This window comes from Bradyrhizobium sp. Ken64 (assembly GCF_055807555.1).
Genome location: NZ_JBVVPA010000034.1, coordinates 1 through 43,946, shown reverse-complemented (window position 1 = coordinate 43,946; position 43,946 = coordinate 1). Strand labels below are relative to the sequence as shown.

General features: G+C 64.2%; 46 protein-coding genes, 1 tRNA gene, 1 other RNA gene and 1 pseudogene. 22 read left to right on the top strand and 27 right to left on the bottom strand.

Annotated elements, in window-relative coordinates; all coding sequences use genetic code 11:
* Positions 1-300 precede the first annotated feature (300 nt).
* The 5 genes from AC0L2F_RS32915 (at position 301) to AC0L2F_RS32895 (ending at position 3,160) form a co-directional block, all read left to right on the top strand.
* The gene (locus AC0L2F_RS32915) at positions 301-810 is read left to right on the top strand and encodes a TIGR02281 family clan AA aspartic protease (protein WP_007604668.1); all 510 of its coding nucleotides are present in this window, start codon (positions 301-303) and stop codon (positions 808-810) included.
* 62 nt (positions 811-872) lie between these two features.
* Complete coding sequence (locus AC0L2F_RS32910) at positions 873-1,169, top strand: nucleotidyltransferase family protein (protein ID WP_050992535.1); 297 nt, start codon at positions 873-875, stop codon at positions 1,167-1,169.
* Positions 1,159-1,329, top strand: coding sequence for a HepT-like ribonuclease domain-containing protein (locus tag AC0L2F_RS32905; protein WP_473251214.1), 171 nt, complete (start codon positions 1,159-1,161; stop codon positions 1,327-1,329). Before AC0L2F_RS32910 ends, AC0L2F_RS32905 begins: the two co-directional genes overlap by 11 nt.
* Before the next feature lie 40 nt (positions 1,330-1,369).
* Positions 1,370-1,504 (top strand): ribonuclease HepT family protein, encoded by a 135-nt coding sequence (locus AC0L2F_RS32900; protein WP_473251213.1) that lies wholly within the window; start codon positions 1,370-1,372, stop codon positions 1,502-1,504.
* 156 nt (positions 1,505-1,660) lie between these two features.
* Positions 1,661-3,160, top strand: a complete 1,500-nt coding sequence (locus AC0L2F_RS32895) for a phosphomannomutase/phosphoglucomutase (protein WP_063994228.1) — start codon at positions 1,661-1,663, stop codon at positions 3,158-3,160.
* Positions 3,161-3,310: 150 nt separating this feature from the next.
* On the opposite strand, the gene AC0L2F_RS32890 is transcribed toward AC0L2F_RS32895, so the two are convergent.
* The 6 genes and pseudogenes from AC0L2F_RS32890 to AC0L2F_RS32865 form a co-directional block, all read right to left on the bottom strand.
* Positions 3,311-3,820, bottom strand: coding sequence for an Lrp/AsnC family transcriptional regulator (locus tag AC0L2F_RS32890; RefSeq protein ID WP_007604670.1), 510 nt, complete (start codon positions 3,818-3,820; stop codon positions 3,311-3,313).
* Positions 3,821-3,887: 67 nt separating this feature from the next.
* Positions 3,888-4,841, bottom strand: a complete 954-nt coding sequence (locus AC0L2F_RS32885; RefSeq protein WP_473251212.1) for a sugar kinase — start codon at positions 4,839-4,841, stop codon at positions 3,888-3,890.
* A gap of 8 nt (positions 4,842-4,849) precedes the next feature.
* Positions 4,850-5,788: an NAD(+) diphosphatase gene (gene nudC, locus AC0L2F_RS32880; protein ID WP_473251211.1), complete on the bottom strand. Its 939-nt coding sequence runs from the start codon at positions 5,786-5,788 to the stop codon at positions 4,850-4,852.
* A gap of 11 nt (positions 5,789-5,799) precedes the next feature.
* Positions 5,800-6,219, bottom strand: a complete 420-nt coding sequence (locus AC0L2F_RS32875; RefSeq protein ID WP_007604673.1) for an HIT domain-containing protein — start codon at positions 6,217-6,219, stop codon at positions 5,800-5,802.
* A gap of 164 nt (positions 6,220-6,383) precedes the next feature.
* Positions 6,384-6,563: pseudogene (locus AC0L2F_RS32870) on the bottom strand (enolase C-terminal domain-like protein); the annotation flags it as partial.
* Positions 6,564-6,661: 98 nt separating this feature from the next.
* Positions 6,662-7,417, bottom strand: a complete 756-nt coding sequence (locus AC0L2F_RS32865; RefSeq protein ID WP_473251215.1) for an SDR family NAD(P)-dependent oxidoreductase — start codon at positions 7,415-7,417, stop codon at positions 6,662-6,664.
* Positions 7,418-7,643: 226 nt separating this feature from the next.
* On the opposite strand from AC0L2F_RS32865, the gene ffs reads away from it, so the two are divergent.
* From ffs to AC0L2F_RS32840, 5 genes are all read left to right on the top strand, one after another.
* An RNA gene (ffs, locus tag AC0L2F_RS32860) (signal recognition particle sRNA small type) lies at positions 7,644-7,740 on the top strand.
* Positions 7,741-7,834: 94 nt separating this feature from the next.
* The gene (locus AC0L2F_RS32855) at positions 7,835-9,652 is read left to right on the top strand and encodes a DNA polymerase III subunit gamma/tau (RefSeq protein ID WP_473251210.1); all 1,818 of its coding nucleotides are present in this window, start codon (positions 7,835-7,837) and stop codon (positions 9,650-9,652) included.
* 25 nt (positions 9,653-9,677) lie between these two features.
* Positions 9,678-10,007, top strand: coding sequence for a YbaB/EbfC family nucleoid-associated protein (locus AC0L2F_RS32850; protein WP_007597704.1), 330 nt, complete (start codon positions 9,678-9,680; stop codon positions 10,005-10,007).
* A gap of 1 nt (position 10,008) precedes the next feature.
* Positions 10,009-10,611: a recombination mediator RecR gene (recR, locus tag AC0L2F_RS32845; protein ID WP_007604678.1), complete on the top strand. Its 603-nt coding sequence runs from the start codon at positions 10,009-10,011 to the stop codon at positions 10,609-10,611.
* A 26-nt stretch (positions 10,612-10,637) separates the two neighbouring features.
* Entirely contained in the window at positions 10,638-11,075 is a 438-nt protein-coding gene (locus AC0L2F_RS32840) for a hypothetical protein (protein ID WP_473251209.1), read from the top strand.
* A 127-nt stretch (positions 11,076-11,202) separates the two neighbouring features.
* Here AC0L2F_RS32840 and AC0L2F_RS32835 read toward each other — a convergent pair whose 3' ends face one another.
* The 3 genes from AC0L2F_RS32835 to AC0L2F_RS32825 form a co-directional block, all read right to left on the bottom strand.
* Positions 11,203-12,567 carry an AmpG family muropeptide MFS transporter gene (locus tag AC0L2F_RS32835; RefSeq protein WP_473251208.1) on the bottom strand — a complete coding sequence of 455 codons (1,365 nt, stop codon included), beginning with the start codon at positions 12,565-12,567 and terminating at the stop codon, positions 11,203-11,205.
* Between the two features lie 86 nt (positions 12,568-12,653).
* Entirely contained in the window at positions 12,654-12,956 is a 303-nt protein-coding gene (locus AC0L2F_RS32830; RefSeq protein WP_007604681.1) for a GIY-YIG nuclease family protein, read from the bottom strand.
* A 134-nt stretch (positions 12,957-13,090) separates the two neighbouring features.
* Positions 13,091-14,290, bottom strand: coding sequence for a DNA recombination protein RmuC (locus AC0L2F_RS32825; protein WP_473251207.1), 1,200 nt, complete (start codon positions 14,288-14,290; stop codon positions 13,091-13,093).
* Positions 14,291-14,461: 171 nt separating this feature from the next.
* On the opposite strand from AC0L2F_RS32825, the gene def reads away from it, so the two are divergent.
* The 3 genes from def to truA all read left to right on the top strand — a co-directional run bounded on the left by def (position 14,462) and on the right by truA (position 16,977).
* The gene (gene def / locus AC0L2F_RS32820; protein ID WP_007604684.1) at positions 14,462-14,986 is read left to right on the top strand and encodes a peptide deformylase; all 525 of its coding nucleotides are present in this window, start codon (positions 14,462-14,464) and stop codon (positions 14,984-14,986) included.
* A 209-nt stretch (positions 14,987-15,195) separates the two neighbouring features.
* A complete protein-coding gene (gene fmt / locus AC0L2F_RS32815; RefSeq protein WP_473251206.1) occupies positions 15,196-16,119 on the top strand; it encodes a methionyl-tRNA formyltransferase in 924 nt (307 codons plus the stop codon).
* A gap of 120 nt (positions 16,120-16,239) precedes the next feature.
* Positions 16,240-16,977, top strand: a complete 738-nt coding sequence (gene truA, locus AC0L2F_RS32810; RefSeq protein WP_063996733.1) for a tRNA pseudouridine(38-40) synthase TruA — start codon at positions 16,240-16,242, stop codon at positions 16,975-16,977.
* A gap of 154 nt (positions 16,978-17,131) precedes the next feature.
* Here the strand turns inward: truA and dapE are convergent, their stop codons facing one another.
* From dapE to rpmH, 11 genes are all read right to left on the bottom strand, one after another.
* The gene (dapE, locus tag AC0L2F_RS32805) at positions 17,132-18,310 is read right to left on the bottom strand and encodes a succinyl-diaminopimelate desuccinylase (protein WP_473251205.1); all 1,179 of its coding nucleotides are present in this window, start codon (positions 18,308-18,310) and stop codon (positions 17,132-17,134) included.
* Positions 18,307-18,960: a DUF805 domain-containing protein gene (locus AC0L2F_RS32800; RefSeq protein ID WP_063994221.1), complete on the bottom strand. Its 654-nt coding sequence runs from the start codon at positions 18,958-18,960 to the stop codon at positions 18,307-18,309. Before AC0L2F_RS32800 ends, dapE begins: the two co-directional genes overlap by 4 nt.
* Positions 18,961-19,191: 231 nt before the next feature.
* Positions 19,192-20,037, bottom strand: coding sequence for a 2,3,4,5-tetrahydropyridine-2,6-dicarboxylate N-succinyltransferase (gene dapD / locus AC0L2F_RS32795; protein WP_007604689.1), 846 nt, complete (start codon positions 20,035-20,037; stop codon positions 19,192-19,194).
* A gap of 194 nt (positions 20,038-20,231) precedes the next feature.
* Positions 20,232-20,921 carry a pyrimidine 5'-nucleotidase gene (locus AC0L2F_RS32790; protein ID WP_473251204.1) on the bottom strand — a complete coding sequence of 230 codons (690 nt, stop codon included), beginning with the start codon at positions 20,919-20,921 and terminating at the stop codon, positions 20,232-20,234.
* A 196-nt stretch (positions 20,922-21,117) separates the two neighbouring features.
* Positions 21,118-22,104 carry a DUF1036 domain-containing protein gene (locus tag AC0L2F_RS32785; RefSeq protein ID WP_063996732.1) on the bottom strand — a complete coding sequence of 329 codons (987 nt, stop codon included), beginning with the start codon at positions 22,102-22,104 and terminating at the stop codon, positions 21,118-21,120.
* A gap of 155 nt (positions 22,105-22,259) precedes the next feature.
* Entirely contained in the window at positions 22,260-23,147 is an 888-nt protein-coding gene (gene argB, locus AC0L2F_RS32780; RefSeq protein WP_007597683.1) for an acetylglutamate kinase, read from the bottom strand.
* Between the two features lie 178 nt (positions 23,148-23,325).
* A complete protein-coding gene (locus AC0L2F_RS32775; RefSeq protein ID WP_007604692.1) occupies positions 23,326-23,691 on the bottom strand; it encodes a DUF423 domain-containing protein in 366 nt (121 codons plus the stop codon).
* Positions 23,691-24,344 (bottom strand): ribosome biogenesis GTP-binding protein YihA/YsxC, encoded by a 654-nt coding sequence (gene yihA, locus AC0L2F_RS32770; protein WP_035974615.1) that lies wholly within the window; start codon positions 24,342-24,344, stop codon positions 23,691-23,693. The genes AC0L2F_RS32775 and yihA overlap by 1 nt, the downstream gene beginning before the upstream one ends.
* Before the next feature lie 109 nt (positions 24,345-24,453).
* Positions 24,454-26,301, bottom strand: a complete 1,848-nt coding sequence (gene yidC, locus AC0L2F_RS32765; protein ID WP_007604694.1) for a membrane protein insertase YidC — start codon at positions 26,299-26,301, stop codon at positions 24,454-24,456.
* Positions 26,302-26,314: 13 nt separating this feature from the next.
* Positions 26,315-26,755: a ribonuclease P protein component gene (rnpA, locus tag AC0L2F_RS32760; protein WP_007604695.1), complete on the bottom strand. Its 441-nt coding sequence runs from the start codon at positions 26,753-26,755 to the stop codon at positions 26,315-26,317.
* Positions 26,756-26,782: 27 nt separating this feature from the next.
* Positions 26,783-26,917: a 50S ribosomal protein L34 gene (gene rpmH, locus AC0L2F_RS32755; RefSeq protein ID WP_008542748.1), complete on the bottom strand. Its 135-nt coding sequence runs from the start codon at positions 26,915-26,917 to the stop codon at positions 26,783-26,785.
* Positions 26,918-27,300: 383 nt separating this feature from the next.
* On the opposite strand from rpmH, the gene AC0L2F_RS32750 reads away from it, so the two are divergent.
* Both AC0L2F_RS32750 and AC0L2F_RS32745 read left to right on the top strand, forming a co-directional pair.
* The gene (locus AC0L2F_RS32750) at positions 27,301-28,800 is read left to right on the top strand and encodes an ATP-binding protein (RefSeq protein WP_007604696.1); all 1,500 of its coding nucleotides are present in this window, start codon (positions 27,301-27,303) and stop codon (positions 28,798-28,800) included.
* A gap of 163 nt (positions 28,801-28,963) precedes the next feature.
* A tRNA-Arg gene (locus AC0L2F_RS32745) sits at positions 28,964-29,040 on the top strand.
* A gap of 192 nt (positions 29,041-29,232) precedes the next feature.
* Here the strand turns inward: AC0L2F_RS32745 and AC0L2F_RS32740 are convergent.
* Positions 29,233-29,757, bottom strand: coding sequence for a PaaI family thioesterase (locus AC0L2F_RS32740; RefSeq protein ID WP_473251203.1), 525 nt, complete (start codon positions 29,755-29,757; stop codon positions 29,233-29,235).
* Positions 29,758-29,762: 5 nt separating this feature from the next.
* Positions 29,763-30,734 (bottom strand): quinone oxidoreductase family protein, encoded by a 972-nt coding sequence (locus tag AC0L2F_RS32735; RefSeq protein ID WP_063994219.1) that lies wholly within the window; start codon positions 30,732-30,734, stop codon positions 29,763-29,765.
* A 152-nt stretch (positions 30,735-30,886) separates the two neighbouring features.
* Here AC0L2F_RS32735 and AC0L2F_RS32730 point away from each other — a divergent pair, with 152 nt between their 5' ends.
* The gene (locus AC0L2F_RS32730) at positions 30,887-31,435 is read left to right on the top strand and encodes a TetR/AcrR family transcriptional regulator (protein WP_371449392.1); all 549 of its coding nucleotides are present in this window, start codon (positions 30,887-30,889) and stop codon (positions 31,433-31,435) included.
* A gap of 260 nt (positions 31,436-31,695) precedes the next feature.
* Here AC0L2F_RS32730 and AC0L2F_RS32725 read toward each other — a convergent pair whose 3' ends face one another.
* Complete coding sequence (locus AC0L2F_RS32725; protein ID WP_245313502.1) at positions 31,696-31,920, bottom strand: hypothetical protein; 225 nt, start codon at positions 31,918-31,920, stop codon at positions 31,696-31,698.
* 234 nt (positions 31,921-32,154) lie between these two features.
* Here AC0L2F_RS32725 and AC0L2F_RS32720 point away from each other — a divergent pair, with 234 nt between their 5' ends.
* From AC0L2F_RS32720 to AC0L2F_RS32705, 4 genes are all read left to right on the top strand, one after another.
* Positions 32,155-32,640: a hypothetical protein gene (locus tag AC0L2F_RS32720; RefSeq protein WP_473251202.1), complete on the top strand. Its 486-nt coding sequence runs from the start codon at positions 32,155-32,157 to the stop codon at positions 32,638-32,640.
* A 280-nt stretch (positions 32,641-32,920) separates the two neighbouring features.
* Positions 32,921-35,074 (top strand): GumC family protein, encoded by a 2,154-nt coding sequence (locus tag AC0L2F_RS32715; RefSeq protein ID WP_473251201.1) that lies wholly within the window; start codon positions 32,921-32,923, stop codon positions 35,072-35,074.
* 2 nt (positions 35,075-35,076) lie between these two features.
* Positions 35,077-36,240, top strand: a complete 1,164-nt coding sequence (locus AC0L2F_RS32710) for a glycoside hydrolase family 5 protein (RefSeq protein WP_473251200.1) — start codon at positions 35,077-35,079, stop codon at positions 36,238-36,240.
* A gap of 78 nt (positions 36,241-36,318) precedes the next feature.
* The gene (locus AC0L2F_RS32705; RefSeq protein ID WP_007615611.1) at positions 36,319-37,887 is read left to right on the top strand and encodes a hypothetical protein; all 1,569 of its coding nucleotides are present in this window, start codon (positions 36,319-36,321) and stop codon (positions 37,885-37,887) included.
* Positions 37,888-37,895: 8 nt separating this feature from the next.
* On the opposite strand, the gene AC0L2F_RS32700 is transcribed toward AC0L2F_RS32705, so the two are convergent.
* The 4 genes from AC0L2F_RS32700 to AC0L2F_RS32685 all read right to left on the bottom strand — a co-directional run bounded on the left by AC0L2F_RS32700 (position 37,896) and on the right by AC0L2F_RS32685 (position 41,578).
* Positions 37,896-38,972, bottom strand: a complete 1,077-nt coding sequence (locus tag AC0L2F_RS32700; RefSeq protein WP_473251199.1) for a M48 family metallopeptidase — start codon at positions 38,970-38,972, stop codon at positions 37,896-37,898.
* A gap of 28 nt (positions 38,973-39,000) precedes the next feature.
* Positions 39,001-39,465, bottom strand: coding sequence for a DUF2846 domain-containing protein (locus AC0L2F_RS32695; RefSeq protein WP_063994212.1), 465 nt, complete (start codon positions 39,463-39,465; stop codon positions 39,001-39,003).
* Positions 39,466-39,595: 130 nt separating this feature from the next.
* Positions 39,596-40,618 carry an LLM class flavin-dependent oxidoreductase gene (locus tag AC0L2F_RS32690; protein WP_473251198.1) on the bottom strand — a complete coding sequence of 341 codons (1,023 nt, stop codon included), beginning with the start codon at positions 40,616-40,618 and terminating at the stop codon, positions 39,596-39,598.
* Between the two features lie 30 nt (positions 40,619-40,648).
* Entirely contained in the window at positions 40,649-41,578 is a 930-nt protein-coding gene (locus AC0L2F_RS32685; protein ID WP_007615607.1) for a LysR family transcriptional regulator, read from the bottom strand.
* Between the two features lie 107 nt (positions 41,579-41,685).
* Between AC0L2F_RS32685 and styA the strand changes: the two genes are divergently transcribed.
* Both styA and styB read left to right on the top strand, forming a co-directional pair.
* Positions 41,686-42,936 carry a styrene monooxygenase subunit StyA gene (gene styA, locus AC0L2F_RS32680; protein WP_473251197.1) on the top strand — a complete coding sequence of 417 codons (1,251 nt, stop codon included), beginning with the start codon at positions 41,686-41,688 and terminating at the stop codon, positions 42,934-42,936.
* Between the two features lie 60 nt (positions 42,937-42,996).
* Positions 42,997-43,482 carry a styrene monooxygenase NADH-dependent flavin reductase subunit StyB gene (gene styB / locus AC0L2F_RS32675; RefSeq protein WP_473251196.1) on the top strand — a complete coding sequence of 162 codons (486 nt, stop codon included), beginning with the start codon at positions 42,997-42,999 and terminating at the stop codon, positions 43,480-43,482.
* Positions 43,483-43,946 lie beyond the last annotated feature (464 nt).

Below are 43,946 nucleotides of genomic sequence, written 5' to 3'. Positions count from 1 at the left end.
AAACCTTGGGGTCACCGCTCTCCAGGCAATGCAAAACTCTCCCGGCGGGAGCAAAACATTCTCAAGCTCTGAGGAGCTTGCGTAGCAAGCGTCTCGAAGGATGACGGCCCCGCTGGTGGCCTCGCCCTTCGAGACGCGCGCTACGCGGGCACCTCGGATGAGGATATGTCGTATCTGCGACGACCGGCGCATTAACCGTCCACTCATCCTTTTCGTCAAAATAGCACCGCTCTGGCCGCAGCGTCGCTCGCGGAGCGGCCTCCCGCGTGGTGAAATCGAGCTTCGGCTTCGAGTGGTGCGATGCGTAACATAATGATCTTCGCGGCGATCATGATCGGCCTCGGCACCTTCATGGCGCAGATGGCGGACAGGATGAGCTCCGCTTCGGCGACGTCGGTGCAGCGTACGGTAGCAGTCGCGTCCACCGCGCCGGCCGGCGGCCGTAGCCTCAACATTCCCCGCGACGGCCGTGGCCACTTCCAGACCGAGGGCCGGATCGAAGGCCAGCGCATCGGCTTCATGGTCGACACCGGCGCCTCGGTGGTTGCGTTGAACGAGACCTCGGCCGCCCGCTTCGGCCTGCGTCCCTCGCGCAGCGATTACAGCGCCACGGTCTCCACCGCCAACGGCACCATCAAGGCCGCGCGCACCCGCATCGCCATGCTCGATATCGGCGGCCTCGTCGTGCGCGATGTCGATGCCATGGTGCTGCCCGACGAAGCACTGTCCGAGAACCTGCTTGGCCTCTCCTTCCTCTCTCGCCTCAAGCGCTTCGAATACGCCAACGGTCAGATGGTGCTGGAGCAGTAAGTTCGCCCCGGCGGCCTCGCTAGGCCCTCCCACTGAGGCGGGCGGCATGCTATATTCTGCCGATGAACAGTCCCGACGCGATTGCCATCCTGCGACAGTCTGAACCGGCCCTGCGCAAGCGGGGCGTTTTGCATGCAGCGTTGTTTGGCTCGGTGGCGAGGGGCGAAAGTCATTCCGGCAGTGATGTCGATATCATGGTCGAGATCGATCCCGATGCGCGGATCACGGTCTTCGATTACGTGGAGCTCAAAGAATATATTGCCAATCTTTTTGACGAGCCCGTTGACGTCGTCAACCGGGACGGCCTGAAATCATACGTCGCTCCCGCAGCGACGGCTGACACTGTCTATGCCTTCTGATCGCATCGAGGGGACTCTCCGCGACGTCTTGCATCACATCGATTTGGCGATCGAGTTCGCCGGAGGCCGTGATCGCGATGGGTTCGCGGCAGATCTACGGACCGTCTACGCGGTAACGCGGTGCCTGGAGATCATTTCAGAAGCATCTCGCCGCGCCTGATGACTTGAAAACGAGGCACCCAGCGATCGCGTGGAAGCAGATGGCGGCTGCGGGCAATGTCTATCGCCACAACCATGAGGACGTTGCAGCCCGCTTTGTGTGGGAGACGGTTCAACAGGCTCTTCCGCCTCTAAGGGCGGTCGTTGAAGAGGGGGTTGCGCGCCTGCAGAGTTAGCCCATTCTGGTCAGAGATGCATATCTCGTTCGGGTACAAACCCCGTTACCAAACTGCCGCAATTATCATCCATAAGCTGCCATTCCCGCCTTCCGCTGCAGCCCGGCATTCGCTAAGGCTGCATCAAATCTGGCTCTTTTTCACGAGACCGTCTCAATGTTCCCCAAGCCGAAATCCGTGTTGCTGCCCAACACCTATGCCTTCGAATCCGAACCGATGGTGAAGGCCACGGGCTTTCGCGAATACGACGCGCGCTGGCTGTTTCAGAAGGAAATCAACCTGATGGGAATCCAGGCGCTCGGCATGGGGCTGGGCGCGCTGATTGCGGAGCTCGGCGTCAGCCAAGAGATCGTCACCGGTCACGATTTCCGCGGCTATTCGGCCTCGATCAAATATGCGCTGATCTCCGGCCTGATGGCGGCAGGCTGCAAGGTGCACGACATCGGGCTCGCGGTGACGCCGATGGCCTATTTCGCCCAGTTCGACCTCGACGTGCCCTGCTGCGCCATGGTCACGGCCTCGCACAACGACAATGGCTGGACCGGCGTGAAGATGGGCGCCAACCGCCCGCTGACCTTCGGCCCCGACGAGATGACGCGGCTGAAGGAGATCGTGCTGGGCGCCGAGTTCAAGAACAAGGCCGGCGGCTCCTATCAATTCCACGAGAATTATCCGGCGCGCTACATCGCCGATCTCACCAGCCGTCCGAAGCTCAAGCGCAAGCTCAAGGTCGTCGCGGCCTGCGGCAACGGCACTGCCGGCGCGTTCGCGCCGCAGGTGCTGGAGGCGATCGGCTGCGAGGTGATCCCGCTCGACACCGAGCTCGACCACACCTTCCCGAAATACAATCCGAACCCCGAAGACATGGAGATGCTGCACGCGATCCGCGACGCGGTGCTGCAGCACAAGGCCGATGTGGGTCTCGGCTTCGACGGTGACGGCGATCGCTGCGGCGTCGTCGACAACACCGGCGAGGAGATCTTTGCCGACAAGGTCGGCGTGATGCTGGCGCGCGACATGTCCGCGATCCACAAGGACGCACAGTTCATCGTCGACGTGAAATCGACCGGCCTCTTCATCACCGATCCGGTGCTGCAGAAGCAGGGTGCAAAAACCACCTACTGGAAGACCGGCCATTCCTACATGAAGCGCCGCACCCATGAGACGGGTGCGCTCGCCGGCTTCGAGAAGTCCGGCCACTTCTTCTTCAACAAGCCGTATGGACGCGGCTATGACGACGGTCTCGTGTCGGCGCTCGCGATCTGCGACATGCTCGACCGCGCCCCCGGTAAGTCGATGGCCGATCTCAAGAACGCGCTGCCGAAGACCTGGTCGTCGCCGACCATGTCGCCGCATTGCGGCGACGAGGTGAAGTACGGCGTCATCGACAAAGTGGTGAAGCACTTCGAGGGCTTGCAGGCCAAGGGCGCCAAGATCGGCGGCCAGTCGATCCGCGATCTCGTCACCGTCAACGGCGTCCGCGTCACCGTCGAGGACGGCAGCTGGGGCCTGGTGCGTGCCTCCTCCAACAAGCCCGAGCTCGTCGTCGTGGTCGAGAGCCCGGTCTCCGAGCAGCGCATGCATGACATGTTCGAGATGGTGAACAGCGTGCTGCGCACCCATCCCGAAGTCGGCGAGTACAATCAGAAGATTTGAGGCGCAAGCAAGTCGCCACGCACGCCGCTGTCATGCCCCGGCTTGACCGGGGCATCCAGTACGCCGCGGCTTATCCGTACCCGATCGTCGTCTCTGGAATACCGGATCGCCCGGTCGAGCCGGGCGATGACAGCTTGCGTGTGGTGAGCCCTAAGCCGCCACCACCGCCGGGATCGGCAGCGCGGTGACCGACTTGATCTTCTCCATCGCGAAGCGTGAGGTGACGTTCTTCAGCGGCACGGCGCTGATCAGTTTCTTGTAGAACACGTCATAGGCCTGCATGTCCGCGACGACGACGCGCAGCATGTAGTCGACGTCGCCGGCCATGCGATAGAACTCCATCACCTCGGGCATGGCGCTGACGGCTTCGGCGAACTTCTTGAGCCAGGCGTCGGAATGGTCGGAGCTCTCGACCGACACGAACACGGAGATGCCGAGCCCGATCTTGTTCTGGTCGACCAGCGCCACCCGCTTGGTGATCACGCCGTCGGCCTCCAGGCGCTGGATGCGCTTCCAGCAGGGGGTCGAGGACAGGCCGACGCGGTCGCCGATCTCGGCGACGGAGAGGGAGGCATCGTCCTGCAGAACCATCAGAATCTTGCGGTCGATGGCGTCGAGGCGGCGGCTGGTCTCGGGGAGCGGGACAGCGAGATCGGTCATTTGAAGAACTTTGTTCCATTTCAAGGGACGTTTCCCCTGATATAGAGAAAATCCTTCCACGGCAAGCTTATATTCTCAGCGCGTCCTTCGAATTGCTGCGGTGCTCGCCTCGCAAAAGTTCTTCAACTTCAACGCGTTGCGGGGCGGCCAGGCCACCGCCATGGCGGGTGCATTTCAGCGCCGCGGCGGCCGCGGCGAATTGCAGCGCCTGCCCCACGCCGCCGCCTTCGGCGAGGCGAAGCGTGAAGGCGCCATGGAAGACGTCGCCGGCGCCGAGCGTATCGACCGCCTGAACTGCGAACGCCGGCGTCTCCTCGATCTTTCCGGCCTCGTTCAGCCAGATCGTGCCGCGCGGGCCGCGGGTGGCGGCGAGGAAGGCGGGCGTGAGCGCGGCCAGGCGCTTCAACGCATCGCCGTCATCGGCGATGCCGGCGGTCTGCTGAACCTGTTCGCTGGCGAATAGTAGATGCGACGCTGTCGTGAGCAGTCCGTCGTGCAACGACATCGCGCGATCGACGCCGACGATTACGGCAATGCCGCGCCGGCGTGCCTCAGTGCAGAGGTCCGTGCAGAACGATGCGCAGCGGCTCTCGACGAGGACTGCCTGACAATCGGCGAGCAGCTTGTCGGCGTCGGGCAGCTCGACTGTCCACAGGGCCGGATCGCGATAGATCGTGAGCGTTCGCTCGCCCGTCGCGTCAATGATGATGGCAGAGACGGGCGTGGTCGCATCAGGTATGCGCACGATATGGCTTGTGTCGAGATTCTCCGATGCCATGCGCTCGAGAATGAAGCCGCTCGACGTCTCCCGCGCATCGCCCATCGGACCTGCGAACGCGACGCGGCCGCCAAGCCGCGCGATCGAGATCGCCGCGTTGAGTGCGTTGCCGCCGCAGATCTCCGCAAGATGCGTGGCGTTGGCCTTGCTGCCGCGCGCGGGCACGGCCTCGACCCGAAACGCCAGGTCGCGCACGGGAATGCCGATGCAGAGGATGCGCGGCGCGATCACAGAGTGCGCCATCTCCGGTCTCAGCTCTTGTCGTGCACCCAGCGGCCAAGCAAATGATGCGCAATCGCAAACGGATGCGGGCCGGCGAGCCCGTCCGGATGAGTCCGCGTCAGCATCAAGGCCGCCTCCTGGCGCGTGAACCAGCGCGCATCCTCCAGCTCGGAGTGATCGACGACGATGTCCTCGCTCACGGCCCGCGCGCTGCACCCGATCATCAGCGACGACGGATAGGGCCAGGGCTGGGTCATGTAATACTGCACGTCGGTGCAGCGGATCCCCGACTCCTCGAAAATCTCGCGCCGGACCGCGTCCTCGATGGTCTCGGCGGCCTCGACGAAACCGGCGAGGCAGGAATACATGCCCGGCGGAAACTGCTTCTGGCGGCCGAGCAGGCACTTTTCGCCGGCGGCGACGTGCATGATCACGACGGGGTCGGTGCGCGGGAAATGCTCGGCCTTGCAACTCGGGCACTCCCGCTTCCAGCCACCTTCCTTCATCGCGCTGCGCGTGCCGCAATTGGCGCAATAACCGTGGCGCTGATGCCAGCTCACCATCGACTTCGCCATCGCGATCGCCGACAGCTCCTGCGGCGGCACCGCGCCCTGCATCGCCATGCCGCGCAGCTCGCTGAGAGCGTAGTCCTCGCGCACGACCAGCTTCTCGGACGCGGCCTGCGACAGGCCCATCCCGAACATCGCGGCGCCGTCGCGCAGACCGAGGAAGATCGTGCCGGGATTGGCGCCGCATTTCAGCGCCTCGTCGATTCCGAGCAGCGCGCGTACTTTTTCGCCCTCGCGCTTCACCAGCAGCGAGTCGCGGTAGACGACATAGGCGCGCGAGGACGGCTTCTGCTCCATCGCGAACAGCTTTTCGTCGTCGCGGCGCAGATGCGCGGCGCGGTCGAGAATGTTGGTGACGAAGGCCGGCTGCCCCAGCGGAAACGAATCGAATGCTGACATTTCTTGTTCTTTCAACCCAACCAGATCTTGCGGCGAAGCGCGCTGATGAAACTCTGCACCTCGGTGGCGTCGTGCGCCAAGGGCTGCATCACGCCCCAGACCGGCCGCGGCCAGGCGGCGTCACTGGTACGGCGCGCGATAATGTGGACGTGAAGCTGCGGCACGAGGTTGCCGAGTGCCGCGATGTTGAGCTTGTCGCATCTGGTGATCTCCTTCAGCGCGCGCGAGACGCGGGAGATCTCCGTCATCAATTGCGCCTGCTGCACCTCGTCGAGATCGATGATCTCCACCGCATCCGCGCGCCGCGGCACCAGCAACAGCCAGGGATAATGCGCGTCCTTGATGACCAAGACCTTGGACAGCGGCAAATCGCCGATGTCGATGGTGTCCTCTTTCAGGCGGGAGTGCAGCGACCAGGCGGGTTCGGACATGAAGGTTTCCGGATGGCCCGATGGGGTCGGGCGTGGCGGGGCGGAACCCCTGAATATTTATGCGGACCATACGACAGCGATTCCGATAGGGGAAGGATCGCGCTCCGCGGCAGCCGCATACGCGATCGTCGTCCTGGACAAGCGCAGCGCAGATCCAGGACCCATTACCACAGGATTGGGTTTGGCGAAGATTCGGGCGCAAATTGCTCGACGTCGCGCAAGATCTTGATGGCGCCGAACGGCGCCAAGGCCTGGTTGTAATCGACGCGAAGGTCGACCTTGTCGTCGAACTCGTTGCGGATCGCGGGGAGGTGCTCGAGATCCTCGCGATGCGGCTTCACGCCGGTCTTGACCTTCTAGATGAAATTGCCGACGCCCTGGATGCGCCATCTTGATCGCGCTTCCGACCAGGACAGCCTGAGACGTTCGACGGTCGCTTCGGTCATGTCAGGCCTCCATTGACGTGCCAGACCTGGCCGGTGACGTAGGACGCTTTTGGCGAGGCGAGGAAGGCGATGATCTCGGCGACTTCCTCCGACCGCCCGCGGCGGCCCATCGGGATCAGCGCCTCGGTCGCGGCGATCTGCTCGGGTGAAAGCCGGCTTTCGCTTGGTTTGTCCTTGACAATGAGGCCAGGCGCGACTGCGTTGACGGTGATGCCCTCCTTGGCGAGCTCGACTGCAGTGAGCCGTACCAGCGCTTCGAGCGCGGAGCGGCTCGCAGCCGTCGCGGCGAAGGGCGCGAATTCGGGTCGAATCGCATGCGCTACGAAGGACGATACCGCCACGATCCGCGCATCTCGTCCCGCACGCAGCTGCGGAAGAGCAAGCTTGACGAAACGTGTGAAGGCGAGGGCCGATTCGTCCATCGCCTGCAGGAATTGATCCGCGGGCGTGCCGATCGCGCTGCCGCGCCGGGCGTGACCTCCGACCAGGATCAATCCGTCAAGCCGGCCAAAATCGAGATGGGCGGTCGCGCAAGCAAGCGTCACGGCCACTTCATTGGCGAGATCGCCGAGGCATGTTGCAACAGCCGCGCCGCTTGCTTTGGCTTCCGCGGCGGTCGCCTTGAGGCCGTCCTCATTCGATCGGGTATGCAGCACGAGCCCGACGCCGGGAGCTGCGAGCAGTTTTGCTGTGGCACGGCCGATGCCGCTGGCGGCGCCGGTGACGAGATAGACGCGATTGATTTCGGACATCACGAAGCCGTTGTGGCCGGCGGCAATGCGCCGGTGCGGTGGAAGGAAATGGCTGAGGAAGGCGCGCGTCGCCGCCTCCCGCGGATTGTCGCTCACCAGCAGCGCCGGGTCTATCGGCTAGGCAGACCGGGAATTGCCCGGATGCTGAGCAAGCCACCATGAAGCCCAGCCTGTTCAAGCCGATACCCGCTTGCTTTCCGGTCCTTTTGGCCCCAAATAGGGACCGGGAGATTGGCGGTGGACGAGCCACTCGCCAACCGGGTCAGGTCCGGAAGGAAGCAGCCCTAACGAGGTCCGGATCGGGTCGCTCGTCAGTCTCCTACCTGTTTTTCCGAGCGAATTGCGCCGGCGGCTCGGGCCGCCAGCGCGCTCCTTTCCGCAAAGCCGGCCGAAAGACACTTCATTGCGGATCGACCGATGACCGACGCTGGCGCCCCTCCCAACCCTGATAGCGCCGGCCAGGCCAGCACGCCCTACCGGGTGTTGGCGCGGAAATACCGTCCTTCCTCATTCGATGATCTGATCGGCCAGGAAGCCGTGGTCCGCACCGTCTCCAACGCGTTCGAGACCGGACGCATTCCGCAGGCCTGGATCCTCACCGGCGTTCGCGGCGTCGGCAAGACCACCACCGCGCGCATTCTTGCCCGTGCGCTCAACTACGAGATGCCGGATGGCTCGGTGAAGGGCCCGACGGTCCAGATGCCGACGCTCGGCGTGCATTGCCAGGCGATCATGGAAAGCCGGCACATGGACGTGCTGGAGATGGACGCGGCCTCGCATACCGGCGTCGACGACGTTCGTCAGATCAATGACAGCGTCCGCTACGCGCCGGCCAGCGCCCGCTACAAGGTCTACATCATCGACGAAGTCCACATGCTGTCGACGGCGGCGTTCAACGCCTTCCTGAAGACACTGGAGGAACCGCCGGAGCACGCCAAATTCGTGTTCGCCACGACGGAGATTCGCAAGGTTCCAGTCACGGTGCTGTCGCGCTGCCAGCGTTTTGACCTGCGCCGCGTCGAGGCCGACGTGCTGATGAAGCATCTCGCCAACATCGCCGCCAAGGAAAACGTCGAGATCGAGCCTGAAGCGCTCGGCATCATTGCGCGCGCCGCGGAAGGCTCGGTGCGCGATTCGCTCTCGCTGCTCGATCAGGCGATCGCGCATGCAGCGGGCACCGTGAAGGCCGATGCCGTCAGGCAGATGCTGGGGCTCGCCGACCGCACCCGCGTCATCGATCTTTTCGATTCGCTGGCGCGTGGCGACATCGCATCCGCGTTCAGGGAGTTCCGCGACCAGTACGACGTCGGCGCCGATCCGATCGTCGTGCTCTCGGATCTCGCCGAATTCGTCAATTTCGTCACCCGCGTGAAGATCGTGCCGGCGACTGCCGACAACGTTGCCTATGGCGAGACCGAGCGCGTGCGCGCGCGGGATTTCGCCTCGAAGATCTCGATGCGTGTGCTGTCGCGGATGTGGCAGATGCTGCTCAAGGGCATCACCGAGGTGCAGGCCGCGACGCGGCCTGCGGCTGCCGCCGAGATGGTGCTGGTGCGCATCGCCTATGTCGCCGACCTGCCGACGCCGGACGAAGCCATCAAGATGCTGGAGCAGAACGGCGGCGGCTCGCCGGTCGTGAGCGGCGGCAGTGCCGCGCGCAACGCGCCGGCCGGGCCGGTGGCGTCCGCAGCGCCGGTTCGCATGCCGACTTCGTCACCGTCCTCTTTCGGCGGCGGTGGTGCCCGTCCGCAAATGGCTGCGCCCGCGCCGGATCCGCAAGCTGCCGCACCCGTATTGCGCGTCACGAGCTTCACCCAGCTCGTTGCGCTGGCCGGGCAGAAGCGCGACCTCCTGACCAAGGGCGCGCTCGAAGGCGACATGCGCCTCGTTCGTTTCGAGGAAGGCCGGCTCGAAGTTGCGCTCGAGCCCAACGCCTCCAAGACCATGATTTCCGATCTTGCGCGCAAATTCGAGCTCTGGACCGGGCGCCGCTGGACCGTGATCGTCTCCAACGAGCCGGGCCAGCCGACGCTGCGCTCGGTGAGCCAGGCGGCCAAGCAGGAACACGCGCGCACCGCCGAGGCCGATCCGCGCGTGCGCGAGGTGCTGTCGCGTTTTCCGGGTGCGAAGGTCGTCGAGGTCCGCAGGCTTGCCCCCGAGGCGCCGGAATCCGATATTAATGCCGACTATGGCAGTGACGATCCGCCCGACGGTTCCGACGGCGACGATCTCTAGAGCCAATTTTCCAAGGACAGCACCGATGGTCGATATTTTCGGCATGATGAAGCAGGCGCAGCAGCTGCAATCCAAGATGCAGGAGATGCAGGACCAGCTCGCCAACGTCGAGGTCGAGGGCATCTCCGGCGGCGGTCTCGTCGCCGTGCGCATGACCGCGAAGATGGACGTCAAGGGCGTGAAAATCGATCCTTCGCTGATGAAGGCGGAAGAGCGCGAGGTGCTCGAGGATCTGCTCGTCACCGCGTTCGGCGAGGCCCGCCGCAAGGCGGAAGCCGCCATGCAGGAGAAGATGCAGTCGCTCACCGGCGGGCTCGGCCTGCCGCCGGGGCTGTCGGGGCTGTTCGGCCAGTAGGATGGGCGCTGTTGCAGGTCCTGAAATCGAGCGGCTGGTCCAGCTTCTCGCGCGGCTGCCGGGCCTCGGCCCGCGCTCGGCGCGGCGCGCCGCGCTGCATCTGATCAAGAAGCGCGAAGCGCTGATGATGCCGCTGTCCTCGGCCATGCAGGTTGCGCTCGAGAAGGTCCAGGTCTGCAAGACCTGCGGCAACATCGACACGCAAAGTCCCTGCACGGTCTGCACCGATCCGCGGCGCGATCCCTCGATCATCGTCGTCGTCGCCGACGTTGCCGATCTCTGGGCGCTGGAGCGGGCCAATGCCACCCAAGGGCGCTATCACGTGCTGGGCGCGACATTGTCGCCGCTCGACGGCGTCGGCCCGCAGGACCTCACCATCGAGGCGCTGGTCGCGCGCGCGCATGAGGCGCAGGTGCATGAGGTCATCCTGGCACTGAATGCCACCGTCGACGGCCAGACCACGGCACACTACATCACCGACCTGCTTCAGGACGCCAACGTAAAGGTAACCCGGCTCGCCCATGGTGTGCCGGTCGGCGGCGAGCTTGATTATCTCGATGAAGGTACGCTATCGGCCGCGATGCGGCAGCGTACCCTGTTCTAGCCATCCAGACTCACGGAACGGACGACATGACGAAACTTTTCGCCACACGATGGGCTTTGGTCGCGACGATCGCGATGCTGGCGACGCCGGCGATCTCCGCGCAGCAGGACGACGGGGCTCCGCCGCCGTCCAAGCCCGGCAAGCCGATCAATGCCGGCGAGGTGCTCTCGGGCGAGCTGAACACGATGAAAGTGCGCGACGTCAAGAACGTCGGCAAGCGGATTGCCATGTACCAGATCACCTCCGAGCCGCGCCGGCTGCCGCCGCCGAACGGATTGTGCAATCTCGAGACCGGGCCCGAAACCTTTCAGCTCGTTCCCAGCGGCGACGCGCAGGCCGCACAGCTGAAGACGTTCGCCGGCAAGGAGATCTCGGTCAAGGTCGACGAGATCGCCTGCGCCAGCGATCCCGGCCAGATGAGCGAGGCCGTGATCACGAAGTGGAGCCTGATCAAGAAGCAGTAGGGGGCGGGGTGCTCTGCTCTCTCCGTCATTGCGAGGAGCACTTGCGACGAAGCAATCCAGACCGTCTCCTCGGCGCCAGTCTGGATTGCTTCGCGTCGCTCGCAATGACGAAGGTGAGAGAGTCGACCTAAACCCTCACCGGCCCCAGCGCATCAAAATGCCCGCGCTTCTGCAGCCAGGCCAGCAGCACCAGGCTCGGGATCGCCACCAGCATGCAGATCACGAAGAACAGCGGCCAACCGGTGGTATCAGCCACGAAGCCGGCGCCTGACGAGAGATAGGTCCGCCCTACCGCGGCAAGCGCGGTGAGCAACGCATATTGCGTCGCCGTGTGCAGCGGGTTCTGGCAGAGCGCCGAAAGATAGGCGACGAAGATCACCGTGCCGATGGCGCTGGTGAAGTTCTCACAGGTGATGGCGAAGGCGAGCGCCCATTGGCTGGTACCGACAAAGGCCAGCCACGAGAAGGAGAGGTTCGCGAGCGCCTGCACCACGCCGCCGATCCAGAGGCTGGTCGCAAGCGAATAGCGCCGCGCCACGAAGCCGCCGGCAAAGCCGCCGATCAGCGTCGCCGCGAGGCCGACGCCCTTCACGATCGCCGCATAGTCGTTGCGGGAGAAGCCGAGGTCGATCACGAACGGCGCGGTCATCGTGCCGGAGAAGGCGTCGGTGAACTTGAACAGCACGACGAAGGCGAGTGCCGCAAGCGCGTCCTTGCGCGTCAGGAATTCCGAGAAGGCGCCGATCGCCGCGTGCAGCACGCGCGCCAACGCGGTCTGCGTCTGCGTCGCGGCTTCCGCCCGCAACGACTGCTCGGGCTCGGTCGCCACCAGCGCCGTGATCGTCCCGATCAGCACCATCGCCGCCATCACCACATAGCCCCACATCCAGGCGGACGTGCGGGTGATGCCGGTGCCCTCGAAGCCCGAGACGATGAACAGCGCGCCGGCGGTCGAGACCAGCATGCCGATGCGATACGCCGCGACATAGGACGCCATGCCGGCGGCCTGCTCGCTCTCCGGCAGGCTCTCGACGCGGAAGGCGTCGACCACGATGTCCTGCGTCGACGAGGCCGTCGCCACCAGCAATGCGCCGAGCGCGACGTAGAACGGCGAGCGCGCGGGATCGGTCAGTGCCAGCAGCAGGATCGCTGCGATCAGCAGCAATTGCGAGAACAGCAGCCAGCCGCGGCGCCGCCCGAAAGCGCGCGTGAACAGCGGCACATGCATCGCATCGACCAGCGGCGCCCACAGGAATTTCAGCGTGTAGGGCGTGCCGACCAGCGCAAACAGCCCGATGGTCTTGAGATCGACGCCCGATTCCCGCATCCACACCAGCAGCGTCGAGCCCGACAGCGCCAGCGGCAGCCCGGACGAGAAGCCGAGGAACAGCACGATCAGCACCCGCGGTTGCAGGTAAACGGCAAGGCTGTCACGCCAGGAGGTGGGAGCCGTGTCGGGACTGGCGGGGGAGGTCGCGTCGGGTGCGGTCATGGGGTGGTGTTAGCAGATTCTGGCGGCCACAAGTGAGGTGTCGTCGCCCGGCTTGACCGGGCGACCCAGTATTCCAGAGGCCGGAGTTATGGCGGACCTGCGATCCCCGCATAGAGATCGTTCCAATCAGGATTATCCTTCTCGATCAGCGCAATCTTCCAGTCGCGCTTCCATTTTTTCAGGCGCTTCTCGCGTTTTATCGCATTCTCGGGATCATCGAATTGCTCGAAATAGACTAGCTTCACAACGCCATATTCCTTCGTGAAGCTCTCGACCAACTGCAATTTATGCTCCGCCACGCGGCGGATGAGATCATTTGTCACGCCAATGTACAGCGTTCCGCCGATCTTGCTGGCGAGGATATAAACGTAGTAGCAGCGCCCGCCCATCTGCCGCCTCCCGCTCCGCTGTCATCGTTCGCGAAGGCGGACGATCCAGTAATCACCAGCATCCCGGTTCAATCACGACTGCCGCGGCGTACTGGATGCCCCGCCTTCGCGGGGCATGACTGTGTGCCTCAATCTCACTCCCCCGCCTGGAGCTTCCTCGGGAACAGCTCGGCAGCGCCGGTGGCCACGAGATGCGGGGCTTCGGGTGCATCGGTCTTGCTGAAATCGAGCTCTTCGATGCGCCCGGCGCGTTTCTCGATCTTGTCGGCGGAGATCAGGATCTGGCGGACGTCTTCGTTCGCGTCGGCAAAGTGCTTCTGCAATTTCAGCACGCGATCCCTGAGGCGGCCGAGATCGTCGCCGAGCTTGATCACTTCGGTGCGGATCTGGTCGGCGGCGTCGCGCATGCGCGCGTCCTTCATGATCTGCTGCATCACCTGGATCGCCAGCATCAGCAGCGACGGCGACACCAGCACGACGCGGGCGCGATAGGCCTTCTGGATCACGTCGTCGAAACCGTCGTGGATTTCGGCGTAGACCGATTCCGACGGCACGAACATCAACGCCATGTCCTGGGTCTCGCCGGCGACGAGATATTTTTCCGCAATATCGCTGACATGCTTCATCACGTCGCCGCGCAGCCGCTGCGTGGCGATACGCTTTTCCTCGTCGGTGCGCGCGTCATGCAGCGCGGTCATCGCTTCCAGCGGAAATTTCGCGTCGATGCAGAGCGGCCGCTGGTCGGGCAGGAACACGACGCAGTCCGGACGCTTGCCGGTCGAGAGCGTGAACTGGAACTCGTAGGCGCCCTTGGGCAGACCATCCTGGACGATCGCCTCCATCCGCGCCTGACCGAAGGCGCCGCGCGATTGCTTGTTGGCGAGCACGTCGCGCAGGGTCGTCACCTGCGTGGTGAGGTCGGTGAGGTTCTTGTGCGCGCTGTCGATGATGCCGAGCCGCTCGTGCAGGGCGCGCAGGCTATCCATGGTGTTGCGCGTGGTGTTTTCCATCGATTGGCCGACCCGGTGGGTCACCGAATCCAGCCGCTCGTTGACCGCGCGTGCCATGTCGGCCTGGCGGCCGGCCAGCGTCTGGGTCATGGCGTCGACGCGGCCCGAAGCCTCGCTCTGGGCGTGCAGCATCTGGCTGATGCGCTCCTCGAGCTCGTCGGCGCGGATCGCGTTGGCCATCGCGAGTTCCGCCCCGCGCCGCCCGGAGCGCGCGATCACCACGGCAATCACCACCATCAGGATAAGGACCAGGGCGCCGAAGCCGATCAGCGCGTCCACGGCGCGCACCGGCCAGTCGCCGAGCATGAAAATGATCTCGTTCATGCCCCTGCTTCTAGCCGATTCGCTCGCCCGCACGAACGAATAGCGAACATTTAGTGTAAATGCCCCGTTAAATTTTATGGTTAACGAAACCCGAAGTTTTATGGTTAGCGGAGGGTTAACGGGGTTCCCGGCCGCATTGACCGCATCGAACGCGCGGCTTAAATCGCGGCCATGGCCCTCAGAGAAATCATCATCCTGCCCGACAAGCAGCTGCGTCTGGTCTCCAAGCCGATCGAGAAGGTCACGCCGGAGATCCGCAAGCTTGCCGACGACATGTTCGAGACCATGTACGACGCGCCCGGCATCGGGCTCGCGGCGATCCAGATCGCGCAGCCGTTGCGGCTGATCACCATGGACCTCGCCAAGCCCGACCAGGACGGCGAGACCAAGCCCGAGCCGCGCGTCTTCATCAATCCGGAAATCATCGCCTCCTCGGAGGACCTGTCGGTCTACGAAGAGGGCTGCCTGTCGATTCCCGAATATTACGAGGAGGTCGAGCGGCCTGCGAAGGTTCGGGTGCGCTACATGGATCTGGACGGCAAGGTGCACGAGGAGGACGCTGAAGGCCTCTACGCCACCTGCATCCAGCACGAGATCGACCATCTCAACGGCGTGCTGTTCGTCGACTATCTGTCAAAGCTCAAGCGCGACCGCGTGCTCAAGAAGTTCGAGAAAGCCGCCAAGCGCGCGGAGTGAGTACAAGCGACTGTGCTGCCCCACATTCCCCTGCGCTTCTTCCCCCCTTGTGGGGGAGGGTGGGGGAGAGGGGTAGCCCAGACGGAAGTCTCTCCGTCATCTGGATCAGGTGCGTGCCGCGAAACCTGAAACCGAGAGAGCGCGTCGTGTGGCACCCCTCTCCCTAGCCCTCCCCCACAAGGGGGGAGGGAACGTACCGAGTGCTTGTCATGCCCCTCCGCCTGATCTTCATGGGCACACCCGATTTCTCCGTGCCGACGCTGCTCGAGCTCGTCGCGCATGGCCACGAGATCGCTGCCGTGTATACGCGCGCGCCGAAGCCCGGCGGCCGGCGCGGCCTGCAATTGCAGCCGACCCCGGTGGAAGAGGCCGCGCGAAAGCTCGGCGTGCCCGTGCTGACGCCGAAGACTTTGAAAACGCCGGAGGCGCTGGAAGAATTTCGCGCCTTCGATGCCGATGCGGCCGTCGTCGTCGCCTATGGCATGATCCTGCCGCAGGCGATCCTCGATGCGCCAAAGCTCGGCTGTTACAATCTGCACGCATCGCTGCTGCCACGCTGGCGCGGTGCCGCTCCCATCAACCGCGCGATCATGGCCGGCGATGCCGAGAGCGGCGTGATGGTGATGAAGATGGATGTCGGGCTGGACACCGGCGACGTCGCCATGGCGGAACGGCTCGCGATCACGGACAATATGACCGCGCTCGATCTGCACGATCGTCTGTCCCGGCTCGGTGCCGATCTGATGGTGCGCGCCATGGCCGCGCTCGATCGCGGCGGGCTCCAGCTCAAGCCGCAGAGCGAGGACGGCGTCACCTATGCCGCCAAGATCGACAAGGCCGAGGCGCGGATCGACTGGACCAGGCCCGCGCGCGAGGTGCTGCGCCATATCCACGGCCTGTCGCCGTTTCCCGGCGCCTGGGCCGAGCTTGAGAATGCGCGGATAAAGATTCTGCGCTGCGAGCTGGCGAACGGCACGGGCGCACCCGGCGAGGTGCTCGACGATCACCTCACCGTCGCGTGCGGCGAGGGCGCAATCCGCCTTCTCGAGCTCCAGCGCGAAGGCAAGGCGCGCATGCAGGCCGCAGACTTCCTGCGTGGCGTGCCGTTGAAGGCAGGCGCCCAATTCAAGTGACGCTGTCATACCCCGCGAAGGCGGGGTATCCAGTACGCCGAGGCTTCTCGGTCAAACGGATAGGCTGCGGAGTACTGGATCGCCCGGTCGAGCCGGGCGATGACAGCGAAACTGGACAAGATGCCCCGCTACAAGCTCATCATCGAATATGACGGCGCGCCGTTCTTCGGCTGGCAGGTGCAGGAGACGCTGCCCTCGGTGCAGGGCGCGCTGGAGGCTGCCGTCAAGGCGATGACCGGCGCGGATGCGCGCGTGCACGGTGCCGGGCGCACCGATGCCGGCGTGCATGCGCGTGGCCAGGTCGCGCATGTCGATATCGACAAGCAGTTTCCGCAGGGCCGTTTTCGCGACGGCTTGAACGCGCATCTGCGCCCGCATCCCATCGCCGTGCTCGAAGCCGAGATTGTGCCGGAGACTTTCGAGGCGCGCTTCTCGGCCGTGAAGCGCCACTATCGCTATCGCATCGTCAACACCCGCGCCAATCTCGCGCTCGATGCCGGCCACGCCTGGCGCGTGCCGCGCCGGCTCGACACCGATGCGATGCATGCGGCGGCACAACGCCTGCTCGGCAAGCACGATTTCACCACCTTCCGCGACACCGAGTGCCAGGCCAGATCGCCGGAGAAGACGCTCGATCAGCTCGACGTGTTGCGCGATGGGCGCGAGATCACGATTCTCACCTCGGCGCGCTCGTTCCTGCACAGCCAGGTGCGCTCGATGGTGGGGTCACTGATGTGGGTCGGCGAGGGCCGCTGGACCGCGGACGATCTCTCCGCAGCGCTCGCCGCGCGCAACCGCGCCGCCTGCGGCATCGTCGCCCCGCCGGACGGGCTGTACCTGATGCAGGTGGATTATTAGGAGCGGGGAGTTCTCGCCTCCCCACCGGTGTCATGCCCCGCGCAGGCGGGGCATCCAGTACGCCGCGGCGTCTCGGCTCAATCAGCGCTGTCTCTGGAATACTGGATCGTCCGCCTTCGCGGACGATGACAGCGGAGAATGGCGCGGTCGTGGCCTACCCAAAATACCTCGCCAAAATCCCGCGATACACCTTCGTCAGCTGCTCCAGATCCCTGACCGGTACGCGCTCGTCGATTTGGTGCATGGTCTGGCCGACCAGGCCGAACTCGATCACCGGGCAATAGCTCGAAATGAAGCGCGCGTCCGAGGTGCCGCCTGAGGTCGACAGCTCCGGCTTGCGGCCCGTCACCTCCTCGATCGCGGACACCGCGAGTTCGGTGAACGGGCCGGGTTTGGTCACGAACACGTTCGAGTTCGAGGGCTCCCAGACGATGCGGGCGCGGATGCGGTTGCCGCAGGCTTTTGTCAGCCGCGTCTCGACCAGTTCGCGCAGGCTCGCCTGGGTGTGATTGTCGTTGTAGCGGATGTTGAATTTTGCGCGGGCTTGTCCCGGGATGACGTTGTTGGCGGTGTTGCCGACGTCGACCGAGGTGAATTCGAGATTGGAGGCCTGGAACGCCGCGCTGCCATGGTCGAGCGGCTCGTCCGAGATCGCCACGATCAGCCGCGCGATATCAGGTACCGGATTGGCGGCGCGGTGCGGATAGGCGACGTGGCCCTGCACGCCGTCCACGTAGAGCGTGCCGGATTGCGAGCCGCGGCGGCCGACCTTGATGGTGTCGCCGAGCGTCTCGACGTTGGACGGCTCGCCGAGCACGCAATGGTCGAATTTTTCGCCACGCTCGGCGGCCCACTTCAGCAGCTTGATGGTGCCGTTGATGGAGACGTCTTCCTCGTCGCCGGTGATCAGGAACGAGATCGAACCCGAGCCTGATGTTTGGCCGTCGCTGCGCGGCTTGCCGTCGTTCGCGGCGAGATGCTCCAGCACCGCGGCAACCGAGCAGGCGATGCCGCCCTTCATGTCGACTGCGCCGCGGCCATGCAGAAAGCCGTCCTTCACCTCGCCGGAGAACGCGCCGACGCTCCAGGCGCTCTCGTCGCCCGGCGGCACCACGTCGGTGTGGCCGGCAAAGGTGATGTGCGGCCCGTCAGTGCCGATCCGAGCATAGAGATTGTCGACGTCGGCGGTGCCGGGCTCGCTGAAGGTGACGCGGTGGCATGTGAAGCCGGCTGCGGTGAGAACCTGTTCGAGCACGCCCAGCGCACCGGCATCGGCCGGGGTTACCGAGGGGCAGCGGATGAGATCGCGGGCAATCGAGAGAGCATCGGTCATGCGCCCCGCTTAACATGCATGCCGCCGGGTGGGCTAGCACTGGGCGGGACAAATTCGATCTCGCTCTGCTGGTCCCAGCTTTTCGTCGCAGGCGGGGCGGGCGCGGAGTCATCTTCAACCTCGGCCAGTGGATCGCGGCCGAACCGGTTGTCGCCCGAGGTGCCCGGTACAATGAACATTTCCACGAGGCCCCAAAACCAGGGAATGTGCACGGCCCAGGCGAGGGCAACAGCCCAGTTTGAATTGGTGGGTAGCAGGTCCGAGAATTGGTCGAACAACGCGGGCACGACGAAGAACGGAACCAGCCACCACCCGCTCCGGTCGCGATCGTGCAGTCGCTTGGTCGCGGTTGCGAGGTAGATCCACAGGAAGAGCGAGCTGCCGAGCACCTTGAGGATGAGGGTCGCGCGATCGGTGGTTGCCAGCAGACGGTAGGCCCTGGGATCGACCACGTTGAAGATGTCGTCGACACCGAAATCGAAGTCGACCTTGAAGTTGAAGGCGAAAGTTGCGGCCCCGTTCAGCACCTTGATGGCCTGGTCGATCATCCCGAGCATGCAGGCCAGCAACATGACGATCAGCAGCGCCTGCCACAGCAGGGCGCGGTTGATGCGGCCGTCGAAGCGGAAGAGATACCACGTCCAGTCCATGCCAAAGGCTCCGGGCGGGAGAGGTCGCCCGGATGTTGGTCGCGATGGGGGAAGGGAGGGTTCGATGCCGCTGCCAGACCCGTCATCCTGAGGTGCTCCCCTGCGGTGCAGAGCACCGCAGGGGGAGCCTCGAAGGATGAGCGGCCACGATGCTGCTGGCAGCCGCGCCGTCGCCCTTCGAGGCTCGCAGAAGAGGCGAGCACCTCAGGGTGACGGTGAGATAGTTAGTCCCTAATCCCGCAGCAGCTCGTTGATGCTGGTCTTGGAGCGCGTGCGCTCGTCGACGCGCTTGACGATGACGGCGCAGGCGGTGCTCGGGCCGATCTGGCCGTTCTTCATGGGCTTACCGGGCAGCGCGCCGGGAACGACGACCGAATATTCCGGCACCTCGCCGATGAAGATCTCGCCGGTCTCGCGGTCGACGATCTTGGTCGAGGCACCCAGGAATACGCCCATCGACAGCACCGCGCCCTTGCGCACGATCACGCCCTCGGCGACCTCGGAGCGCGCGCCGATGAAGCAATCGTCCTCGATGATGACAGGCTCGGCCTGCAGCGGCTCGAGCACGCCGCCGATGCCGACGCCGCCGGAGATGTGCACGCGCTTGCCGATCTGCGCGCAGGAGCCGACGGTCGACCAGGTGTCGATCATGGTGGATTCATCGACATAGGCGCCGAGATTGACGAAGGACGGCATCAGCACGACGTTGCGGGCGATGAAGGCCGAGCGGCGCACGATGGAGCCGGGGACGGCGCGGAAGCCGGCGTCGCGAAAGCGGTTCTCGCCCCAGCCGTCGAACTTCGAGGGCACCTTGTCCCACCAGGCCGCCTTGCCGGGGCCGCCGGGAATGGCGCCCATGTCGTTAAGGCGGAACGAGAGCAGCACCGCCTTCTTCAGCCATTGATTGACCTTCCACTTGCCGTCGGTGCCGCGCTCGGCAACGCGGGCCTCACCCTTGTCCAGAATCTCCAGCGCGTGATCCACGGCCTCGCGGACCTCGCCCCTGGTCGAGGTCGAGACGCCGTCGCGCGCCTCGAAGGCGCCGTTGATGGTGGATTCGAGGGCGGACAGGGACATCGGGATTTCCTCACAGGCAGGCGGGAATTTGCGGTGATTTGGAGCGCTTTTTCGGGATTTGGGGGGACGGAGTCAAGCTTGGTTCGGTGTCATCACCCGCGAAGACCGTAGCCCGGAAGGAGCGAAGCGCATTCCGGGGCGGTCTCACCGCAACAAAGCCCCGGATTTCGCTCGCGCTCCATCCTGGCTACCGTTCAATGCGACAGCCTGCCCAAAAACCCCGCCAGATCATCCGTGACGTGGTCGACATGGGCGGCATCCCGGCCCGCGAGCTCCCAGTCCTCGCGCACGACTTCTTTCGTCCCGTCCGGCACCACCAGCACGGTGGTCATGCCGAGCTCGTGCGGGACGGTGAGGTTGCGGGCGAGGTCCTCGAACATCGCGGCGCGAGTCGGATCGACCGAATGGTCGGCGAGAAACTTGCGGTAGGTCTGCGGCGCCGGCTTCGGCTCGAAGTCGGCGGCGATGATGTCGAACACGCCGTCGAAATGCGTGGCAAAGCCGAGCCGGGCCAGCACCGCATCGACATGATCGACCGAGCCGTTGGTCAGGATCAGCTTTCGTCCCGGCAGTTTTGCGATGGCCTCGCCCAGCGCCGGGTTCGGCTCCAGCGGGGAGTGGTCGATCTTGTGGACGTAGGCGAGATAGTCGTCGGCGCGGACGCCATGCAGGGTCATCATGCCGCGCATGGTGGTGCCGAAGCGCTGGTAATAATCCTTCTGGATCTTGCGCGCTTCCACCGGCGTCAGATTCAGCCAGTTGCAAACGAACTCGGTGATCCGCGCATCGACCTGCTGCCACAGATTGACGTGGTGCGGATAGAGCGTGTTGTCGAGGTCGAACACCCAGGTGTCGACATGGGCGAAGGCGCGGGGAGATTTCATTTTCACTCTCTATCCGTTGACCGCGGCGGCGCTCCACCCTCAATCGTCGTCCTGGCGAAAGCCAGGACCCATAGGCCGTGACGGATCATTGGGGCACTCTGGTCGTCGTTCTCTGCCAAACCCAATCCTGCGGTCATGGGTCCTGGCTTTCGTCAGGACGACAGCGGAGTGCGCGTCCTGATCACAACACCACCAATCACGGCATCGCAAACCGCAGCGTCTTGCCGCCGCTCGACATGTCCACCGCGCCAAAGCCCGTGGCCGCGAAGCCGCGCGCGCCGCAGTCGGTCTGCTCGTTGGTCTCGAACTTGGTCTCGCGCGTGCAAAGCTGCCTGTCGCCGCCCCAGTTCAGCGGCTTGTCCTTCAGCTTGACGATTCGGTTGTCGGCGTCGATGGCTTCCGCGAAGCTGAAGATCTGCTTCGGCTGACCGCTGACATCAGGGTGCAGGCAGGTCTTGGGGTCGATGCGATACCAGCCGCGGCTGGTCACCGACTTGCCGTCGTCGGTGGCGACCGCAGCCATCACCTTGTGTGTGGTGTCGTTGCACCAGGTGAGGCCGGTCGCAGACGGGGTCTGCACCGCATCGACCATGGTCTTGAAGAAGTTCGGCGACGACAGGATGTCGGACGACAATCCGCGGCTCTTCAGGAAAGCGGCCAGCGCGCCTTGCGTCTTCGGCCCGTCGACGCCGTCGATCGGCGCGGCGTCGTAGCCTGCGATCACCAAAAGCCGCTGGATGCCGGCAAGGCGGGCCTGCTCGTCGTCATATTCGGAGTCCTCGGCGAGATAGGCGACGAAATTGCCGTCCGCGCCTTGCGTCGGCGTGATCTGGGTGAAGGCGGCCTGGGTCTGGCCGCTGCGGCACTGTCGCGCGGCCGCGATGACGAAATTGTCCTGTGCGACGCACAGCGTGTCGCTGCCGTTCTGCGGGATCGGGGATGCGCCGTAGACGCCGAGCGCGCGGGCGTTGAGCAGGATGCGGTCGGCGGAGAGCGTGCCCTGCACCACGACGCGGCAGGTGGCGGGGTCGATCCTGAACCAGCCGCGCGTCGCGGTCGCCGCCTTGTCGTCGATGCCGATCGCGGCCTCGACGACATAGGACATGCGATTGCAGATCTTCAGGTCGGCGAAGGCCGGTGCGGAGGAGAACACGAACGAGATGGCCGCGGCGGGGAGGGTCATCAGGAAGCGCGTCAGGACGGAGCGGCGCTGCCGCCTCGCGCTCCGCTCGTCATGCCCGGGGCTGTCCCGGGCATCCACGTTCTTGGCGCGGGACGAAAGGTCGTGGATGGCCGGGACAAGCCCGGCCACGACGGCGTCTCTCGTTTTCTCATCTCTCACTTGTGGATCAGCGTGCCCGTGCCGGTGTTGGTGAAGAGCTCGAGCAAGACTGCGTGCTGCATCTTGCCGTCGATGATGACGACGCCTTCCACGCCCTGTTCGAGCGCGTAGATGCAGGTCTCGACCTTCGGGATCATGCCGCCGGAAATGGTGCCGTCGGCGATCAGCTTTCGCGCGTCCTTGACCGAGAGCTGCGGGATCAGCTTCTTGGACTTGTCGAGCACGCCCGGCACGTCGGTGAGCAGCAGCAGCCGCTTTGCCTTCAGCGCGCCGGCCACGGCACCTGCGAAAGTGTCGGCGTTGACGTTCAGCGTCTGGCCCTCTTTCGAGGTCGCGAGCGGCGCGAGCACCGGGATCAGCTCGTAGCCGATCAGCTGGTTGAGCAGCGTGAGATCGACTTTCTCGGGATCGCCGACGAAGCCGAGATCGACCGCCTTCTCGATGTGCGAGTCCGGATCCATGATGGTGCGCGTCGTCTTGGACGCCTTCACCATGTTGGCGTCCTTGCCGGATAGCCCGACCGCCTTGCCGCCGGCCTCGTTGATGTAGCCGACGATCTGCTTGTTGACGGAGCCGGCGAGCACCATCTCGACGATCTCGATGGTGGCGGCATCGGTGATGCGCAGGCCGGCGGCAAACTCCGAGACGATGCCGAGGCGCTTGAGCATGGTCGCGATCTGCGGGCCGCCACCATGCACCACCACCGGATTGATCGCGGTCTGCTCGAGCAGCACGATGTCGCGGGCAAAATTCTTCGCGGTCTCCTCGTCGCCCATGGCATGGCCGCCATACTTGATGACGATGGTTTCCTCGTCATACTGCTGCATGTGCGGCAGCGCTTCGGACAGGATGCGGGCCTGGTCGAGCGGGGAGATTTCGGTCATGAGGCGGATCTCGCTGGCGGGATACTCGGGCCGCGTTCTATCCGATTGGCGGGCGGGGCGCAAAGTGGTCTTCGTACCCCCGACGCAGCCGCGTAGTCCGGATGGAGCGAAGCGTAATCCGGGAATCTGCTCATGCAAGCTCTCCCCGGATTGCGCTTCGCTTCATCCGGGCTACGGATCACCGCTGCCCCACCACCGCCGCGAGCGTCACCGCCAGCCAGCTCAAGATCATCACCGATCCACCGGTCGGCGCCGCATATGGAAACAGCGAATGGCCGGCATATTGCCGCAAGGTGAGGTCGCCCGCGAACAGCGCGGCGCCGGCTGCGAAGCCGGACGCGGCGACGATGCCAATTCCGTCGTGCAGAAGGCCACGCCCGAGCAGGGCGACGGCCGCGAGTATGGCGGTTGCATGAAACAGCAGCATGGCGCTTGCGGCGGCGAGCCGGCTCGCATCGCCGCCATGCGCGGAAGCCGCGGCCAGCGCGACGCCGGCGGCGCCCATCACACCGGCAAGCCCGATCAGCAGGCGGAATGCCGCCATCACGAGGTCCGCTCTTCCAGCAGCTTTGCGATCGCGGCGCGCAGCTCGGCCATGCCGGTCGCGCTCCGTGACGAGGTCGCGAGCACGTTCGGGAACGCGGCCGGACGTTTGGCGAGCGCGGCCTCGGTCTCGACGATGCGCGATTGAAGCTCGGTGGTCTTGATCTGGTCGGCCTTGGTCAGCACGATCTGGTAGCTGACCGCGGAGCGATCGAGTGTCTTCAGGACTTCGAGATCGACGTCCTTGAGGCCGTGCCGCGCGTCGACCAGCACGTAGACGCGCGCGAGGCTGGCGCGTCCGAGCAGGAATTTGTGGATCAGCTCGGTCCAGGACGCGACCTGGCTCTTCGGCGCCTTGGCATAGCCATAGCCGGGCATGTCGACGAGGCGCAGGTCACTTTTCCCGGGGACCTCGAAGAAGATCAGCTCCTGGGTGCGGCCCGGCGTATGCGAGGTGCGCGCCAGCGCGTTGCGGCCGGTCAGCGCGTTGATCAGGCTGGACTTGCCGACATTGGAGCGGCCGGCAAAGGCGATCTCCAGTCCCGCCATTGGCGGCAGCGTTTCAGTCGAGGGCGAGGCCCAGATGAACTGCCAGTCGCGCGTGAACAGCTTTCGCCCGACCTCGATCAGCTTCGCATCTTTGTCGTCAGTCATGCGAAGGCTCTTTGCTTGCTGTCATTCCGGGGCGATGCGAAGCATCGAACCCGGAATCTCGAGATTCCGGGTCTGGTGCTTCGCACCAGCCCGGAATGACAGAGTGGAGCTACGTCGCCTTCTTCGCGAACGTCGCCTTGAGATTATCGAACAACTCCACCTTCACGCCGTTGCGGCGCATGATGAAGCTCTGCTGCAGCACCGAGAGCGTGTTGTTCCAGGCCCAGTAGATCACGAGGCCCGCCGGGAAGCCCGCCAGCATGAAGGTGAAGATCAGCGGCATCCAGTTGAAGATCATCTGCTGCGTCGGATCCGGCGGCGTCGGATTCAGCTTCATCTGGAACCACATCGTGATGCCCATGATGATCGGCCAGATGCCGAGCGCCAGGTAGTGGCCGAACACCGGGATAGTGGTCGGATCGAACGGGATCAACCCGAACAGAGTGAACAGGTTGGTCGGGTCCGGTGCGGAAAGATCCTTGATCCAGCCGAAGAACGGCGCGTGCCGCATCTCGATGGTGACGAACAGCACCTTGTACAGCGAGAAGAACACCGGGATCTGGATCACCACGGGAAGACAGCCGGCAACCGGATTGATCTTCTCCTTGCGGTAGATCTCCATCATCTCCTGCTGCTGCTTCACCTTGTCGTCGGGGTAGCGCTCCTTCAGCGCCTGAAGCTGCGGTTGGACCGACTTCATCTTCGCCATCGAGGCGTAGGACTTGTTCGCCAGCGGGAAGAACAGGAGCTTCACGATCACGGTCACGAGCAGGATCGAGATGCCGAAATTGCCGAAGAAGCGGTAGAAGAAGTCGAGGCCGAGGAACATCGGCTTGGTGATGAAGTAGAACCAGCCCCAGTCGATCAACAGATCAAAATGGTTGAGGCCGAGTTCCTTGTTGTAGCCGCCATGGCCGGCGAGCGGGAAGTTGATGCCGACGACGCTGGCTTCCTTGGCGCCGGCGAACAGCCGCGCGTTCGCGGTCGCGGAGCCGCCGATCGCGACGGTGACGGGATCGAGCAGATAATCGGTCTGGTAGGTGTGGACGTTGCCGCTCGGGTTCGACGAGAAGCGCGCCTGAATCTGCGCACTGGTGTCCGGCAGCAGCGCCGAGGCCCAGTATTTGTCGGTCATGCCGAGCCAGCCATTGGTGGCCTTGAAGTTCACCGTCCTGGCTTCGTCGATTTTCTTGTAGGCGTATTCCTGCAAGCCATCGAGATAGCCGATCAGGCCTTCATGCAGGATGTAGTAGCCGGAGACCTGCGGCGTGCCGTGGCGCGAGATCAGCGCGAACGGATAGAGCGTGACCGGCGCGTTGCCGACATTGCTCACCTCGTCCTTGACGGTGAAGAGGTAGTGGTCGTCGACCGCGATGGTGCGGCGGAAGCTGAGGCCTTCGCCATTGTCCCATTTCAGCACCACCGGCGTGGTCGGCGTCAGGCTGCCGCTGCCGTCCTGCTGCCAGACGGTCTGCGCGTCCGGCAGTTTCGCCGTCACGCCCGTGGCCGGCACCCAGCCGAACTCGGCGTAATAGGGCTCCGCGGTCCCCGAGGGCGAATACAGAATAATCGGGGGTGACTTCGGATCGACCGTTTCGCGGAATTGCACCAGCGCGACATCGTCGATGCGTCCGCCCTTCAGCGAGATGCTGCCGGCGATCCGCGGCGTCTCGATCTTCACGCGCGGGCTGGCGGCAATCGCAACGTCGCGCGCAACGACCGGCTGGGCTTGCTGGTTCGCGCTCGGCGTCGCCGGCTGGGCCGTGCTGCCGGCCTGCGGCGTGGCGCCCGGCGTCGCGGAAGCCGTCGGCTGCGGCGTGGTCTTCTGCAGCTCGGCCTGCGCCTGTTGCTGGGCGCGCTGCTTCTCCATAGCCGGCATGTTGTAGAAATACTGCCAGGCGATCAGCACGAAGCCCGACAGAATGACGGCGAGGATGGTATTGCGGTTGTCGGTCATCATTCTCTCGTCATCAATCCGGTTTGCGGCTGGTCGCAGGAGCGGGGCCGGGCTTTAAGCCGTCGGTTCTTGAGTCGGTTTTTGGGCTGCTTCTTGGGCCGCGTCCCTTGTGCGTATGCCGCGCGGGCTTCGCGAACGCCATGCGCAGATCGTCGAGCATGGCGGCGAAGTCGCGCGAGAGCGCGTCCCTTCGGCCGACCAGCACATAATCATGATGGGGCTGCATTGACACCGGATCGAGCCGCTTCACCAGTTCGCGAAGCCGGCGCCGGATGCGATTGCGCTGGGGGGCGTTGCCGTTCTTTTTGGTGACGGTGAAGCCGATCCGGATCGGACCGCTGTCGTCTCGGTCAAGGCTTTGGCGGTCAAGGCTTTGCAGGACGAACGCGGGACTATTCACCCGCGCGCCATTGGCAACGGCGAGGAAATCCGCTCGCTGCCTCAGCCGATCCATGATGAAATCCCAAAAAGGGGGTCCGGCTCAGGCGCTCAGACGCTTGCGGCCGCGGGCGCGGCGGGCGGCGAGCACCTTTCGGCCGCCGGCCGTGGCGAGACGGGCACGGAAGCCGTGACGGCGCTTGCGCACCAGTTTGCTGGGTTGATAAGTCCGCTTCACGGGTTTTTCTCCGCTGACCGGGCAATTTGCCTGTAGAATTGATGATAAAGTCCGGAAGATGCTGCCCAAAATGGGCCTTTTTCGGCCCCAAGAGAGCCGCTCCCGGCGTCACACCGGGTCATCGCGGACAATTGGCCGGCTTATAAGCGAGCGCCTTCTTTTCGTCAACGCCGCACAAGAGCTCAATTCCGGCGAATATCGCTGTTTGTGCGGGGTTTTTAACCCTTGAGGTAGCGACTCGCCAGATCTGCGCTTACATCCGACCTTGGCAGATTGACGATCTGTAATTTGACCGCGCTGGGGGCGGGCCGCATCTTCATACGCGCCAACACCCTTCACCCGGCGACATCTTTCATCCGGCAAAGGCAGCGAGGGCGAATTTCGTGGCAGCGACAGACCTCCAGCCGATCCAGGATGGGGATCAGCGGGACCCGCCGGCGGCGCTGCCGCGCGGGACGCGCGGGCTTGGGCTGTCCGGCAAGCTGCTGCTGCTCACCGTTCCCCTGGTGATGATCGCGGCCATCCTGCTCTACGTACCGGCCATCGCCAACTTCTGGGTCAACCGGCTCAACGACCGCGTCGCCGCGGCCAACACGGCGGCGCTGGTGCTCGATGCGGCGCCGCTCGGCATGGTTCCCGATTCGCTGTCGCGCGAGATCCTGAAAAGCATCAATGCGCGCGCCGTCGCCATCAAGATGGGCCAGCAGCGCCGTCTGCTCGCCAGTGACAATCTGCCCGCGGCGATCGAGCACGACATCGACCTGCGCGACATGACGGCGTGGGAGGCGATCACCGGCTCGTTCCGGATGATGCTGGAGACCGGCAACCAGGCCATCCGGATCGTCGGGCCGGGCGTCGGCAACGCCCAGTTCATGGAGATCGTCACCGACGAGCTGCCGCTGCGGCAGTCGATGTACCGCTTCTCCCGCAACGTCGTGGTGGTCGCGCTGATCATCGCGGTGCTGACCGCAGGCCTCGTCTATCTCGCCATGCATTATCTCTTCGTGCGCCCGATGCGGCGGCTGACCGCGAGCCTGGTCGGCTTCCACGAAAATCCCGAGAGTTCGGCGGGGATCATCGTGCCCAGCCAGCGCAGCGACGAGATCGGGGTTGCCGAGCGCGAATTGTCGGACATGCAGCGCGACCTGATGTCGATGCTGCATCAGAAGAGCCGGCTCGCCGCCCTCGGCCTCGCCGTCTCCAAGATCAATCACGATCTGCGCAACCTGCTGGCCTCGGCGCAACTCCTGTCCGACCAGCTCGCCAGCGTGCCGGATCCGCGGGTGCAGCGCTTTGCGCCAAAACTCGTCCGTTCGCTCGAGCGCGCCATCGCCTTCTGCCAGTCGACCTTGTCTTACGGCCGCGCCCAGGAAGCCGCGCCCGACCGGCGCATGATCATGATCGAGCCGGTGGTGCTGGAGGTGCGCGAGACCGCTGGCCTTGCCTCCGACGCCTCGATCGCCTGGGTCGCCGCGATCGAGCGCGGGCTCGCGGTCGACGCCGATCCCGACCAGCTCTTCCGCGTGCTGCTCAACCTCGTCCGCAACGCCGCCCAGGCGCTGGAAAGCCATGCGTCCGCTGAGGGCGGCGCGCAGCAGATCCGGATCACGGGAAAACGCGAGGGCGCGGTCGCCATCATCGAGGTCTCCGATACCGGCCCTGGCGTGCCGCAGAGGACCCGCGAACATCTGTTCGAGGCGTTCCAGACCTCCGGCCGTCCCGGCGGCAGCGGACTCGGCCTTGCCATCGCCGCCGAGCTGGTCCGCGCCCATGGCGGCGACATCCATCTGGTCGAAGGCACCATCGGTGCCACCTTCCGGATCGTCATCCCCGACCGCCCCGTGGAACTGCTCTCCGTCCGCAACGAGCGGGCGCGGGCGTAGGTCGGCCAGCGGCCGAGTGCGGAAACCGTCATGTCCCAGCAAAATCTCCCCAATCCGGACCTTGCCAATTGGGGCAAGAGCGGTTAGTCAAAGCGCTCTTTCGCACCCCTCCGGCGTAGCCGGGGGCTGCCTGCGGGCCATGCCCGCACTGTCAGCGAAAAACGCGCCCGTAGCTCAGCTGGATAGAGCATCAGACTACGAATCTGAGGGTCGGACGTTCGAATCGTTCCGGGCGCGCCATTTACGCCAAAGCACGATATGGACAGCCTGCGGCTACCGTTCGACGCAAACGCTCTTGATCTCCGCCATTTTTCCCGCAGCTCGCGCGCTGTTTGACCAGCTATATAGCTCTGATTTGGTCTGGTTGGCGCTGAAGTAGCAGTCATTAGCTCGCCGCAACCGACCTTTCACGGCGGCCGCGATCATGCGACGTCACGGTTCTCTATGCGGTACCACCTCGAAGATCAGGCAGGTCGTGCTCGCCTGAGCGAAAAGCCTGCCACTCGCATCCGTCAAGCTCGCTTCCGCCATCGCTGTCTGGCGGCCCAGATGGATGACGCGCCCCACCGCCTTCATTGGTCCGGAGTCGCGATCGACGCCCCGGAGGTAATTCACCTTGATCTCCAGCGTCGTGTACGCCCGTCCGAAGGGAAGCTTGGTGTGGACGGCGCAGCCCATTGCCGAGTCGAGAACCGTGGCGATTATGCCGCCATGGACTGAGCCGATCGGATTGTATTGCGACTCTTGCGGCTTCAGAACCATTTCAACGCTGCCATCCCCAACTCGGTCGATGCTGAACTCGACCAGACGGCAGATCGGCGGGAGCGGAACGTCGCCTCGAAGCATAGCTTCGAGGAAATCTCGCCCGCTCATCGTCTGACCTGCTGCGGCCAAGGCTTGCGGATCGTCCCAGCGAATTGTGCGCTCGCGCGGGAGCTGTGCGGATAGCGTTGGCATGTCGATCATCCAGCCAGGACGACTTTGCCAAACGGTCGATCCTCGATCAGATGGCGCAGGGCTTCGCCCGCTTCGCCGAGGAGATAGACCCGCTCGACGACAGGTTTGACTGATCCGCCCACGATCAACGGAATGATGTCCCGCCATGCCGCGGCAACGACGAGCGGTGACTGGGCGAACAAAGAGAAACCGCTCATACGCGCGCCTTTCCAGATCAGGTCTGTCACATCGATCGTGGTCTTGCGTCCGGCGGAATAGCCCAGCGTAATCAGGACACCGCCGAGTGTGAGGGTGCTCAGCGCCTCACTGGTCACGGTGCCGCCGATGCCATCGATAACGATGTCGACCCCCTTGCCGTCCGTTATCCGGCGTACGCCGTCGGCAAGATCTTCCGCGGAAAGGTCAATCACGTCTTCGAAGCCGAGCTCGCGTGCTCTGGCAGCTTTCGCAGCGCTGCCGGCCGTTGAAATCACCTTGCCGGCGCCCTGTGCCCGCGCGAGCTGATAGGTCGCGTTGCCCACCGACCCACCGATTGCCGGAGCCAGCACCGATTTGCCCGGTTTGAACCCTGCGAGGGTCAGCGTGATCTGCGCCGTCAGATAGGCCACCGGGAGGCTGGCCGCGACGACATTGTCGATCGCGTCGGGCACGAGCGCTGCATCTTTGGGGCTCACCAGCAGCCATTCTTGCCATGCGCCGTCTTCGCGAACGCCATAGGGACCGGCGAACATCACGCGACTTCCCACCGCAAAACCGGAGTCGCCGGCATCCTCGATCACGCCCACACCTTCATTGCCGAGCACCAATGGCGCCTTCGCCCGGGGCAGCCCACCCGACAGAATTGTGTGATCAAGCGGCGTGACGCCGGCGGCCGTGACGCGAACCAGCAACCTGTCCTTTGCGGGCTTCGGTTTGAGCAATTCGATCTGCCGCAGCCCGCCATAGCCGGAGAACGTTTCCGCCTGCATCGCACGCATCGATATTTCTCCATTAAAGTTACAGACCTGTCAGTAACTTTTATATTACGGACAGGTCTGTAACTTTGTCAAACGATAAGTCATCAAAGCGAGAGCAAGCGGATATGGAGACAGTAACCCGACCCCGGCGGGGTGCCCCGCCAAAGGGCGAAGTGAGCGCCCGCGAGCGTATCCTTGCGACGGCAAGCGAATTGTTTTACCGCGAAGGCATCCGCGCCATCGGCGTAGACACGGTCGTCGAGCGATCCGGTGTCTCGAAGACGAGTCTCTATCGCCTTTTTGAATCGAAGGACGCTTTGATTGCTGCCTTCGCCGCCGAACAGGATCGGTTGTTCTGGGCGTGGTGGGATCGTATTGAAGACCAGCACGCGGGTGATCCACGCGCTATTCTCGAGGCTTTGCTATCCGGTATCGCAAAGCGGATCACGCACCCCGCCTATCGCGGTTGTCCGTTCCTCAACCTAGCGACGGAATTTCCTGACGAAAACCATCCGGGCCGGGTCATCGCCCGGCGCAACAAGAAGGAAATGCGGACGAGGCTCGCGGTCGTGCTTGGCAAACTTGGCGTCGGTGATCCCAACCGCACCGCGTCACAAATAGCGCTGATCATTAACGGCGCATACGTCACGGGCCTCATCGCACAACCGGCTGATCTGAGGGGCGACCTCACCGATGCCGTCATCAAGTTATTGGTCCAATGATTTCATCGCTTGAGCGCGCCTAAATCACAGGCGATCACATGTCTTCGGGTTCTGACGTGATTTTGGATACAGCATCATTGCGCCGCGGCGAAGCAATAGTGCCCATCTTCATCGGCCGTGGCGCGCCATTTCGGAATACGCGATCAGCGCCGATTTCCCCACCCGACCCGTTCGGTTTCATCCCCAGCGGCGTCCGCGATTTCGCGATTACAACTCGCTGCACTGCTTCCAGGATTGCGCGTGCCGTAACAAAGCCCGCTTTAGCGCCGTCCAACTTCCTGCGCCGCCGGATCCGAACCGAGCCCCTTGCTCGTCAGCAAACGGTTGAACTGATCCGCGAAGAAAAGCTGCCCGTTCGGCGCCGTGATCGAAACCACAAAACCATTCACCGCGTGCTTGCGGGCCAGGATCACCGCAACGATCGCGCTGTCACGGAAATCCACGGTGCGGCAGTCGTCTTTAATAGCTTCGATAATAAATGTCATTTGGCCCATGATCACAATTGGCACGCGCCAATTGCGCGCCGGGCAACTCAACCTCGTATCGGTGAAAATGATATTGCCGACAAGCCAGCTATTGACCGGATGGAACCGCGACCATACCCATATTGGGGGAAACAGCAGACCGGTCCTGCCTCACGCGGTGCGCCACGGAGACATAACCGGCTTGCAACCGACTTGTGGCGTCGGGCCGGAAATCCGTAGAAGCGGGCACTGGTGATGGTTGGTACGACGAAAGACGAGGACATCGCGGCGGATTTGATCCGAACCGTCTCCCGCCACTCGTTGGCTTACATGCTGTGCGCAGCCAGCGAAATGTTCCGCCACTACGATTTCGATCCGCTGGACTTGATGATCATTCATGCGGTCTTGAACGCCAACGTTCTCAAGATCATGAAGAACCCCGAACTGGACCGGCAATTTGGCAGCATCCAGGCGGTTGAGCCGGACAAGATCAAGCAGGGCGTTTCCCGTGCCGCCCTGTCCCGCTTTTTCGGTCTGCCTATCGAAACCGTCCGGCGGCGCGCCGATCGCTTGAAGAAGCAAGGCATTTTCCGCGAGACCGACCAGGGACTGATCGTAACCGAAGCCAACCAGTTCAAGTTCGGCAATAATCACGAGCTGCAGAGAACCAACATGCTCCTGGTGCGGAAATTCCTCCGTGACCTGACGGAAGCGGGCGTCGAGCTTCCCGGCGGGATTTGACGGCCGGATCCGGCGTTTGTTTGCCCGCGGCATCATGGCGCGAAGGCGGGACAATCCGGTTGGATCTCCTTCGCGCATCGCTGCCGTGTGAGGTTCAGCACGCAAGGTCACCTGTAATCTGCTTCACGCGCGCGCCCCCTCTCCGCGCAGGGCCGTGCGTCGTCTCTTAACGAACCGTTTACTGAGCTTCGCGGCCGCCGTAACCGCGGGTTAACCATGGATATTTACGGTGTAGCAAGTCTCTCAGCTGTGCCTGTTAGTTGATTTCGAGTCCAACCCCATGGCGTTCGGTAGAAGCGCATCTCCGCGAAGCATCGCCCCGACGGAGCCCGCGGCTTCGTGGGAAGCGCCGCGGGCTGCGGCGGCGACGCCCGACAACACCGCACCCGCGCTGATCAAGGGATCGCTGACCCTCACCGGCGCGTTCTCTTTCCTGCGCGAGAACGGCCGGCGCATCCTGATGCTGGCGCTGGCACTTTTCGCGCTCGGCCTCGTCGTGCTGATGGTGCTGCCGGTCCGGTATGCCGCGACGGCGCTCGTCGTGGTCGATCCCCGCGAGCTGCGCGTGACCACGGATCAGGACGTGCTGCCTGGCATCGGCCAGGACGCCGCTGCGCTTCAGAGCCAGATCGAGATCGCCAAGTCGGACGGCTTTCTCCGGCCCCTGATCGAGAAGCTCAAGATCGCCGACGACGAGGATATCGCAGGCGGTCATACCGACATGACGCGCCTGCTCGAAAAACTCCGCAGCCGTCTCGATATCTCGCGTCGCGGCCTGACTTACGTCATCGCCATCTCGTTCACCTCGAACAGTGCGGAGCGGGCGGCTTATTATGCCAACGCCATCGCAGAGGCGTTCGTCGCGACCCAAAGCCGCGTCCGCAGCGATGCGACGGACGAGGCGGCCGACTGGCTCAAGGACCGGCTGAAGGCGCTGAACGAGCGCCTGCGCGTCTCGGAAGACGCCGTCGCAGCCTTCCGGCTCGAGCACAAGATCCTCAATGCCGGCAAGGATTCCACCACCCAGCAATTGCGGGTGACTGACCTGAACCAGCAGGTCTCCGCGGCTCGCGCGCGCACCGAGGAAGCCAAGGCGCGTTACGAGCAGGTGCAGCGCGATCTCAAGGCGAATGTCGAAGGTCCGGTGAAGCAGGATCTCCTGAGCATGCTGCGCGCGCAGCGCTCGACCCTGAACGACCAGATCGCACAGAAGAAGGCGGTCTACGGCGACCGCCATCCTGATCTTGCGATTTCCTACAGCCAGTTGGCTGACATCAACAGACAGATCGAGGTCGAGCGGAAGAAGAACATCGACACCGCGAAGTCCGAATACGAGGCCCAGCTCGAGCAGCAGGCCGCGCTGGAAAAGCAGCTCAAGGCGGTCGAGACGCAGATGCTGGTGGACGGCCAGGCGCTCGTGAAGCTGCAGGAACTGCAGCGCGATGCCGATGCCAACAAGAACATCTACGAGCAGTTCTTGTCGCGGTTCAAGACGACCAACGAGCAGCGTCAGCTTCAGAGCTCGCAGACCAAGATCGCCTCGCCCGCGATCCCGCCGCTGCGCTCGACGCGTCCGCCGCTCGCCCTGCTGCTCGCCGCGCTCGCGATCGGCTCGCTGTTGACGTCAACCGCTACGGTTGCGGCGATGACGAGCATGTCCGACAAGTCCGATCCTGCCGAGGCTCCGGCTCGAACGCCGGCGCGTGCGGAGGCGAGGGAGACGCCCAAGCGGCAAGTCCAGCGTCCGGCTCCGGCCGTGCAGCAAATAGAGGCGATGCCGAACCTTCCGGTCTGGTCCCGCATTCCCGAACTCGTGTCGGGAGCGGCGCCCAACACTGTCTGGCAACGACCGATTGCCGCAACAGCCGAGCTCGATCTCGGCGCTTACTTGCGTCCGCTGCTCGAGCGTATCGATCGTGCTCCGGTGCGCGGCTGCAAGGTCGCACTCGTGCTGTCGGTCGGCAAGAGCGCCGGCGGCAACACCGTTGCGCGCTCCCTCAACCGCGCGGCCGTCAACTGCGGCATGATGAGCGTGCTGATAAGGCTGCAGCCGGAATTTGCGGGCGCCCAGCCGCCGGTGACCGAATGGCAGGACGGCTCCACCACTGCGGGGCTCCAGTCGATCGACGAGCTGCTGAGCGCCGGCAGGAAGGCCAATGCGCGGCCAGAGGACGACATTCGCTCGGAGTTCGACCTGATCATCGTCCATGCGAACAATCTTGCCTTGCAGCCAGATGCGATCGCGCTCGCCGCGCACGCGGACCTGATCATCCCGGTGGTGCGCGCCGGTGAGCTCGGTTCGGCGGCGATGCGGCGGGTGACCGCCGCGCTGGCGAAGTACGACACCATCGCGACCGGCCTCGTCGTCAATCATGCGCCCGCGGGCTCTGCCGCGCCTCACCCCGACGGCGGCGCGCTTAGCAGGGCGGTTTGACGATGGCGACGCCGTGCCGTCGTCTGCTCCTTGCCACGATCTTGCTGTCCACGATCTTGATGCCAATGTCGCTCGCCTCAGCGGCATCGGCCGAAACTTGCGTGCCTGTCCCGCAGACTGTTGCGCCGGACAGGCTCGCCGCGCTGTCGCGCGGGTTCAATGCCGACGGTTGGATCAATGGCGAAAAATCCGCGCCTCCAACGCGCGAATTGCTGCAGCAGCTTCGCAAGGCGGGGATGAGTCATGTCCGCTTGCCGGTGCCGGCCGAGCGCGTGATGCTGCGTTTCGCCTCGAAAGCGGAACGCGATGAGACGCTGCGGGCGCTCGACAAGGCATTGAAGCTGCTCATCTCGCTCGGCTATTCAATCTCCGTCGATCTCCATCCCGGCGATCGCTTCAATCGGCTGCACAAGGACGACGCGGACGCGTCGCTGCGCGAGTTGGAGGATGCGTGGGGCACGCTTGCCCGGGTCATTCAATCGTTTCCGGCCGACCGCGTCTTCGCCGAGCTGCTCAATGAGCCCGACATCGAAGCCGACAGATGGCAAGAGCAGGTCGAAACGCTCGCCGCCTTCGTTCGCCAATTGCTTCCCGCGACGACGCTGATCGTCGGCCCGGTCGACTGGCAACGCGCGGACTCGCTGCCGCGGTTTCGCCCGTTGCCGGATCTAAACGTCGTCTACGCCATCCATTTCTACGATCCCATGGTGTTCACACACCAGGGCCACTGGGACGTGCAGGATCCGCTGCACGACATCACCGATCTGCCTTATCCGATCAGCGCCGGCGATCCCGGGGTTCAGGCGCTCCGCCGGGACTTGCAGGACAGAGGCGCGACGAAGGCGCTCGGCATGCTCGACACGGCGATTGCCGCCGCCAGGGACAAGCCGGATGTCAGCCGCTGGCTCGCGCCCGCGGTCGCGTGGCAGCAACGATTTCCGCGGCCGATCATCATCAACGAATTTGGCGTGTTGAAAGCCGCAGCGCCCAGGGACAGCCGCGTGCGCTGGCTCGCGGCTGTGACCGCATATGCGCGGGGGCATTGCTGGGGCTGGGCGCATTGGGAGCTGGCGCAGGGATTCGGCCTGCTCGAAAGCGGCACCGGCAAGCCCGATCCCGACGTCATGCGCGCGCTGCTCGGCGCCGCGAAGCCGGGCCGGCGCTGAACCCGGTCCGCCATCGTTAACGAATCCTTACCCATCCTGCCGCTATCGTGGCCGCCGCGCTGCGCCAAAGGACGAGTCATGATTGGCGGGACCTCACCGCATCTTCAAGCTGTGCAGGCGGGCTGTCCCGAGCCTTCGCGTTCGCCTTGGCGCGAGCTGATCCCGACGCTCTGCATCGCCATCGCAACGATCGGCTTTGTGCCGATCCTGCACGTGGCAAGCCCGGTCCTGTCTCTGACCGTCGAAGTTCTCGTCGCCATCGCCATCGTGGTTGCGGTTCCAACCTACGCGCCGGCGATCGCGATCTTCGTCCTGTTCTTCCAGAACCTCTTCGTCTCGATCCTGTCGCCGCTGATTTCGGCGCCGTCCGACCTGGACTTCATCAAAGGCTATAATTTTCTCGTCTGCTCCGTGATGTGGCTGACGACATTTGGGTTGTATGTCGCCGGCCAAAGGAGCCGGTCGACCGAGGTCGATCAGATCATGCGCTGGGGTGTCGTGACCCTCGCCGTGGTGTCGTTGTATTTCGCGATCGGCTTCGTCCAGGATGGCCAGGCGGCAACGGTCTATCTGCGCAATATCGTGCTGCCGCTGTTCCTGTTCCAGCTCTCGCTGCTGACGGCCGCGACCTATGAGGTTCGCGCCACGCCGTTCCTGGTGACGCTTGGAGCCATTCTGATCCTGTGCGGATACGTCGAGTTTGCGTTTCGGGATTTCTGGCTGGCCATCACCAACGGCTACACGTTCTGGGGTTTCGACGAGCTCAAGGCGGCCCGTTCCGGCGTTTGGGAAGCCGAGATGCGCGCCACCGGCAACGTGCCGGTCGATCTGAAGGATCGCTTCAGCTTCGACTTTCTCAATACGCCCCTGCTCGAAGGGTTCGGCCTGTCGAAGATCCTCCGCATCCACGGACCGAATATGCACCCGATCAGCTTCGCGTACGGGATCGCGTTTTTCGGGCTTTTCCTGTTTTCGGTAGGGCGTCCGTTTCTGGCCCTCGTGGCGTTGCCGCTGCTGATCGTTTGCAGCGTGAAGGGAGCGCTCATCGTGGTGGTGTTCGTCGCCACGGCCTGGATATCGACCCGTCTGCTCGGCGCCGTGGTGACGCTATGGCTCGGATTCGTGGCCTTGATCGTGTTTGCAATTGCCGCGATCCGCGTCGGCTTGCAGATCGGCGACTATCACGTTCTCGGCCTCATGGGCGGCTTGAACGGATTTCTCGAAAAGCCGTTTGGCCGCGGCTTGGGCGTTGGCGGCAATCTGTCGGATGACTATTTCTCGATCGATTGGAGCGCCGCGCAGGCCGCCGGAACGACGAACGGCGCCGTCGAGAGTGCGATCGGCGTCCTGCTATACCAAATGGGCATCGCCGCCCTCGTTCCGCTGGCGTTTCATTTCGCGGTGGCGCTGAAGGCCTGGCGTCTTTATGCATTCTCTGGATATTTGACGCAGGGGCTCGCGGGCTTCGGCGTCATGGTCGTGCTGCTGAATGGATTGTTTCAGGAAGAGGCCTTGTTCGCGCCGCTGGCGCTGGGGCTCATGCTCTCGCTCACTGGGCTGGTCATCGGCAGCCACATCAGGGCGCAGACGGTCTCCGTTCCGGATGACGACCCGGAGCGGCTGGCACACTACCAGGCCGCGACGTAGCCCGTAGCTCACCAGCCGACGGTCACCCAAGCCTGCGCCTTTTTCCGCCATTCGTCGTCGAAGCGGGCCGCGATGTCCTTTGCCGCGTCGTGCGAGAGAAGCTGCTCGATAGCGGATGTCTCGATGTCGCCAATATCGGGAACGCCGGTGTATCCGAGATTGGCAAGCCGCTTGGCAAAGGGCGGGTGCGTCGCGTCCGGATCGTGCTCGCGCGTCAGGCCGGCGACGGCAGCCGCGGTCATCGGCCCAGGCGCCCTGATGTCCCCGAGCTGGTTCAAGACGCGCTCGAAAGGCGGGTGGGGTGCATGGATGGCGCCCAGCACCTCTTTCTCCAAAGGGGCGTAGATGAGATCGGTGAGACGCGTTCCGCACGCCTCCATCAGGATCAGCGCCCGCGCCATCTCGGCGCGGCCAACTTGTTCGGCGGCCCCGAGATCGGCGTAAAGCTCGTTCTCTCGCGACAGGGTGCGATATTCCCTCTCGAGCCATTCGAGCATGGAGCGGAGCAGGGCTCGGGCAATGCGTCCCGTGATGGTGTGGTCCGGATCGGCGTAGAACAGCACGTTCTCGGAGGCCGCGATGAAATCCGAAAGGTTGATGCTTCCCGAGGTATGGCGAAGCCGGGCATGGGCCACTTCATGGGCGATGACCGCGCGAACTGCACGCTCATCCAGGATGATCAGCAGTGGCAGGCCGACGATCATCGTGATCTGCCGCCCGAACAGCCCGGCGTATCGGCTGACCTCGCTGATCGATGCGTTGAAATTGGTGTCGATCCGCAAGCTGCGGTTGGATCGGACGAAGCCATGGTCGAGCTCCTTCCACGCCGCCCAGAGGCCTGGGGCGGTCTCCTCGCTCGCCTCGAAACTCCGATGCTTTGGCGTGGGCAGGAGCAGGAGGCCAATGGCGACCGCCACCGCGGCCGTGAATATGGAGAACACGATTGGTGCGGTCGCCAGCGTCGCGACCGTGTAACGATCCATTGCCATCAGCCTGACAGCCAGCATCACGCAGGCCAGTGCCACGACCGGAAGAACGGCGTAGCGGCCAAGACGCAGGATGATCGTCAGGGCAAGGCGTCTCATCAGCGCTTCGAGAGCGGAGCGATTCGAATCACGCCTTGCCGCACGACCCGTTGCTCTGATGCAGGCTGGCGACGTCCGCGCGACCCTGGTCCTCCGTGACCTGGATCAGCGTGATCGCGCCTGGTGTCACGATCCCCATCTGCGGCTGGGCGGAGAGATAGGTCGTGCTGCCGGCGCGCAGATCGACGCTCATCTTCTCGCTGCCCTGTCCGAACAGATTGGTACTCAGCGGCAGATTGTTGACGGCGACCTCGTGGGGGCCCGGAGGCAGCTCGCACGCCACGAAACCTGCGGCCTGGCTGCCGCCAATCACGCGCCCGTCGACCACATAGTTGGGCTGAACCGCAAATCCCAGCGCCGAGGTCCGATAGACCACAAGCCGTGCAGTATTTGACTTGACGTTGTCAGTGAGAGCCGCACTGCCCATCGGCCCCGATGCGCAGCCCGCAAGACACGCGGCCACGACCAGAGCCCCCAGATAACCACCCCGCATTTTCGCCCCTGATGAATTCCAAATCCCCGGCGGCATCATTGTCAGGGTAGTGACTGAAGTCAATCGCGACTTCAGGTCGTGCGACTGCGGCTCCCGTCGGGGTCACACGGGCCTGGCTTTGCCCTTCCCGTCACCTCCACCCGAGCGCCGGCGCCACATGCGTCAAGATCGCCTCGATCGCATGCGCGCAATAGTCCACGCCCAGCTGGTTCGGGATCGTCAACAACAACGTGTCGGCCTCCGCGATCGCCTCGTCCGCTCGAAGCTGGTCGATCAGCACATCCGGCTCTGCCGCATAGGAGCGGCCGAAGATCGCCCGCGTCCGCGGGTCTATGAAGCCGATCTGGTCTTCGCCGCCGCGCTCGGAGCCGAAATAGGTGCGGTCGCGATCGTCGATCAGCGCGAAGATGCTGCGGCTGACGGACACGCGGGGCTCGCGGCTGTGGCCGGCTTCCTTCCACGCCGCGCGATAGGCGCGAATCTGGGCGGCCTGCTGCACATGGAAGGCCTCGCCGGTCTCGTCATTCTTCAGCGTCGAGCTCTGCAAATTCATGCCGTGCTTTGCGGCCCACACCGCAGTCCCGTTCGAGCCGGCGCCCCACCAGATCCGTTCGCGCAGCCCTGGCGCATGCGGCTCGAGGCGCAACAACCCCGGCGGGTTTGGAAACATTGGCTGCGGATTGGGTTTTGCAAAGCCCTCGCCGCGAAGCAGGTCCAGAAAGACCTCCGCGTGGCGCCGGCCCATGTCGGCATCGCTCTGGCCCTCGGCCGGCTGATAACCGAAATAGCGCCAGCCATCGATCACCTGCTCGGGCGAGCCGCGGCTGATGCCGAGCTGGAGCCGGCCGCCGGCAATGAGATCGGCGGAGCCTGCATCCTCCACCATGTAGAGCGGATTCTCGTAGCGCATGTCGATCACGGCCGTGCCGATCTCGATTGTGCTGGTCTTCGCGCCCACCGCCGCCAGCAGCGGGAAGGGGGAGGCAAGCTGCCGCGCGAAATGATGCACGCGGAAATAGGCGCCGTCGGCGCCGAGCTCTTCCGCCGCAACCGCAAGCTCGATGGATTGCAGCAGCGTGTCCGCGGCCGAGCGGGTCTGCGATTGCGGCGAGGGCGTCCAGTGCCCGAAGGAGAGGAATCCGATTTTTTTCATCGGCGTCATTTAATGATGGCAGGGGTGGCGTCAACCGCCGGCGCCGGCGGTACGGGTATGCGACGAGGCCGGCGCGAAGTGCCCGGCGCGTTCGACCAGGAGATTCAGGAAGCTTCGCGCGCGCAGCGACATCCACTGCGTCTCCGGATAGACCGCATGCAGGGGCAGCGCGGCGATGGCGTAATCCGGGAGCAGATGCTCGAGCTCGCCGCTGCGAAGGCCGTCCGCCGCGTTCCACTCGGGCAGGATGGCGATGCCGAGATGCTGCATCGTCGCCTCCTGCATCGCGTCGGCATCGTCGACGTGGATGGGGCCGTTGATGGATGCGACGTGACGGCCATGCTCGGATTCAAAGGCCCATTGCTGCGCCGGCGTCATGCGCGAATAGACGATGCACTGGTGTGAGCCGAGATCATCCGGTGTCCGCGGCATCGGGCGGCCGTGCAGATAGGTGGGCGTCGCGACCAGATAGCGCTGCACGGTGCCGAGCCGGCGGGCGACAAGCGTGCTCGCCTCCAGGTTTCCGATCCTCAGCGCGAGTTCGATGCCTTCTTCCACCAGATTGACGAAGCGCTCGCTGAAGCGGATGTCGACCCGAACCTCCGGATAATTCCGGACATATTCGGCGATGACCGGCATCATGTAGCGTCGTCCGAACGACGACGGCACGCCGATCCGGAGCGTGCCGGTGGGGCGGGGCGCTGCCTGTTCGACGCTCGATCGCGCCATGTCGAAGCTCTCCAGGATCTGCCGCGCGAGATCGTAGATCCGGTGCGCCTCTGCCGTCGGCTTCAGCGTGCGCGTCGTGCGCAAGAACAGCTGCGTGCCGAATTCGTCTTCCAGCATCGCGATACGCTTGCTGATGGCGGGCTGGCCGATGCCGAGCTCCTTGGCCGCAGCCGAGAAGCTGCCGCTCTCAAGCGTGCGAACGAAAGAGCGCAGGCAATCGATCCGGTCCATATTTCATTCCGATCCAGAATAAATTATATCCCATTTATTCCGTAGTGTGCAACACAGCGGGCGGCTAGGCTTCCCCAAAACGAACAATCACAGGGGAGGACACCACGGTGGCACGCAACATCGGAATCATCGGCGCCGGAATCGCCGGGCTGCATCTCGCGCTCTACCTGCAGAAGCATGGCATCGACGCCACTGTCATCACCGACCGGCCGCCCGAGGATTATCGCAATATCCGGCTGCTCAACACGGTCGCGCATCATCACGTGACGATCGCGCGCGAGGACTATCTCGGCGTCAATCACTGGACCGATCCGAAGGACCATTATTACTACCACGATCACGTCTTCAATTTTCCGCAGCCGCTGAGCTTTCGCGGTGACTTCTCGAAGCCGAGTCGCGCCGTCGACTACCGGATCTATCTTCCGGCGTTGATGAAGGATTTCGTCAGCCGCGGCGGCAGGATCGAATACCGCCGCATCGAAGACCGCGATATCCGTCCGCTGGTCGCCCGCTTCAACCTGCTGGTCGTCTCGACCGGCAAGGGACCGCTCGGCCAGCTCTTCACCTACCGTCCGGAGCACACGCCCTATTCGCAGCCGCAACGGCGTCTATGCGTGGGGCTCTACACCGGCGTGCGGCAGCCCGATCCCATGAATGTCACGCTCTCGGTGTCACCCGGGCACGGCGAGATGATTGTGATACCGACCGTCACCTTCGGCGGTGTTGCCAACGCGCTGCTGATGGAAAACGTGCCGGGCGGCGACATGGAGGAACTGGCGACGCTCAGCTACGACGACAACCCGAAGCATTTTTTGAAGGTGCTGCTGGGCAAGCTGGAGAAGCATCACCCGACGACCTACGACCGTATCGAAACGGCGCGGTTCGATCTGGCGCAGCCGCAGGATCTGCTGCAAGGCGGCGTGGTCCCGACGGTGCGCAACACGGTCGTCGAGTTCGACGACGGCAAGTGTGCGATCGCGCTCGGCGACGTCCATGCCATTGTCGATCCCATGATGGGCCAAGGCGCCAATATCGCCTCCTATGCCGCCCTCGTGCTCGGCGAGGAAATCGTCCATGCCGACGCGCTGGACGCTCGGCTTTGCGAGAAAATCGATCTGAAGCGGCAGGATCGCGTGCTGGCGGCGTCGCGCTGGACCAACGTGATGCTGCAGCCGCCGACGGACGCGCTCGGCATGCTGATCGGCGCGATGAGCCAGAATCCCGCGCTGGCGAACGAGTTCACCGAGAACTTCAACTTCCCGGACCGTCAATGGGACCGCATCTCGACACCGCAGCGCATCCATGCCTGGATCGAACGCATGTCGGCGCCGCCTGAGCCCGTCAGAGCCATTGCGTGACAATTGATGGCGTGACGACCGATGGCGCAACGCTCTTCCACCTCGCGAGCGGAGACTGAGATGCAGCACGCCAGTCCGGCTTCGTTTCGCGAAGCTGCATCGCGCTTTGCGACCGGGGTTGCGGTGCTGACTGCGCTGGACGAGCACGGCCGTGTCTGCGGCATGACTGCGAACAGCTTTGTCACCGTCAGTCTGTCGCCGCCGACCGTGCTGGTTTCCATCAGGCCCGGCCGGATGCACCGCGCGATCTCGGCGACCGGACGCTATTGCGTCAACGTCCTGCCCGACCATGGCCGCGACCTGTCGCGGCATTTCGCGAGCCAGCCGAACACCGGCGCCAGTCCGGACTACGACATCGTCGACGGCCTGCCGCGCCTTCGGGAATGCATCGCCTGGTTCGCCTGCGAGGTCACCCGGCACGTCGATGTCAGCGACCACACGCTGATCATCGCCGAAGTCTCGACCTGCGACCACCGCGACACCACGCCACTGGTGTTCTTTTCCAGCCGGTATCATCGAGGGGCGGGGGCGCCGGTGGAGAGGTGAAGGTGCGGGCCTCGGTCGCTCTCAGGGAATGCTGTGACCACGGATGTCCGCAACACGCCAGTCTGCATAAATGCATGCGATAGGATAAGCAATGAGGCGAGCGGCGGTAGTTGGCTCGCAGCCAAGTGAATGCCAGGACTGCGGCGCCGCCAGCGGCAAGCAAGTGCATCCGCGTACCCGTTGGGGCCCGGCTTCTCTTTCAGCTGACCTGCCGCGCGCAGCCGGTCGCGGACCGCTGTTGCTCCGGAGCTGAACTCAAGTAGTTTCTGGAGAGCTTCGCAAAAAACGCAAGCCGCCAACGCGCTCCAGTCATTCCGGCTCATGAGAAAGGGCCAGCCCGTATGGCTGGCCCTCTAAGTATATCATGTAAGCCGTCAGTAACGAGAGGCCGACGCGGCGCCCCAATTGAACCGGTAGTTCAGGCCGGCCTTGATGGTGTGCTCGTCATTGCGGAAGCCGACGGC

Bases quoted from the DNA above. Each gene is read 5' to 3' on its own strand.
- AC0L2F_RS32735 (WP_063994219.1), bottom strand. From the start codon at position 30,734: ATGCGTGCGATGCAGGCGGAAACGTTCTCCGGCTATGGCGGGCTGCGG.
- dapE (WP_473251205.1), bottom strand. From the start codon at position 18,310: ATGACCGATGCTCTCTCGATTGCCCGCGATCTCATCCGCTGCCCCTCG.
- def (WP_007604684.1), top strand. From the start codon at position 14,462: ATGGCCCTCAGAGAAATCATCATCCTGCCCGACAAGCAGCTGCGTCTG.
- AC0L2F_RS32835 (WP_473251208.1), bottom strand. From the start codon at position 12,567: ATGACCGCACCCGACGCGACCTCCCCCGCCAGTCCCGACACGGCTCCC.
- truA (WP_063996733.1), top strand. From the start codon at position 16,240: ATGCCCCGCTACAAGCTCATCATCGAATATGACGGCGCGCCGTTCTTC.
- rnpA (WP_007604695.1), bottom strand. From the start codon at position 26,755: ATGGATCGGCTGAGGCAGCGAGCGGATTTCCTCGCCGTTGCCAATGGC.
- AC0L2F_RS32830 (WP_007604681.1), bottom strand. From the start codon at position 12,956: ATGGGCGGGCGCTGCTACTACGTTTATATCCTCGCCAGCAAGATCGGC.
- AC0L2F_RS32915 (WP_007604668.1), top strand. From the start codon at position 301: ATGCGTAACATAATGATCTTCGCGGCGATCATGATCGGCCTCGGCACC.
- yihA (WP_035974615.1), bottom strand. From the start codon at position 24,344: ATGACTGACGACAAAGATGCGAAGCTGATCGAGGTCGGGCGAAAGCTG.
- AC0L2F_RS32800 (WP_063994221.1), bottom strand. From the start codon at position 18,960: ATGGACTGGACGTGGTATCTCTTCCGCTTCGACGGCCGCATCAACCGC.
- nudC (WP_473251211.1), bottom strand. From the start codon at position 5,788: ATGTCAGCATTCGATTCGTTTCCGCTGGGGCAGCCGGCCTTCGTCACC.
- fmt (WP_473251206.1), top strand. From the start codon at position 15,196: ATGCCCCTCCGCCTGATCTTCATGGGCACACCCGATTTCTCCGTGCCG.
- AC0L2F_RS32865 (WP_473251215.1), bottom strand. From the start codon at position 7,417: ATGTCCGAAATCAATCGCGTCTATCTCGTCACCGGCGCCGCCAGCGGC.
- recR (WP_007604678.1), top strand. From the start codon at position 10,009: ATGGGCGCTGTTGCAGGTCCTGAAATCGAGCGGCTGGTCCAGCTTCTC.
- AC0L2F_RS32850 (WP_007597704.1), top strand. From the start codon at position 9,678: ATGGTCGATATTTTCGGCATGATGAAGCAGGCGCAGCAGCTGCAATCC.
- yidC (WP_007604694.1), bottom strand. From the start codon at position 26,301: ATGACCGACAACCGCAATACCATCCTCGCCGTCATTCTGTCGGGCTTC.
- AC0L2F_RS32740 (WP_473251203.1), bottom strand. From the start codon at position 29,757: ATGCCAACGCTATCCGCACAGCTCCCGCGCGAGCGCACAATTCGCTGG.
- AC0L2F_RS32785 (WP_063996732.1), bottom strand. From the start codon at position 22,104: ATGACCCTCCCCGCCGCGGCCATCTCGTTCGTGTTCTCCTCCGCACCG.
- AC0L2F_RS32875 (WP_007604673.1), bottom strand. From the start codon at position 6,219: ATGTCCGAACCCGCCTGGTCGCTGCACTCCCGCCTGAAAGAGGACACC.
- AC0L2F_RS32690 (WP_473251198.1), bottom strand. From the start codon at position 40,618: ATGAAAAAAATCGGATTCCTCTCCTTCGGGCACTGGACGCCCTCGCCG.
- styB (WP_473251196.1), top strand. From the start codon at position 42,997: ATGCAGCACGCCAGTCCGGCTTCGTTTCGCGAAGCTGCATCGCGCTTT.
- AC0L2F_RS32685 (WP_007615607.1), bottom strand. From the start codon at position 41,578: ATGGACCGGATCGATTGCCTGCGCTCTTTCGTTCGCACGCTTGAGAGC.
- argB (WP_007597683.1), bottom strand. From the start codon at position 23,147: ATGACCGAAATCTCCCCGCTCGACCAGGCCCGCATCCTGTCCGAAGCG.
- AC0L2F_RS32700 (WP_473251199.1), bottom strand. From the start codon at position 38,972: ATGAGACGCCTTGCCCTGACGATCATCCTGCGTCTTGGCCGCTACGCC.
- AC0L2F_RS32900 (WP_473251213.1), top strand. From the start codon at position 1,370: ATGGCGGCTGCGGGCAATGTCTATCGCCACAACCATGAGGACGTTGCA.
- AC0L2F_RS32715 (WP_473251201.1), top strand. From the start codon at position 32,921: ATGGCGTTCGGTAGAAGCGCATCTCCGCGAAGCATCGCCCCGACGGAG.
- dapD (WP_007604689.1), bottom strand. From the start codon at position 20,037: ATGTCCCTGTCCGCCCTCGAATCCACCATCAACGGCGCCTTCGAGGCG.
- AC0L2F_RS32885 (WP_473251212.1), bottom strand. From the start codon at position 4,841: ATGGCGCACTCTGTGATCGCGCCGCGCATCCTCTGCATCGGCATTCCC.
- AC0L2F_RS32855 (WP_473251210.1), top strand. From the start codon at position 7,835: ATGACCGACGCTGGCGCCCCTCCCAACCCTGATAGCGCCGGCCAGGCC.
- AC0L2F_RS32720 (WP_473251202.1), top strand. From the start codon at position 32,155: ATGGTTGGTACGACGAAAGACGAGGACATCGCGGCGGATTTGATCCGA.
- AC0L2F_RS32890 (WP_007604670.1), bottom strand. From the start codon at position 3,820: ATGACCGATCTCGCTGTCCCGCTCCCCGAGACCAGCCGCCGCCTCGAC.
- AC0L2F_RS32790 (WP_473251204.1), bottom strand. From the start codon at position 20,921: ATGAAATCTCCCCGCGCCTTCGCCCATGTCGACACCTGGGTGTTCGAC.
- AC0L2F_RS32840 (WP_473251209.1), top strand. From the start codon at position 10,638: ATGACGAAACTTTTCGCCACACGATGGGCTTTGGTCGCGACGATCGCG.
- AC0L2F_RS32910 (WP_050992535.1), top strand. From the start codon at position 873: ATGAACAGTCCCGACGCGATTGCCATCCTGCGACAGTCTGAACCGGCC.
- AC0L2F_RS32705 (WP_007615611.1), top strand. From the start codon at position 36,319: ATGATTGGCGGGACCTCACCGCATCTTCAAGCTGTGCAGGCGGGCTGT.
- AC0L2F_RS32695 (WP_063994212.1), bottom strand. From the start codon at position 39,465: ATGCGGGGTGGTTATCTGGGGGCTCTGGTCGTGGCCGCGTGTCTTGCG.
- AC0L2F_RS32725 (WP_245313502.1), bottom strand. From the start codon at position 31,920: ATGACATTTATTATCGAAGCTATTAAAGACGACTGCCGCACCGTGGAT.
- AC0L2F_RS32905 (WP_473251214.1), top strand. From the start codon at position 1,159: ATGCCTTCTGATCGCATCGAGGGGACTCTCCGCGACGTCTTGCATCAC.
- AC0L2F_RS32775 (WP_007604692.1), bottom strand. From the start codon at position 23,691: ATGGCGGCATTCCGCCTGCTGATCGGGCTTGCCGGTGTGATGGGCGCC.
- AC0L2F_RS32895 (WP_063994228.1), top strand. From the start codon at position 1,661: ATGTTCCCCAAGCCGAAATCCGTGTTGCTGCCCAACACCTATGCCTTC.
- AC0L2F_RS32825 (WP_473251207.1), bottom strand. From the start codon at position 14,290: ATGAACGAGATCATTTTCATGCTCGGCGACTGGCCGGTGCGCGCCGTG.
- AC0L2F_RS32710 (WP_473251200.1), top strand. From the start codon at position 35,077: ATGGCGACGCCGTGCCGTCGTCTGCTCCTTGCCACGATCTTGCTGTCC.